Consider the following 56468-nt stretch of genomic DNA (forward strand, 5'->3'; position numbering starts at 1 on the left):
CCTGGAACTGCAGGGCATCACGAAGAGCTTCGGCGGCGTCGAGGCGCTTCGTGGTGTCGACTTCGCGCTCTCACCCGGCGAGATCCATGGTCTCGTCGGCGAGAACGGCGCGGGAAAAAGCACGCTGATGAAGATCATCGCCGGCGTGCACACCGAATTCTCGGGTCGCTTCCTGATCGACGGACAGGAGACGCATTTCCGCTCGGCCCGCGACGCCCACAGCGCCGGCATCGCCATGGTGCACCAGGAGCTCTCCGTCGCGCCCGACCTCACGGTCGCGGAGAACGTGTTTCTGGGCAACCAGCCGACCAACGCCCTCGGCCTGGTGCAATGGCGGCGGATGGCGCGCGAGGCCGGCGAGCAGCTCGCCCGCTTCGGCATCGACGTCGATCCGATGAGCCGGCTGGGTGACTTACCCATCGGGCTCCAACAACTGATCGAGATCGCGCGCGTGCTTTTCTCCGGCGCGCGCATCGTCATCCTGGACGAGCCGACCTCCGCCCTCTCCCCACCCGAGGTCGAGCGATTATTCGCGACGCTACGGCGCCTGCGTGAGGAAGGCACGGCGATCGTCTTCATCTCGCATTTCATCGAGGACATCTTGCGCGTGTCCGACACGGTGACCGTGTTCCGCAACGGTCGGAAGGTCGCGGAGACCGCAAGTGCTGCGACCAGCAAGGGCGCGCTGATCGAGGCCATGATCGGCCGCGGCGGCGAAGCGCTCGAGCACAGCTATAGCGACGATCTGATGCTGCCGCGGCCGAGCGACAGCTCGGTTGTCCTGAAGGTCGACCAGCTATCGCTGGCCCGCAGCCTGAAGGACATCTCCTTCGAGGCGCGCGCCGGCGAAGTGCTGGGCATCTACGGCTTCATGGGCTGCGGCCAGCAGGAATTATCCCGCATCCTGTTCGGCAAGCTGAAGCCGGACGGCGGCACGCTCGCGGTCGAGGGCAAGCCCAAAACCTTCGCCAGCACGGCGGCGGCGCGGCGCGCCGGCGTGGCGCTGGTGCCGGAGAGCCGGCGCGCGATGCTGTTTCACCAGGAGCCGGTCTACAAGAACATTTCGATCAGCATTCTCGATCGCATCTCGGCGCTGCTGCTCAAGCCGGCGCAGGAGCGCGACATTGCCCAGCGCCAGGTCGAGCAGCTCCAGATCAGGCCGCCGGTGGTTGGGCTCGATCTCGGCATGCTCTCCGGCGGCAATCAGCAGAAAGTCGCGCTGGCGAAATGGTTGACCTATCCGCCCAAACTCCTGGTGCTGTGCGAACCGACCCGCGGCATGGATGTCGGTGCCAAGAACGACGTCATCAACATCGTCCGCGATCTCCGCGCCAAAGGGCTCGCGATCATCGTGCTGTCGACCGAGCCGGAAACGGTGCTGTCGCTGGCCGACCGCATCCTCGTGCTCAAGCGCGGCGCATTGGTGCGCGAATTCAAGAACGAGCCGGTCAGCAAGGACCGCCTGCTGGAAGCAGCGTGACGGAGAAGCACCATGGCGAGCAGTGAGACAGTTCCAGCGGCGAGTGCGCGGGCGCGGGGCCTTGCACCATTCCTGCGCTCGCAGATGCGCAACATCGCCCCGTTCCTGACGCTGATCTTTCTCTCCGCCTTCTTTGCGCTCGCCAGTCCCTCCTTCGCGACGCTGGACAATCTCGGCAACATCCTGACGCAGGTGTCGGTGACAGGAATCATCGCCGTCGGCCTCACCTTCGTGATCCTCTGCGCGGAGATCGACCTCTCGATCGCCAGCATCGCCAACGTCACGGGCATCGCGGTCGCCTACTTCACGCTCCAGGAATCCTACGTCAACATTCCCAACATTCCCCTGCCCGGCGCCGCGGCGATCCTGCTGGCCATTTTGCTCTGCGCGTTCCTCGGCCTCGTCAATGCGCTGGGGCTGACCGTGATCGGCATCCCCTCCTTCATCATGACCTTGGCGATGATGCAGATCGCGGCCGGCATCTCGGCGCTGCTGGTGCGCGGGCAGATCGCCTACAAGGTGCCCGGCGTGATCACCACGCTCGGCTCCGGATCGATCGGCGGCATCCCATGGATCGTCATCGTCGCCGCGATCATGCTGCTCTTGGGACATCTGGTGCTGACCTACACGCGCTTCGGCCGCTACGTCTACATGGTCGGCGGCAACCGCGAGGCGGCCGAATATTCCGGCCTCAACGTCAAGCTCATCCTCGGCGCGGTGATGGTCATTTCGGCGGTGTGCTCCGGTATCGGCGGCATGCTCGGCGTCGCCCATTTCGGCAGCGCGCAGCAGAACGAGTTCGATACCTATCTGCTCGACTCCATCGCCGCCGTCGTGGTCGGCGGCACCAGCCTGTTCGGTGGCCGCGGCGGCATCGGCAACACCATCGTCGGGCTGTTCGTCCTCGGTGTCCTCAATAACGGCCTCGACCACGTCAACATCGACAGCTTCCTGAAGATCCTGATCCGCGGCCTGATCCTGCTGGCGGCGCTGGTGATCAATGTCTACGCGCAGCGGCTGAGGGAGAAAGCGGCGGAGTAGACAGCCCTCAAAACAAATAGCGCGAAAACAACCCCATGCACAGTAGAGACCGTGAGGGAATTCAACGACTTACAAAAACCCGAAATTGTGTAGCTGCGTCCGTGGCGGCGTTTGACTCGTCGGGCAAAACAGGAGCAGGATGTCATCATGGCGATGTGCGCGGGTCGGCTCCGGACAGCGCCCCAACCTCCGTCATTGCGAGCGCAGCGAAGCAATCCAGACGGCCGCCGCGGAAAGATTCTGGATTGCTTCGCTGCGCTCGCAATGACGAGGTGACAGCAGGGGCAATCGAGCCTCACCTTCATCGCAGAGCATGAGGACCGCGGCCTAACTCTCCGCTTTCTCATCCGACCCAAGCCGCGAGAACCGGAAGTTACAGTGGCTCGCACCGCCCGCGAGCGTCTGTGTCCTCTCCAGGCGGATGCCGCGCGCTGCGTAGGCGACGAAATCGAGCCCGCAGATGTTCGGCAGAATGTCCTTGTCACCGTGGCGCGCCGCGAGTTTGCAGAAGCCACAGGCCTTGTAGTTGATGCCGAATTCAAAACTGTCACCCGCATCGGGCTCGACGAAATCGTAGACGAAGTCTCCCGGAAACTCGGTCTGATGGCCTTCGGTCGCGCTTCTTGCCGCCTGCTCGCGTAGCAAGGCCTGGTTCTCCGGCGACATGAACTGACGCCCCGAGGCGAGACGTTCGGCTTCCGATACGGTGAGCAATTGCGCCTTGTAGGTTTCCCGCTCGATCTCGCCGATCACAGGCACCGGCACGCCGTGGCGCCGCAGCACCCGGCTGATGGCCATGAAGCCCATCAGCCGCATGAAGAAATCGCTCATGCGGCTCGCTGCGCCGCCGACATAGGGCATCTGGGTGAGCACGATTTCGAATTCATCCATCACCTCCCGCCTGATGCCGTCGATGTCGGAAAGCTGCGCGCGCTCGCGCAACATTGCTTCGGCCAGGTCGAGCCGATCGCGCATGGCGACCTCCATTGCACCGCGATGCGCTTGGTAAAACGGATGGATGATCTCAGCCATGGGACACCTGATATGATTGACGTCATTGAAAAATCGGCCGATTTCACTCCGCGGCGATCGCCTCGATCTCCAGCAGCCATTGGCTGTCGACGGTCTCGACGATCACGACCGTCAGCGCGGGCTGGTGTTCGCCCAGCATCGCGCGACGAATCGAGCGGTTGGCCACGAGCTGATTGCGGTCGGTCAGGAACGTGGTGATCTTGACCAGATGCGCGACGCCAAGGCCGGCGGCAGCGAGCACCTCGATCAAATTGCGCCAGGCCTGCTCGCACTGCGCCTCAAAACCGTCGGGAACGGTGCCCTCGAGTCTCTCCGGCACCTGACCACTGATGAACAACAGGCGGCGATGCTGCGTCAGTTCAAGTCCCATGCAGTAGCCGCCGGCGGGAGCATGGACCGTTGCGGGATTGTGGCTGACGATGTGAGCTGCCGGCATGGGGTTTCTCCGGATTACGGATCGACCGTATCCGGCGCCACCGCCGCTTCGCAAAGCATCATTGCTGCGGCTCAGCGCAAGAAAATCTATTGCAAGGCCATGGCCCATCAGTGTCAAAAGGAGCGCATGACCTACATCCTTCCACCACTGAACGCGCTCCGCGCCTTCGAGGCCGCCGCGCGGCATCTCAGCTTCAAGCTCGCCGCGCACGAGCTGCACGTGACGCCGGCCGCCGTGGGGCAGCAGGTGAAGGCGCTGGAGGCGCGCCTCGGCGTGCAGCTGTTCGAGCGGTTGCATAAGCAGCTCATCCTCACCGTCGCCGGTCAGGCCTACCTGCCCGGGGTCTCCGAAGGCTTTCGCCACATCGCGGAGGCGACCTCGCAATTGAGACCGGCAGGTGCGGTGCTGCTGCAATTGGGCGTCCATGGCGGCTTCGACCTCCGCCGCCTCGATCTGGCGGCGTTTCGCAGCACGCATGCAGAGATCGGCTTACGGGTGCTACACCCGGCCGGCCTGCACGAATTGGTCGAGGGCAAGGTCGATCTGCTGATCGCCCGCGGCGTCGGCCACCATCCGGGCTATCGCTGCGACCGGATCGATGAGGGATCGGGTGTGGGTGATTGGCTGGTTGCGCCTGAAGGCACCGCGGATTGCCCGGAGGTCGTCAGTTTTCGCGATTGGCTGCGCGCCTCGCCGGCTGAAACCGCGCTCGCAAATCGCCGCCCTCGTCTGGTCGGTGGCGCCGGGAGCTGAAAATGACCCAAAGGCGACATAATCGCTTGATCCAAGTTGTCTTTTTGTGAGGTGAAGCTACCGGGGCAAGTGATGGGTCGCGCCAAGCTCGTTCTCGCTATTTGTTTCTTCTTCTTTGGGCTGATCGCGGCGAACGCTGCGGGGGTCAGAAATTTCGACATTCCCGCTGCCGCGGCCGGGCCGGCGATCAGGCTGCTGGTCTGGACACCATGCGCCGAGCCTCCAAAAGAGATGGACGCACGTGGTGCCATTTTCTTCGCCGTACCCGGATGCTCGGTGACTGGCGAAAAGCTTCCTCTTATCGTGATATCGCATGGCAGGAGAGGATGGTTCGGTGGTCACCACGACACGGCCGCGGCGCTGGCCGATGCTGGTTTTGTCGTCGCTGCGCTCAATCATCCCGGTGACACCTGGCGCGATGCCAGCCGTGCCGACAGCCTTTCCGTGCTCGTCGAACGCCCCGCGGATATCAAGCGACTGATCGACTACATGCTCGAAAGCTGGCCCGATGCATCGCGCATCGACGCCCGGCATATTGGCCTCTACGGCTTCTCGTTTGGCGGCTATACGGGTCTCGCCGTCATCGGCGGCAATCCAGAATTACGAAAGGGCTTGTCCAATTGCGCGACATCGAGCCTGTTGGCTTGCAAGCAGCTTGAAAGCGGCGAGGTGCCGGGCCAACCGATCACACCTGACCCCCGCGTCAAAGCCGCAGTAATTGCCGATCCTTATCCGGCTTTTGTTTTCTCCGAGGAGAACCTGAAGAAAATAGCGATACCGGTGCAACTATGGAGTTCCGATCCGGCGCAAAATGGTGACGGCCTCTCCGGATGCTGTGCTTCAACGATCAAACAACGGCTCCCGGCGCCGGATTATCACTTCGTGGCCAACGCCAAACACTTCTCTTTTCTTGCCACTTGCATCCCGAAGGAGACGCAGGCCAACCCTACCGCTTGCACCGATGCGCCGAATTTCGACCGTGTCGATTTTCATCGGAGTTTCCACACCGAGATCGTGGCGTTTTACCGCAAGCACTTCGCTGACGGTACTGGCCAATAGCGATACCGCTCTAACTGTTCCGTTTATGGCCTGCACCGACAGCACTGAGCCTCGGGGAAACGATGTCTCAAGGCGGGGAGCGCGCGGAATTACGCCGACGAGAGGCATTCGGCTAGTCCGCGACGTGGTGTTGGCTCGACTGAGGTGACGGCGCTCGAAACTTTGCGGTGCTGCCGCTTGATGGCGAAGCTAACTGCTACCGTGCGGTCTGGGAATTGGCTCGAAGTCGGGATCAGGCCGCCTGGATGACAGCCCAAACCAGACAACTTAAGCGTGTGCGACTAGCCAAGCGCGGCGCCATGGGACAGAATGACGGTCATTACCGGGCATAAGCTGAGATCATGACAGAGCCGCCGACCGCGCCGTTTGCGACCTTCGAATGGATGCTCTCAGCTCGCTATTTGCGGGCGCGCCGCAAAGATGGCTTTATCTCCGTCATCGCCGGATTTTCGTTTCTGGGCATCATGCTTGGCGTTGCCACGCTAATCATTGTCATGGCCGTCATGAACGGCTTTCGCAAAGAGCTTCTAGACAAGATCCTTGGTCTCAACGGTCACATTCTAGTCCAGCCGCTGGAAACTCCTCTGACCGACTGGAAGGATATGGCCGAGCGTCTCAGTCTAGTGCCAGGCATCCGCTTGGCCGCGCCTGTTGTCGACGGCACAGCGCTAGCATCGTCTTCCGGCGCGTCCGGAGTTCTGGTGCGTGGCATTCGCGCCGACGATCTTAGCAAGATCACCTCTATCGCCAACAACATCAAGCAAGGATCGATCGAAGGCTTTGACGAGAACCAGGGGGTCGCCATCGGGCAGCGCCTTGCCGATCAGCTCTCGCTCCATGCCGGTGACGCCATCACGCTCGTTGCGCAGCACGGCGCGGTCACCCCGATGGGGGTTATGCCGCGGATCAAGAAGTATAAAGTCAGAGCCATATTCGAGATCGGTATGTCTGAATATGATGCGAGCATGGTCTTCATGCCAATCGCAGAGGCTCAGTCGTACTTCAACCGCGACAAGGACGTGACTGCGGTCGAGATCTTTACAGCCGATCCCGCTCGCATCGATCAGTTTCGCAAGGCTGTGACGGAAGCAGCCGGGCGGCCAGTCTTCCTAGTGGACTGGCGGCAGCGGAACTCGACCTTCTTCAATGCGCTTCAGGTCGAGCGCAATGTGATGTTTCTGATTCTGACCATGATTGTGCTGGTAGCTGCGTTGAATATCGTATCTGGGCTAATCATGTTGGTGAAGGATAAGGGCAGCGACATAGCGATCCTCAGGACCATGGGTGCTTCACGAGGCTCGATCATGCGGATATTCCTGATTACGGGTGCTTCGATCGGCGTCGTGGGAACGTTGGTCGGGTTCGTCGTTGGGATTCTCGTCTGTCTTAATATCGATTCGATCCGACAGTTTCTATCCTGGCTGACCAGCGCCGACTTATTCCCGAGAGAACTCTATTTTCTGTCGAAGCTGCCTGCGGAGATTGATTTCGCGGAGACCAGCGCGGTCTTGATCATGGCGCTAACCCTGTCGCTTCTTGCAACCCTCTACCCATCGTGGCGCGCCGCCCGGCTCGATCCCGTGGAAGCGCTTAGGCGGTGAGATCGACAATTGTTCTGGTCCCCCTGAGGCAGAACCTAATTCCATCATGGCGTCGATCGCGCGTCTGCGAAGTGCGGATTGGCCCCCCTAAAGATATCAGGTCTGGGTGATTGGCTGATTGCGCCTGAGGGTACCGCGGATTGTCCCGAGATCGTCAGCTTCCGCGAATGGCTGCGTGCCCTGCCCGTCGGGAAGGCGCTCGCAAATCCCCGCCCTCGTCTGGTCGGCGTCAGACGATAGGCTCGACCGACAATCGATAGCCTCGCCGCGACGCCATTCACATGTCGTTGGCGGATATCGATAGCACCGGACATCATGGGTTCTGGAGAGCCGAAACCGTCGACCGCCTCCGCCGCGTCAGGTCGAAACCGATTCCGTTCCACGCCTCGCGTGCCAACCAGATTTTCCCTCAACACGACTGCCGCCCATGCACTCCACAAGATAGTCCACGAATACTCGGACGCGAGCAGGCATGTTCGGCCCGCCGACGAAGACGGCGTGGAAGATCTCCTTGTCACCAGGATTGAACGGTTCGAGAAGCGGGACCAGGCGCCCCTCCGCGATCGCGTCCCCGAGACTGAAATTGCCGACACGGGCGATGCCGACGCCGTCGAGCGCCAGCTGGCCCAGTGTCTCGCCACTGTTCGCCTCGATGGCGCCTCGCACCTTCAGGGCGAAGTCGACTCCCTCCCGGCGGAACGGCCAAACCGGCTCGGCCCGGCGAAAACTGAAATTCAGGCAATTGTGGTTGTAGAGGTCTTCCGGCGTTTCGGGCACGCCCCAGCGCGCCAGGTAGTCCGGCGAGGCGACGATGGTTCGGCCGTTCTCGCTGAGGCGCCGCGCCGTGAGCGCGCTGTCAGTCAGCGGACCGCCGCGAACCGCCACATCCGCCTGCCCCGCAGCGACGTCAACGACCCCGTCGCCAAGATTGATGTCGACCACGATGTTCGGATAGCGGCGCACGAACTCGCCAAGCAGAGGCACGATGCAAAGACGCCCGTGGGAGACCGCAGCGCTGACCCGGATGCGGCCGCGCGGCGAACCCTGGTCGGAGATCGCCTGCTCGGCTTCGTCGAGATCGGCGAGAATGCGGCGGGCCGCGCTGAGATAGGCGCGGCCTTCCGCGGTCGGCGTCAACGCGCGCGTCGTCCGCAACAGCAAGCGCACGCCGAGCCGCTGCTCGACCCGGTCCAGAGTGCGGCTCACGGCCGACGGCGTCAGTCCAAACGCGCGGCCCGCAGCCGAGAAGCTGCCGCCGTCGATGACCGCGCAGAACACTTCCAGTTCCCGGGCACGGTCCGCGGTATCTGCTGCCACCTTTGCGCTCCAGTCAAAAATGCTTGGCCTGCGTAGTAGCTAATCCCAACGATCTTCCTCGTCTAGCTTTGCGTCTACGAAAAAGGCCAACACAGGAGATCGCCCATGAACGTCCCCGACCAGTTTCGCCGGTTTGCCCTCACCGGAGCCGCGCTCGCCATCCTGGCCGGCACCGCCGCCGCGTCCGCGGCCGAGGGGCCCACGGATTTCCCGAATACCTTCCACACCGAAGAGGTCGCGACCAATGGCACCACCCTCCACGTCCGGGTCGGCGGGTCTGGACCGACGGTCGTGCTGCTGCATGGCTATGGCGAGACCGGAGACATGTGGGCGCCGCTCGCGACGAACCTTGCTCGCAATCACACGGTGATCGTGCCCGATCTGCGGGGCATGGGCCTTTCCGCCCGCGCCGAGGCCGGTTTCGAGAAGGTCAATCAAGCGGAAGACATCGTCGGCGTGATGAACACGCTGCAAGCACCGCGCGCTGACATCGTGGCGCACGACATCGGCAACATGGTCGCGTTCGCTCTGGCTTCACGGCACGCCGGGCGGGTGACGAAACTGGTGCTGATGGATGCGCCGGTGCCGGGCGTCGGGCCGTGGGAAGAAATCCTGAAGAACCCGTTGCTGTGGCACTTCCGGTTCGGCGGGCCGGATATGGAGCGCCTGGTGGCCGGCCGCGAGCGGATCTATCTCGACCGGTTCTGGAACGAGTTCTCGGCCAATCCGGCCAATTTCCCGGAGGCGTCCCGAGCCCACTACGCGCAGCTTTACGCCGCGCCGGGGCGCATGCACGCCGGCTTCCGCCAGTTCGCCGCCTTCGATCAGGACGCGATCGACAATCGCGCCTGGCTCTCGGCGCACGGCAAGCTGCTCATGCCGGTTCTCGCGATCGGGGGCGGTGCATCCTTCGGCCCGGCAATGGCGGCGGTGATGCAGGCCGGCGCGGTCGACGTGCAGGAGCGGGTCATCGGAGGCTCCGGGCACTGGCTGATGGAGGAGCAACCAGCGGCTACGTCGGCCGCGATCGAGGCCTTCCTCAACGAACGGCCCGTCGCCGCGGAGAACGGGCACCTGGGTCAGACCGCTCTGACGCTGGAGCAGACGCAGGCAATGCCGCAGTCCGGCGCAGGCGCCGGCACCTCCGGAGTTGCTGCTATCCGTACCGTGCTGCTCTCGGGCGACCCCGCCAAGGCCGGTCCGTATGTGCTCGAAATTCACGTGCCGCCGAACACCACGATCGCACCGCACACCCACCGCGACGACCGCTTCGCCACGGTGATCTCCGGCACCTGGTACTTCGGTTACGGCAGCAAGGTTTCCGACGCGCCGGTCAAGCCATTGACGGCAGGCGGCCTCTACACCGAGCCCGGCGGCGTTGCGCACTTCGCCTTCACACGCGCCGAGGGTGCGGTCGTCCGTCTGACCGGGATCGGCCCCAGCGACACGGGTTTCGTCCCCCCGCCCGCATCCCACTGACCTGCTCCAGAGCACTTCAAATCCAAAGGAAATTCCGATGACGTCCTTCCCCACCATCCGCGATCCCAAGACCGACCAGCTTTTGACCCCGCATAATGCGGCTTTGGTGATCATCGACCCGGCGCTGGACGCGCTACAGGAGGGTTTCGAAGTCTATCCGGTGGTCGACGCAGTGGGTGGCACCTCCCGCGAGGCGCACGACGCCGGCCTGCTGCGCCTGGTCCAAGCCGGTGCCCAGCCCACCAGCTGGGTGCAGCTGATCTGCGAACTGCAGCGGGACTGGAACCGCGCGGCAACAGTGACCGGCTTTTCGGAGATCCTGTTCGCGGTCGAAGGCCACTGATCATGATCATGGAGACCGTCGACGCTGCGATGATCGAGCGGACCAACGCATTGCAGAAGCCGCCGGTCATCTTCATCCATGGCCTGTGGTCGAAGCCCAGCTCGTGGGACCGATGGGCCGAAATGTTCGAGGCCGCCGGCTATGCTCCGTTGGCGCCCGGATGGCCGGCGGAGCTGGGCGGCGCCGCGGCACCGGAAACCATCGGCGAGGTCGCGGCGCATTTCGCCCGCATCGCCGGGGCGCTGGACCGCCGCCCGGCGCTGATCGGCCATTCGTTTGGCGGGCTGATCGCGCAGACCCTGGCCGGGCGCGGGCTTTCGGCTGCGACGGTGGCGATCGAACCGGCTCCGTTTCGCGGGTTGCTGGAGCTGCCCGTCTGGACCGAGGCTCCCGTCGACGTCGAGGCCGCCGGGCGTGGACCGCTGCTGACGATCTCCGGCGAGCGCGACCACACCGTGCCGCCATCGGTCACCCGCGCCGCCTACGAACGGCAGAATCGCAACAAGCACCCTGTTACCGAGTTCGTCCAACTTCCGCGACGCGACCGCTCGCTGCCCATAAACAGCGGCTGGCGGGAGGTGGCGCAGACGGCGCTGACATTCGTGAGACGCTTTCTATGCCTTCTATAGCGTTCAGTCGCTCGTGTTTGAGGGCAGCTCAACTGCCGCTTCTGGCCACGCAGCGGATGGCTCACCAACTTTTCCGCCTCGGTCGCCGCACTCCTTCCTAAAAATGTTCGCCCTCGGTCGACACCAACGCCGCCTGCCCCGCAATCTCATCCGCTCGCCAGCATCGCACCGCATGTCCGTCAGCACGCGCCTCCAGCCCCGGCCCGGGCTCGCGGCGACACACCGCCTCCGCATAACGGCAGCGCGGGCTGAACGCACATCCGTTCGGCGGATTGAGCGGATTGGGAAGGTCGCCGCCTGTCGTCGCCAGCGGTGCATGACGCAAGGGATCGGGGATGGCGGCGATCAGGGCCTGCGTATAGGGGTGCGCCGGCCGTTCAAAAATCTCGCGCCAGTGGCCGTTCTCGACGATGCGGCCGAGATACATCACGGCGACCTTGTCGCTCATGTGCTCGACGACGCCGAGATCGTGGCTGATCATGATGTAGGAGAGACCGAGGGTTTCCTTCAATTCCAGCAGCAGATTGATGATCTGGGCGCGAATGGAGACATCGAGCGCCGAGACCGGTTCGTCGCAGATGACGATTTTTGGATTGAGGATCAGCGCGCGCGCAATGCCGATGCGCTGGCGCTGGCCGCCGGAGAATTCATGCGGGTAGCGGTCGGCCTGTTCCGGCCGCAAGCCCACATGCCGCAGCATCTTCGCGACGCGGTCCTCGATCTCGCTCTTGGCCGTGACGCCATGCACGCGCAGGGGATCTTCCAGCGTGCGGCGAACGGTCTGGCGTGGATTGAGCGAGGCGTAGGGATCCTGGAACACGATCTGCACGATGCGGGCCAGCGCCTTCCGATCGCCGGATGGCCTGTTCGTCACGACCTGTCCGTCCAGCACGATGCGGCCGCGCGTCGGCGTCAAGAGGCCAAGGATCGACAATGCGACCGTGGACTTGCCGGAGCCGGACTCGCCGACGAGGCCGAGGCATTCGCCGCGCTTCAGGGTGAGATCGACGCCGTCGACGGCACGGAGCAGCCGACGGCCGCGCCCCAGCAGGCCGCCTCCGAGCGGAAAATGGACCGCGAGATCCCTGACGCTGAGAATCACGTCGTCGTCCGGCCGCGTCTCACCCAACCTGTCTTGCGGCTCATGCATGGTGGTGACACCTGACCAGACCGCCGGCGTCCAGCAAATTCGCTCCCGGCGCGGTGGTCCGGCAAATATCGGTCGCGTGCGCGCAACGCGGATTGAACCGGCATCCGTCGGGGAAATTGGTGATGGCCGGGACCACGCCCGCGATCTCCGTCAGCCGGCTGCGGCCAAGGGCTGCGCGACTGCCGAGCCGCGGCAGCGAGGCGACCAGGCCTCGCGTATAGGGGTGCGAAGGTGCCCGGAAGATGTCGGCCGAGCCGCGCTCCTCGACGATGCGGCCGGCATACATCACGGCCACGCGGCGACAGACATTGGCGACCAGCCCCAGATCGTGGCTGATCATCAGGATGGCAGTTCCCCGCTCGGCGCACAAATTCCGCATCAGCTCGATGATTTCGGCTTGCACGGTCACGTCGAGTGCCGTGGTCGGCTCGTCGGCGATCAGGAGATCCGGACCGCAGGCGAGCGCGATGGCGATCATCACGCGCTGACGCATGCCGCCGGACAGCTGGTGCGGGTAGTCCTTCACGCGCCGCTCCGGCGCGGGAACGCGGACGCTCGCCAGCGCCTGGACCGCCAGTCTGTCGGCTTCCCGCCAGCTCTTGCCCTTGTGCAGCACGAACATCTCGGCGATCTGCCGGCCCACCGGCGAGACCGGGTTCAGCGCCGTCATCGGCTCCTGGAAGATCATGGCGATGCGATTGCCGCGCAGCTCCCGTTGCCTGGCGGCTGAAAGGTGCTGGATCTCCCGCCCCTCGAACCGGATGACGCCGCCGCCGATCGACAAAGGCTGCCGCAACAGGCCGATCAAGGCCAGCGCGGTGATGCTCTTGCCGCAGCCGGATTCGCCGACGAGGCCGAAGGTCTCGCCGCGATCGATGCGGAATGAAATACCCTCGGCCGCCGCAACGCGTCGCGATCCGTCGTCGAGATCGATGCGCAAATCCTCGACTTCGATCAGCGGCGCGCCGGTCATGACCGCCGGCTCCGCGATTGCGGATCGAGAATGTCGCGCAAGCCGTCGCCGAGCAGATTGAGGCCGAGCACCGTCAGGAAGATGGCGAGGCCGGGAAATACCGAGAGCCACGGCGCCGTCGTGATCTGGTCGCGGGCATCCGACAACATGCTGCCCCAACTCGGAAACGGCGGGCGGACGCCGAGGCCGAGGAACGACAATGCGGCTTCCGACAGCACCGCGCTGCCCATGCCGAGCGTGCCGATGACGACGATCGGCCCCAGCATGTTCGGCAGCAGCTGCGTGATCATGATGCGCAGATCGCCGTAGCCGAGCACGGTCGCGGCCTGCACATAGCCCTGGCTCCTCAGCGACAGCGCCGAGGCCCGCGCGATCCGGCACGTGAAGGACCAGTTGGTCAACCCGAGTGCGATCAGAAGGCTGGTCAGGCCGGGACCGAGTACCGCCATGATGGCCAGCGCGAAGATCAGCGAGGGAATCGCGAGCATGAGATTGGTCAGGCCGTTGACGACATCGTCCCACCAGCCGCCCCAATAGCCGGCGCTGAGGCCCAGCGCCACGCCGATGACGCTGTTGATGAGCTGCGAGACGATGCCGACCGTCAGCGAAACCCGCGCGCCATAGACGACGCGAGAATAGATGTCGCGGCCCTGATCGTCGGTGCCGAACCACCAGGTCCAGCTCGGCGGCTCTTCCGCGTTGAGCAGATTGGCATCCAGGACAGGATCGGTATGCGCCAGCCAGGGCGCGAGCACGCCGACCAGGATCGCAAGCGCGAACAGCGCGCCACCGATGACGAGATTGGCGCGGAGCTTCATGCGTATCTGATCCTGGGATCGATCACGCCGTAGAGCACGTCGATCAGCAGATTGATCGCGAGAAAGGACAGCACCACGACGAGAATGGAGCCCTGGACGGCCGGAATGTCACGCTGCAGGACACTGTCGACCAGCAGCGAACCGATGCCCGGCCAGGAATACAGTTTCTCGACCACGACCGCCTGCCCCATCAGCGCGCCGAACTGCAGGCCGACGGTGGTGAGAATGATGACGAGCGCGTTGCGCATCACATGCCACTTCACGACCCGGGTCTCGCTCATGCCCTTGGAGCGCGCGGTGCGGACGAAATCCGCGGTCATGATCTCGAGGACGGCAGCGCGTGTCGTCCGCGCGAACAGCGCCATCGGTGAGACGCCGAGCGTCACGGCAGGCAGGATCAGATATTTCAATCCGCCATCACCATAGCCGAAACTCGGCAGCCAGCCGAGCTTCAACGCAAACAGATACATCAGCACCAGCCCGAGCCAGAATTTGGCAATCGAAAGTCCTGACACCGCCACGACCATCGCCAGCGTGTCGACGATGCCCCCCGGCTTCAGCGCGGCGATGAAACCCAGGGGAACACCGATCACGACGGAAAACGCCATGGCGGTGAAGATGAGCTGGAGCGTCGGCCATATCCGTTTGGCGATCATGAACGTCACAGGCTCGCGCGTCCGGAACGAGGTTCCGAAATCACCGGTTGCAAGCTTGGCGATGTAGGCGCCGAAGCGGATATAGACGGGATCGTCGAGGCCGAGCTGCTTCTTCATGCGCAGCTCGACCTGCGGATCGGCATCGTCGCTCATCGACGAGACGATGCTGCCGGGAACGACGCTGAACAGCACGAACACCAGAGCCACCACGGCGAGCACGGTCGGAATGGTCTGCAGCAGTCGTCGGAACAGGAAGGAGAGCATCGGCACTTTTCCTCTCTCCCTCCATCGTTCATGGCGACGGAGGGAGCGCGAGAGCGCGTGTCACTTCGCGGGCGAGGTCTCGTCGACCCAGAGTTCTTCGACGTTCTGATGGGTCAGTTCCGTCGCGTTCAGCTGAATTCCCTTGAGCCACGGCTGCACCGCCATGACCGCCTTGTTGTAGTTGAAGAACCAGACCGGCGCCTCTTCGTAGAGGAGCGCATTGGCCTTCTGCAGCAGCTGGGTACGCTTTGCAGCGTCATCGGACTGCCCGGCCTCGTCGATCAGCTTGTCGAACTCGGGATTCTTGAAGTTCATGTAGTTGCAGGCCGACTGCGGCGTCGCCGAATGGAAGCATTTGAGGGCGGCCTGCGGATCGGGTCCGGTCGCCTGCGAATAGACAAACGCCTGGTAGTCGCCGCTGCGGACCACCTCCGCCAGCACCGCGGTCTCGACCTGCTTGACCTTGGCCTTGATGCCCACCCTGTCCAGCATCGGGATCACGGCCGAGACGATCGGCAGACCCCAGCTCTCGTTCTGGCTGGTGGTCCATTCAAATTCGAAGCCTGAGGGATAGCCGGCGTCAGCGAGCAGCTGCTTGGCTTTGGCGGGATCGAAGGCGTAGGGCTTCAAGGCCTTGTCGTAGGCGGGAGAGGTCAGCGGCAGCCAGCTGGTGGCGCGATAGGCCTTGCCCTTGACCAGCTTGTTGATGATCAAATCGGTGTCGATCGCGTAGTTGATCGCCTGCCGGACGCGCTTGTCGGCGAACGGCTTGAACGCGGGATTCATCCCCATGTAGCGGGTGAAGACCTCGGCCACTTCGACGACGGTGCCCTTGAGGTCGGCGTCGTTCTGATAGGCGACATATTGCGCCGGTCCCAGCACCGAGGTGTCGATCTCCTTGTTGCGGAAGGCGACATCGCGGGCCGCTGCCTCGCCCATGACCGACACAATGATCTTGTCGGCGTAGGGCTTGCCGGGCTTGTAGAACCGGTCCCACCGCTCCAGAACGATGCGCGATCCCGGCACGTGCTCGACGAATTTGAACGGCCCAAGACCGATTGGCTTCTGGAGGAAGCTCTCCTTGGCGGCTTCGTCGGCGGGATAGATCGACGTGATCGCGTTCCAGAAGTAGAAGCCCGGATCGACTTTCTCGGTCAGCTTCATCTCGATCGTGAAGTCGTCGATTTTCTTCAGGCCGGAGATCTCCTTGGCCTGGCCCTTCTCGACCGCCGCCGCGCCCTCGATCACGCGGACATAGCGCGCGCCGGGATAAGCCTTGGTCCCGTCCATGATGCGGTTGTAGGTCCAGACGACGTCGTCGGCCGTCATCTTGCGGCCGTTGTGGAAATAGGCGTCGTCGCGCAGCTTGAAGGTGTGGACGAGACCTCCGCCCGAGATCACATCTTCCTTGGCGAGTTCCAGAACCGGTTTGCCTTCGGCGGAATTCCAAATGTAAAGCGACCGGTGCAGGGCCTTGGCGTAGATCTCGTCCTGGGCGCGCTGCGTGGTAAGAATGTCCAGGCTGGTGAAACTCGAGCCATAAGGCGCGGTCATGCGGATGGTTCCGCCCTTGCGCGGTGTCTGGGCCTCCGCCGTGGCGGCCAGTGCCAGCCCCAGACTCGCGACGATCGCCACTATCCTGAACATCATGGTCCCTCCGACAACGCAAGCCGTGCTCCGGTCCGAGAGTTGACCATCCACGGCAGGTCGAGCGCAAGCGCCTTGAAGGGGTTGACGTATGCGAGCGTCGCGCGCGGGTCCCGCCGATTTGCGAGGACGCCCGCTAGAACTCCGGCTGCCAGTCGCGTAATTTTCGCGCTGCAGAAGTAACGTCCGCAATGGTCGGAAACGCCCCCGTCTCCAGCATCATCGCGCGCGCCAGCCTCACCGCGCGTGCTTCGCTGATCGCGCGCCGGCGCGGATCCTCGATCAGCTCGAAGTCGATGTTGTGGGCGAGGCCGAAGATGCGGCGGATGGTTTTTGCCGCGGCGAAGCCGACCGTGTCCGCGAACAGCCGCTGCATGTAGGCCTGCCGCTCGGCCTCCAGCCGTGCCGCGCCTGACTCCCCGGCGAAGAGTGAGGCGGGATAGGCATCGCCTGCGGCGTCGGCGCGCCAGAGCTCGAGGAACTTTCGCGCAGAATCATTCCAGACCGTTTCCACCGTCTCCAGCACCCAGGCCTCGAACGCACGCCGTTCGCCCGGCACGCGCTCATGGCCGGCGGAGGCAAAATAGGCCATCAGCAGGTTGGCCAGCACGGCGCCGACGTCGAAACCCATCGGGCCGTAGAATGCGAATTCGGGGTCGATCAACCGCGTCTCACCGTCCGTGACCATGATCGAGCCGGTATGCAAGTCGCCATGGAGCAGCGCCTCGGGGCTTGCCATGAACTTCAGCTTCAGCCGGGAGATCGCGACGTGCAAGTCCATGTCATCGCGCAGCTCTGCGGCGAGCGCATCGAGATATGGCGCGGTCCAGCGGTTCTGCTCGGCGATGCGGTAGGGATCGGTGAAGATCAGATCCTCGGTGATCTTGCACAGCGCATGGTTGCCGGCGAAGGCTGCGATGCCCTGCTTCTTCTCGGCCGCCGACAGCGCGAGGTCGGAGGTGAAGAACAAGGTCCGCGCCATGAAGGTGGTGATGTCATCGACAAAGCGCGGAAATTGCGTCCCCGCAACCATCCCCTTGCGCATGATGATGTGGGGCTCGAGCAGCTCCATCACCGTCAGCGCCAGGGTCTCGTTGTGATGCAGCAGCGCCGGCACGAGGCCGGGCGCGAGCTCGGCCTGCCGCGACAAAGCGAGATATTCGTAATGAGCCCGGGACAGCGGCAGCGGCCAGCTCTCGCCGACGAGGCGGACATAGGGCAGCGCCTGCTTGACCGCGACGCCGCCACGGCCGCCCTTGACGATGAAAACGAGATTGAGATTGCCGTCGCCGACCTCGGTGATCGACCAGGAGGCCGGCTCGCCACCGAGGGTCGCAGCGATATCCGCAACGCCTGCGAGATAATCCCGCAAGTCGGCCACATGCAGAATCCGATAAGCCCCTGCCCGGTCTCCGGTCATGACGATCCCATCCCATTTTATTGAGCATGATCTTCCCGGAAAACCGCTTCACACTTTTCCGGATCATGCTCCCATATGGGCCGGATCGTTACTCCCGCTCCAGGAAGCTCGAGCCGATCTCGGCCTTTCTTTTGTTCGGATCGTAATCACAATAGACGCTGTCCGCCACCAGCGTGTAGCTGGCGCTGACGGTGTATTTGTCTGTTTTGACCGAGTTCAGGCCGATCACCGCGGTGCTCTTGCCGCCGTTCCACTTGAACGGCGTCGAGCTCTTGGCCTGCTCGCAGGCGATCACGGCCTCGTTGAAGACGTAGCCCTCGACGAACGCCTTCAGGGTGCGCACCTGCACGGCCATCTTCCACTCGAAATAGCCGATGGCACCGAGGCCGGCGACGATCAGCACCAGCAGCGCGACGAAGATCCGCTGAAAAGTCATTGGTCCCCCAACAAAGCCAACCAAAAATTCTTAGAACGGCATGCCCATCAATTTCGACAGGCGCTCGATCGAGAGATAGCCGGCGTGATAGGCGACCATGGCGATCCCGTAGATGATCGCCGAGATGATCGTGGTCCAGATCAGCTTGCTCCTCATTCGCGTCAGGACCGGCGCGCCGGGGTCGCTGCCCGGCACTCCGACGCCGTCCTCGTGCTGGCTGCGCACGCCGAACGGCAGCGTCAGGAACAGCGCGACCCACCAGATGACGAAGTAGATCGCGATTGCGGTTGAGATCTGGATGGCCATGGCTTCGGCCTATGCCTGCTCGATTTCGACCAGCGCGCCGGAAAAATCCTTCGGGTGCAGGAACAGCACCGGCTTGCCGTGGGCGCCGATCTTCGGCACGCCGTCGCCGAGCACCCTTGCGCCCTCCTTCACCAGCGTGTCGCGCGAGGCGATGATGTCGACCACCTCGTAGCAGACGTGGTGGATGCCGCCGTCGGCGTTGCGGTCGAGGAACTTTGCGATCGGCGAGGCCTCGCCGAGCGGCTCGATGAACTCGATTTTGGTGTTGGGCAGCGTTGCGAACACGGTGGTGACGCCATGCTCGGGCAGGGCGACGGCCTCCGAAATCTGGGCCCCGAATGCGGCGCCATAGATCTTGGCGGCCTTGACGGCGTCCTTGGTCGCGATCGCGACATGGTTGAGCCGGCCCAGCATTGTTCTTCTCCCGTTACACTGTCAGGACGTGTACCAGACAGGGGGGCTTTTTGCCCCAATGTTCGTTGATCACCGAACGGACAGCGCGTCGCACCGACTCCGCCAGTGCATCCGCGTCGCGACGACGCGCCTTCGGCAGACCTTCGACGGTGGAGACCACGGCGTCGAACACGATATCGTCGAAGGGCTCGCCCGCTTTGTTCTTCTCGGGGATGCCGACCAGCTCGACCGCGGGATCGTCGGCAAGCTCGCCCTGCTCCGTCATGACTATGGCGACAAAGGCGCAGCCGGAGAACGCCATGCGGCGCCGCTCGACCACCGCGCGGGACTTGGAGTCCTCCAGAATCGTGCCGTCCTTGTAGAGACGGCCCGCTGGCACTTGCCCAATGATGCCGGGATCGCCGGGGCCGAGCTTGACGAGATCGCCGTTGCGGCAGACCAGCACGCGCGGCACGCCCGCGGCACGCGCGAGCTTGGCGTGCTCGTTCAGGTGCAGGGCTTCGCCATGGACGGGGATCAGGAGCTGCGGCCTGGTCCAGGCGATCATGTCGCGCAATTCGTCGCGGCGGGGATGACCGGAGACATGGACCAGCTGGTCGCGGTCGGTGATGACCTCCACGCCCTGTAACACCAGGCCATTGATGATGGCGCCGACCGCCTTCTCGTTGCCGGGAATGGTGCGCGAGGAGAAGATGACGCTGTCGCCGCGGTTGAGCGTGATCTCGGGATGGTCGTCATTGGCGATGCGCGCCAGTGCGGCACGGGGCTCGCCCTGGCTGCCGGTGCAGAGCGCCAGCACCTTGTCCTGCGGCAGATGACCGTAGACGTCGGGGGAGCGGAAGCTCTGCACGCCGTCGAGATAGCCGGTCTCGCGTGCGACCTGCACCACACGCTCCATGGCGCGGCCGACCACCACGACCTCACGGTCGGCGGCCTTCGCGGCGATGGCGACGGCCTTGAGGCGCGCGACGTTGGAGGCAAAGGTCGTGACCGCGACGCGGCCCTTGGCGGCCTTGACGAGCTCGGTGATGGATTTTGCAACCTCGGCTTCCGAGGGTGAGCGGCCGTCGCGCACGGCGTTGGTGGAATCGCCGATCAAGGCGAGAAGGCCCGCATCGCCGAGCTCACGCAGCCGCTTTTCATCAGTCGGGCGGCCGATGATCGGGGTCGGATCGATCTTCCAGTCGCCGGTGTGCAGCACCGTGCCAACTTCGGTGTGAATCGCCAGCGCATGCGACTCCGGAATCGAATGCGCGACCGGGATGAACTCGACGATGAACGGCCCGATATCGACGCGCCCGCCTGACGGCACCACCGTCACCGGGATCTTCGGCGCATTGCGCTCGGCGGCGCATTTGGCCTCGAACAGCGCGGCGCTGAACTGGGTCGCGTAGATCGGGCATTTCAGCTTCGGCCACAGGTCGATGATGGCGCCGAAATGGTCCTCATGGGCGTGGGTCAGCACCAGCCCCATCAGGTTCTTGCGTTCCTTCTCCAGGAAGCTGACGTCGGGCATGATCAGGTCGATGCCAGGCAGATGCTCCTCGTCGCCGAAGGAGACGCCGAGATCGATCGCCAGCCAGGCCCGCTGCTGGCGGTTGCCGAGGCCGTAGATCGACAAATTCATGCCGATCTCGCCGACCCCGCCGAGCGGGGCAAATACCAGTTCTTCAGGCTTCGCCATCACGCAGCTCCCACGGAGGCGGCCGTGCCGAAGAACACCTCGCCCGCGGCCACCGGCACGCGCCGGCCCTCCGCGGTGCGGACGATCAGGCAGCCGGTGTCGTCGATCGTGTCAAAAATGCCTTCCAGCGTCATCACTCCCGTGTGGATCGCGACCCGTTCGCCGAGGCCGGCGGCGCGCTCCAGCCACAATTTGCGAATTTCGGCAAAGCCGCGACCATTGTCCCAGATACCGCGGAATTCCACCCAGGCGTCCGAGAGCGCCGAGAACAACTCCTCCGCGCTGATCTGGACGCCGAGCGCGGCCAATGACACCGCAGGTGTGGGCGTGCCCTCGGGCGCGGCGACGACGTTGGTGCCGATGCCGACGACGATGGCAAGACGCTCGCCGATGGCTTCAGCCTCCAGGCCGATGCCGACCAGCTTCTTGCCGCCGGCCAGCACGTCGTTCGGCCATTTCAGGGTGTAGCGGGGACGGCCCTCGCCGAAGCGCAGTGCCGCTTCCAGGCTGACCTTCTCCAGGGCGGCCTCCTCGGCCAGCCCGGCCGCAAAGCCGATCGTCGCGGCGACGGAAGGGGCGACGTCCAGGACTTCGAGGACGCTGGCTGCAAGGTTACCCTTCGGTGCGATCCAGGCGCGTTGGCGGCGGCCACGGCCCGCGGTCTGCTCCGACGTCACGAACCACATCGGGCCGCGTTCGCCGCCCCTTGCGTGCTCGATCGCCTCGGTATTGGTCGAGCCGGTCCGTTCGAAAGCTGCGAGCTTGTAGCCCGCCGACGCCGCACGAGGACCGAGCGCGAATGCCATCCTAGAACAGCGACTTTGCCGCGGCGGAGGCGACGCTCACCACCGGGCCCGCGAACAGGGCGAACAGAATGTTGAACAGGCCCGCGACCGCCAGCACCGTCTTGACTTCGACGCGCACCGGATCGACCTGTCCGGCCGGCTCGTCGAAATACATCGTCTTGACGATGCTGAGATAGTAGTAGGCGCCGACCACGCTGGTCAGCACGCCGATCACGGCGAGCGTGAACAAATTCGCCTTGATGGCGGCGACGAAGACGTACCATTTGGCGAAGAAGCCGGCGAGCGGCGGGATGCCGGCGAGCGAGAACAGCAGCATCGCGAACATGAAGGCGAGCAGCGGATTGGTCCGCGACAGACCCGCGAAATCGCTGATCTGCTCGACCGGCTGGCCGTTGCGCTTCATGGCCAGGATGACCGCGAACGAGCCCAGCGTCATCGCGACATAGATCACGATGTACATCAGCACGCCCTGCGCGCCCTCGACCGTGCCCGCCGCGAGGCCGACCAGGGCAAAGCCCATGTGGCCGATCGAGGAATAGGCCATCAGGCGCTTGATGTTGCTCTGGCCGATCGCGGCGAACGAGCCCAGCGCCATCGAGGCAATCGACACGAACACCAGGATCTGCTGCCACTGCGAGACGATGCCCGGGAATGCGGTCAGCGTAACGCGGGTGAAGACCGCGAGCGCGGCCACCTTCGGGGCCGAGGCGAAGAAGGCTGTCACGGGCGTCGGTGCGCCCTCGTAGACGTCGGGCGTCCACATGTGGAACGGCACCGCCGAAACCTTGAAGCAGAGGCCGGCAAGCAGGAACACGAGGCCAAACACCAGGCCGACATTCGAGATCGTCGCGGCCGCCGCGATGCCGGTGAAGGCGACCGTGCCGGTGAAGCCGTAGATCAGTGAGGAGCCGTAGAGCAGCATGCCCGAGGACAGCGCGCCGAGCACGAAGTACTTCAGCCCGGCTTCGGTCGACTTGGCGTTGTCGCGGTTCGAGGCTGCGACGACATAGAGCGCCAGCGACATCAATTCGAGGCCGAGATAGAGCGAGATCAGGTCGCCGGCCGAGATCAGCACCATCATGCCGAGCGTCGAGAGCAGCACCAGGATCGCGTATTCAAAGATGCGGCGCGATGGATCCGACAGGAACTCGGTCGACAGCACCAGCGTCACCGCCGAGCCGATCAGGGCCAGGATCTTCATGAAGCGGGCAAAATCATCGACGATGAAGCTGCCGCCGAAGGTCACGTGCTTGCCCGCGGGCAGCATGTATTCGAGCACGCCGACCACGATCAGGAGCAGCACCGCGAGCGTCGTGACCGTCTTGGTGGTCTCCTGCCCGCGATAGGCGCCGAGCATCAGGAGTGCCATGGCCCCGACCGCGAGCACGAGCTCGGGCAGCACCGGCGCCAGTTGATAACCTGCAGTCTCAAAGCTCATGGCGATATCCTGACCTGCCCGCTCACTGGAGCAGTGCGGCGGCCTTCACGGCCGTCACAGCGGTGTTGTAATTGTTGACGAGTTGCTGGACCGAGGCCGACGACATGTCGAGCACCGGCTTGGGATAGATGCCGAACAGGATCGTCAGCGCGATCAGCGGGAATAGCGTCAGGCCCTCCCGGAAGGTGAGATCCTTCATGCTCATCAGCGACGGCTTGACCAGCGCCCCGAACACCACCTTGCGGTAGAGCCACAGCGCATAGCAGGCCGACAGGATCACGCCGAAGGTGGCGAAGAACGCGGTCGGGATCGAGACCTTGAAGGTGCCGAGCAGCGTCATGAACTCGCCGACGAAGCCGGAGGTGCCGGGCAGACCGACATTGGCCATGGTGAAGACCATGAAGGTCAGCGCGTAGAGCGGCATCCGGTTGACGAGGCCGCCATAGGCCGCGATGTCGCGGGTGTGCATGCGGTCGTAGACGATGCCGACGCAGAGGAACAGCGCGCCGGAGACGATGCCGTGCGAGATCATCTGGAACACGCCGCCGGCGACGCCCTGCATGGTGCCCGCGAAGATGCCCATGGTGACGAAGCCCATATGCGCCACCGAGGAGTACGCGATCAGCTTCTTCATGTCCTCCTGCATCAGCGCCACCAGCGAGGTGTAGATGATGGCGATGGCAGAGAGCGTGAACATCAGCGGCGCGAAGTCATGCGAGGCCAGCGGGAACATCGGCAGCGAGAAACGCAGGAAGCCGTAGCCGCCCATCTTCAGCATGATCGCAGCGAGGACCACCGAGCCTGCGGTCGGCGCCTCGACATGGGCGTCGGGAAGCCAGGTGTGCACCGGCCACATCGGCATCTTCACCGCGAACGAGGCGAAGAAGGCAAGCCACGCCCAGGTCTGCAGCGAGCGCGGCACGGCGGTGTGCATCAGGGTCGGGATGTCGGTGGTGCCACCGTTCCAGTACAGCGCCATGATGGCGAGCAGCATCAGGACCGAGCCGAGCAGCGTGTAGAGGAAGAACTTGAAGGACGCATAGACCCGGCGCGGACCGCCCCAGACGCCGATGATCAGGAACATCGGAATCAGGCCGCCTTCGAAGAACAGGTAGAACAGCACGAGATCGAGCGCCGAGAAGGTGCCGATCATCAGCGTTTCCAGGATCAGGAACGCCATCATGTATTCGCGGACGCGGTTGGTGATCGCCTTCCAGCTCGCGATGATGCAGAACGGCATGATGGCGGTGGTCAGGATCACCAGCGGCAACGAAATGCCGTCCACGCCCATGTGGTAGGTGATGCCGGTGGCGAGCCAGTTCGCCTTCTCGACGAACTGGAAGTCGGCGTTCGACGCATCGAACCGCATGACCAGGATCACCGACACCGCGAAGGTGATCAGCGTGGTCCACAGCGCGATCCAGCGCGAGTTGCGCCTGCTAGCCTCGTCGTCGCCGCGGCTGAGATAGACGATCAGCGCGCCGACCAGCGGCAGGAACGTCGTGACGGATAGAATTGGCCAGGTCGTCATTTTACTGGCCCCCAAAGCCGAACATGAACCAGGTGATCAGGCCGGCGGCACCGATCAGCATGGCGAACGCGTAGTGGTAGAGATAGCCGGTCTGGATCTTCACGACGTTGCGGGTGACGTCCAGCACGCGGGCCGAAACACCGTCGGGGCCGAGACCGTCGATGATGAAGCCGTCGCCCTTCTTCCAGAGCTGGTAGCCGATCCACTTCGCCGGACGGACGAAGATGATGTCGTAGAGCTCGTCGAAGTACCATTTGTTGAGCAGGAACTTGTACAGCATCGGCTGCGTGTTCGCGAGCTCGACCGGCAGATAGGGCCGGCGGATGTAGAACAGGTACGACACCAGGAAACCCAGCACCATCATCACCGTCGGCAGGAAGGCGATGGTCTCGGGGATGTGGTGCATCTCCTCGATGATGTGCGGGTTCATCTTCACGGATTCGCGGAAGAACTCCTCGATGCCGTGACCGGCGAACAGCTCCTTGAACGGGAAGCCGGCCAGGATGGAGCCGACCGCGAGCACACCGATCGGGATCAGCATCCAGATCGGCGCTTCATGCGCGGCCTCGTAGTGGTGATCGTCATGCGGCTCGCCGTGGAAGGTCTTGAAGATCAGCCGCCACGAGTAGAACGAGGTCAGGCCGGCCGCGACCACCGTCATCAGGAAGCCGTACATCGCGAACGGATTGTGCGAGGCGTAGGCGGACTCGATGATCGCGTCCTTCGAGAAATAGCCGGCGGTGAGCGGGAAGCCGGTGAGCGCGAGCGTGCCGACCACCATCACCGCGTAGGTGTAGGGGATCTTGCGCCACAGGCCGCCCATGTTGCGGATGTCCTGCTCGTGGTGCATCGCGTAGATCACCGAGCCGGAGCCCAAGAACAACAGCGCCTTGAAGAAGGCGTGCGTGAACAAATGGAACATGCCGACCGAATAGGCCCCTGCCCCCATCGCCACGAACATGTAGCCGAGCTGCGAACAGGTCGAGTAGGCGACGATGCGCTTGATGTCGTTCTGGACCAGGCCAATGGTCGCCGCGAAGAACGCCGTGGTGGCGCCGAAGAACATCACGACGGCCTGCGCGTTCGGCGCGAGCTCGAACAGCGGCGACAGGCGCGCCACCATGAACACGCCGGCGGTGACCATGGTCGCGGCGTGGATCAGCGCCGACACCGGGGTCGGGCCTTCCATCGCGTCCGGCAGCCAGGTGTGCAGCAGGAACTGCGCCGATTTGCCCATCGCGCCCATGAACAGCAGCAGGCAGGTCAGGGTCAGCGCGTCGGCATGCCAGCCGAGAAAGTCGATGGTCTTGCCGGTGAGACCCGGTGCAGCGTGGAAGATGGTCTCGAAATCGGTCGAGCCGGCCAGCAGGAAGATCGCGAAAATGCCGAGCGCGAAGCCGAAATCGCCGACGCGGTTGACCACGAAGGCCTTGATGGCGGCGGCGTTCGCCGACGGCTTCTGGTACCAGAAGCCGATCAAGAGGTAGCTCGCCAGACCCACGCCTTCCCAGCCGAAGAACAGCTGCACCAGGTTGTCCGCGGTCACCAGCATCAGCATGGCGAAGGTGAACAGCGAGAGATAGCCGAAGAAGCGCGGCCGGTTCGGGTCCTCGTCCATGTAGCCGATGGAATAGAGGTGCACGAGCGAGGACACGGTGGTCACCACCACCAGCATCACGGCGGTGAGCGTGTCGACCCGCAGCGTCCAGTAGACCTGGAGATCGCCGGAGAGGATCCACGGCAGCAGCGGAATGCGCATGTCATGGTGCATGAAGCCGACATCGACCAGCGTCATCCAGGACAGCGCCGCCGACACGAACAGCAACGCCGTGGTGATCAGCTCGGCGCCGCGCGAGCCCGCCGCGGGCGGCTCGGAGACGTGGTGGTCGTCGTGACCGTCGCCGGGCTCGTGATGGGTCTCGTGGATGACCGACGCATCCTCGTTGATCGTGTCCGACGCATGGGCGTGCGCGCCATGGCCGTGATCATCGTGATGCTCGACCGTGTCGCCTGAGGGGTTGCGGGCATGCGCGCCGAAAAGCGCGATCAAGCCGGCCAGAATAGCGCCCACCAGAGGCAGAAAGACGATTGCCTGGACCATGATTTAATCTTTCCGCATGATCTGGTCGGAAAACCGGTATCCACTTTTCCGGATCATGCGATCAGCCCTTCATCAGATTGACGTCCTCAACCGCGATCGAGCCGCGGTTGCGGAAATAGACCACCAGGATGGCGAGACCGATCGCGGCTTCAGCGGCCGCGACGGTGAGCACCAGGAGCGCGAAGACCTGCCCGACGATGTCGCCGAGGAAGGTCGAGAACGCCACGAGGTTGACGTTGACCGCGAGCAGGATCAGCTCGATCGACATCAGGATGACGATGATGTTCTTGCGATTCAGGAAGATGCCGAGGATCCCGAGCGTGAACAGGATCGCGCCGACCGCCAGATAATGTCCGAGCCCGATCGTCATTTCACCCACTCCGCCGCGTCAGAATCCTGGAGCCCCTGCCCCGGCGCCACCTTGCGGATCGCCATCGCAATTTCGGGCGTACGCGCGTTCTGAACGTTGATGTCCTGCCGCTTCACGCTCGCCTTGTGCCGCAGCGTCAGCACGATGGCGCCGATCATCGCGACCAGCAGCACCATGCCCGAGAGCTGGAAGTAGTGGATGTACTTGGTATAGAGCACCAGGCCCAGCGCCTCGGTATTGGAGACGTTGGTCGGGATCGCCGCCGTGATCGTCTTGGCGACGCCGGGGTTGATGACCCAGAAGCCGACGGTGAGCAGCAGCTCGAACAGGAAGATGCCGCCGATCACGAGGCCGACCGGCAGGTACTCGATGAAGCCCTCGCGCAGCTCGAGGAAATCGACGTCGAGCATCATGATCACGAACAGGAACAGCACCGCGACCGCGCCGACATAGACGACGATCAGGATCATCGCCAGGAATTCGGCGCCCATCAGCACGAACAGGCCGGAGGCGTTGACGAAGGCCAGGATCAGGTACAGCACGGAGTGCACGGGATTGCGCGAGACAATCACCATCACCGCCGAGGCGACGCAGACGCCGGCGAACAGATAGAAGAACAGCGCGGGAAGGATCATGCTCTCATCTCACCGGTACGGCGCGTCGAGTTCGATCGCTTTCGCGATTTCGCGTTCCCAGCGATCGCCATTGGCGAGCAGCTTGGCCTTGTCATAGAACAGTTCCTCGCGGGTCTCGGTCGCGAACTCGAAGTTCGGACCTTCGACGATGGCGTCGACCGGACAGGCTTCCTGGCAGAGGCCGCAATAGATGCACTTCACCATGTCGATGTCGTAGCGCACGGTGCGGCGGGTGCCGTCGTTGCGGCGCGGGCCGGCCTCGATGGTGATGGCCTGCGCCGGGCAGACCGCTTCGCACAGCTTGCAGGCGATGCAGCGTTCCTCGCCGTTCGGATAACGGCGCAGCGCATGCTCGCCGCGGAAGCGCGGCGAGATCGGGCCCTTCTCGAAGGGATAGTTCAGCGTCGGCTTCGGCTGGAAGAAATAGCGCATGGCGAGGAAGAACGCCGAGACGAATTCCGACAACAGGAGCGAGCGTGCAGTGGCGTTGATGTTGATACCCATGACGGCCCTCACTTCGGCGCGATGCCGGCAAAGTGCAGCACACCTGCCACCACGATCACCATCGCCAGCGACAACGGCAGGAAGACTTTCCAGCCGAGGCGCATCAGTTGATCGTAGCGGTAGCGCGGCACGATCGCCTTGGCCATCGCGAACAGGAAGAACATGAAGAACAGCTTTAGCGAGAACCAGATGATGCCCGGCACCCAGTTGAAGGGCGGCAGGTCCACCGGCGGCAGCCAGCCTCCGAGGAACAGGATCGTCGCCATCGCGCACATCGTGGCAATCGCGACATACTCGCCGAGCATGAACAGAAGATACGGCGTCGAGCCGTACTCGACCATGAAGCCGGCGACGAGCTCGGATTCCGCTTCGACGAGGTCGAACGGCGGACGGTTGGTTTCAGCCAGCGCCGAGACGTAGAAGATCACGAACATCGGGAACAGCGGCCAGACGTACCAGTTCAGGATGGTGAGCTGCGGCAACCCGATCAGGCTGGCGAGGCCGCGGACATGCTGCGCCTCGACCACGGCCGAGAGGTTCAGCGTGCCGGCGCAGAGCAGCACCGTGATGATGACGAAGCCGATCGAGACCTCGTAGGACACCATCTGCGCCGCCGAGCGCAGCGCCGCCAGGAACGGATATTTCGAGTTCGACGACCAGCCGGCCATGATGATGCCGTAGATCGACAGCGACGAGATCGCGAAGATGAAGAGAACGCCGACATTGATGTCGGAGATCACCCAGCCGAGATTGGTCGGGATCACCGCCCAGGCGGCGAGCGCGAGCACGCATGAGACCAAGGGAGCAAGGAGAAACACGCCCTTGTTGGCGCCGGACGGGATGATCGGCTCCTTCAGCACGAACTTCAGGAGGTCGGCGAAGGATTGCAGCAGGCCCCAGGGACCGACCACGTTCGGGCCGCGGCGGATCTGCACCGCCGCCCAGATCTTGCGGTCGGCAAGCAGAATGTAGGCGATCGCCACCAGCAGGACGACCAGCACCAGGACGCTCTCCGCGATCATGATGATCAGCGGCCAGAGGAACCCGGTCCAGAAGGCGCTTTCGAAGAATTCCATCAGCTCACTCCGCTGCGGTCAGCATCTGCCCGGAGGCAAGCCGCGAACACTCCGCCATCACGGCGGACGCACGCGCGATTGGGTTGGTCAAATAGAAGTCCTCGACGAGCGGCTTGAACGGAGCCTTCTCCGTCGTGCCGCCCTTCCCCGCGAGCTTCTTGATCTGGTCGGCCGCGCCGGCCTCGATCTGGTCGAGGCGGATCAGATGCGGCACGGCCTTGAAGATCGCCTGGCGCAGGGCCGACAACGAGTCATAGCCGAGCTTCTTGCCGAGCGCCTCCGACAGCGCGCGGACGATCGCCCAGTCCTCGCGGGCCTCACCCGGCGGGAATGCGGCCCGTCCGGTCATTTGCACGCGGCCTTCGGTGTTGACGTAGATCGCGGACTTCTCGGTATAGGCGGCTGCCGGCAGGATGACGTCGGCGCGATGGGCGCCGCGGTCGCCGTGGGTGCCGATATAGACGACGAAGGTGCCGTCCGACGGCTTGATCTCGTCGGCGCCGAGCAGGAACAGCAGATCGAGCGTCCCGAACGTCGTCATCTGCGCTGCGTTCAGCCCGCCCTGACCGGCGACAAAGCCGACATCGAGCGCGCCGACGCGCGAGGCGCTCTCGTGCAGGACGCCGAAGCCGTTCCAGCCGTCCTTGAGCGCGCCGACGTCGAGCGCGAGCTTGGCCGCGGCTGCGAGAATGGCGGCGCCGTCGTGACGCGAGGCCGCGCCCGCGCCGACCAGGATGATCGGGTTCTTGGCGTTCTTCAGCACGTCCATGAAGGAGTGCTTGCCGGCCGCGAGCTCACCGAGCGTGTCGGTGCCCGCGCCGAGGTGATCATAGTCGTACGTGAGGTCGGGCTTGGCGCCGATCACGCCGACTTTGAAGCCGCCGGCGCGCCAGCGCTTGCGGATGCGGGCGTTGAACACCGCCGCCTCTTTCCGCGGATTGGCGCCGATGATGAGCAGCGCATCGGCCTGCTCGACGCCGGCGAGCGTCGGATTGAAGATGTAGGAGCCGCGGCCGAGCGCGGGATCGAAGGCGTCGCCGCCCTGCACCGCCAGATTGGCCGAGCCGTATTTGGCCAGCAGATCCTTCAGCGCGAACATCTCTTCGACGCCGGCGAGGTCGCCCGCGATCGCGCCGATCCGCTTGCCGTCGGTACGCGCCGCCTTGGAGGCGATCGCGGCAAAGGCCTCGGGCCAGCTCGCCGCGCGCAGCTTGCCGGCTTCGCGGATATACGGCCGGTCGAGGCGCTGGGTGCGCAGGCCGTCGACGACGTGACGGGTCTTGTCGGAGATCCACTCCTCGTTCACGGCCTCGTTGATGCGCGGCAGGATACGCATCACTTCGCGGCCGCGGGTGTCGACGCGGATCGCGGATCCCACGCCGTCCATCACGTCGATCGACTGGGTCTTGCCGAGCTCCCACGGGCGCGCGGCGAAGGCGTAAGGCTTCGAGGTCAGCGCGCCGACCGGACAGATGTCGACGAGATTGCCCTGGAGCTCAGACGTCAGCGCGTGCTCGAGATAGGTCGTGATCTCCATGTCCTCGCCGCGGCCGGTCGCGCCCATTTCGGGGGCGCCGGCGACTTCCGCCGAGAAGCGGACGCAACGGGTGCACTGGATGCAGCGGTTCATCGAGGTCTTGACCAGTGCGCCGAGATATTTGTCCTCGACCGCGCGCTTGTTCTCGGCGAAGCGGCTGGTGTCGACACCGTAGCCCATCGCCTGGTCCTGCAGGTCGCACTCGCCGCCCTGGTCGCAGATCGGGCAATCCAGCGGATGGTTGATGAGAAGGAATTCCATCACGCCTTCGCGCGCCTTCTTCACCATCGGCGAACGGGTGGAGATTTCCGGCGGCTCGCCCTTGGGACCCGGACGGCAATCGCGCACGCCCCAGGCGCAGCTCGCGACCGGCTTCGGGCCGCCCTTCACCTCGACGAGGCACATCCGGCAATTGCCGGCGATCGACAGCCGCTCGTGATAGCAGAAGCGCGGAATCTCGGCGCCGGCCGCCTCGCACGCCTGAAGCAGCGTGTATTCGGCGGGGACATCGATCTCTTTACCGTCGATGATGAGCTTGGTCATTGTCTCTACTCCGCCGCGACCATGTTCACGGGATCGCGGACGCCGGCATCGTCAATGTCGGCCTTGTGCGAATATTGGTCGATGCGCGCTTCGATCTCATGACGGAAATGCGCGATCAGGCCCTGGATCGGCCACGCCGCCGCGTCGCCGAGCGCGCAGATGGTGTGGCCTTCGACCTGCTTGGTGACTTCCAGCAGCATGTCGATCTCGCGCTTGTGGGCGCGACCGTCGGCCATGCGGGTCAAGACGCGCCACATCCAGCCGGTGCCCTCGCGGCACGGCGTGCACTGACCGCAGCTCTCGTGCTTGTAGAAATAGGAGATGCGGGCGATGGCGCGGATCAAATCGGTCGACTTGTCCATCACGATCACGGCCGCGGTGCCGAGGCCCGAGCGCAGCTTGCTCAAGCTGTCGAAATCCATCGGCGTGTCGATGATCTGCTCGGCCGGCACCATGCGCACCGAGGAGCCGCCGGGGATCACGGCCTTGAGGTTGTCCCAGCCGCCGCGGATGCCGCCGCAATGCTTCTCGATCAGCTCACGAAACGGAATGCCCATGGCCTCTTCGACGTTGCAGGGGCGCTCGACATGGCCGGAGATGCAGAACAGCTTGGTGCCGACATTGTTGGGACGGCCGATGCCGGCGAACCACGCCGCGCCACGGCGCAGAATGTCCGGCGCAACCGCGATGGACTCGACATTGTTGACGGTGGTCGGGCAGCCGTACAGGCCGACATTGGCCGGGAACGGCGGCTTCAGGCGCGGCTGGCCCTTCTTGCCTTCGAGGCTCTCGAGCAGCGCGGTTTCCTCGCCGCAGATATAGGCGCCGGCACCGTGGGCGACGTAGATGTCGAACGGCCAGCCGTTGACGTTGTCCTTGCCGACCAGCTTGGCCTCATAAGCCTGGTCGATCGCCGCCTGCAGATGCTCGCGCTCGCGGATGAACTCGCCGCGGACATAGATGTAGCAGGCATGCGCGTTCATCGCGCAGCTCGCGATCAGGCAGCCCTCGATCAGGAGATGCGGATCGTGCCGCATGATCTCGCGATCCTTGCAGGTCCCGGGCTCGGATTCGTCGGCGTTGACGACGAGATAGCTCGGCCGGCCGTCGGTCGATTCCTTCGGCATGAACGACCACTTGAGACCGGTCGGGAAGCCGGCGCCACCACGGCCGCGCAGCCCCGACGCCTTCATCTCGTTGATGATCCAGTCACGGCCCTTGTCGATGATGTTCTTCGTGCCATCCCAGGCGCCGCGGCGCCGCGCGCCCTCGAGCCCCCAGTCGTGGAGGCCGTAGAGGTTCTTGAAGATGCGGTCCTTGTCCTCGAGCATGTCAGTGCTTTCCGATCAACGGTTGGCTTGCTTGTAGGCAAGCCCGGCGGCGCAGACGGCGAAGGTCAGCGCCCAGAGCAGACTGGATTCCAGCGACGCGTTCAGGGCGAAGCGCTGAAGCAGGAAAATGAATGTGGCCGCCACGGCGGAATGCATTGCGACGAAGCTCCACTTCTGCACAACACTGCTCCCTTCAGCTGGCGGCGAGAGATCACGCATCAGGTGATCTCCTTCAGCGTGGTCGGCCCACCGGTCGGCGCCGAGAACTGGCGGCCGTTCTGCGGACCGGGCTTGGGCGGATTGCCAGACGCAAAGCCGTCGAGCACCTTGCCGAAGCTTTCCTTCGTCAGATCCTCATAGGTGTCCTTGCCGATCAGCACCATCGGCGCGTTCACGCAGGCACCGAGGCACTCCACCTCTTCCCAGCTGAAATTGCCGTCCTTGGAGAGATGGAAGGGCTCGTGATGGATGCGGTGCTCGCAGACGTGGATCAGATCCTCGGCGCCGCGCAGGCGGCACGGCGTGGTGCCGCAGACCTGAACGTGGGCCTTCTTGCCGACCGGGGCCAGCTGGAACATCGTGTAGAAGGTCGCGACTTCGAGCACGCGGATATAGGGCATGTCGAGCATGTCGGCGACAGCGCGGATTGCGGCCTCCGACACCCATCCTTCGTGCTGTTCCTGAACGCGCCAGAGGATGGCGATGACGGCCGAAGCCTGGCGCCCGGCCGGATATTTCGCGATCTGCTGTTTGGCGAACGCGAGGTTTTCCTCCGTGAACGCAAAGCTCGCGGGCTGGACTTCCTTCGGTGCTAATCGGCGAACGGACATCTCTTCAATCTCTCACTGCATGCGGCGCGCGGTTTTCGCATTCAGGGCATTGATCCTGTCCTGCCAGAATGCGCTTGCGGTGCCGAAAACATTGTAGCCGACATGGGTCGAGACCTTGATGCGGTCGAGGATCGACAGCTCGGTCACCGTCTCCATACGCTTTGTGCTGGGATCGTAGACGATCAGCTTCAGCGGGGTGTGTTCGAGGATATAGCGCGAGACCGCGTGCGAACGGTCGCTGCCGTGCTCCTCGCACATGATGACGCTGTCGGCCTGGAGCAGCCGGGCGCCGCCCTTGATCGCCTCGATCTCGACGCCCTCGACGTCGAGCTTGATCAGGTACTTGCCGGTGCCTGCGATCTTGCCGTCGTCGATGAGATTATCGAGCGCAATAACCGGCACGTCCTCGCCGCCCGCCGACGCATCGCCGGCGATGCTGAAGGCCTCGTGCTTGGTGCCTGACAGACGAGCGGTGCCACGGGCCGCGCCGATCGCGCATTTCATGGTCTCGAAGCGGCTGCCGTTGATGCGGGCGTTGTTGGCGAGCTTCGGATGGTTCTGCCCCGACGGCTCGATCGCGATCGCCTTGTGCGAACCGAACGGCTTGCTCGACACCAGCACCGACCAATAGCCGTAATTCGCGCCGCAATCGAGCAGCGTATAGTCGACGTCGATGGAGTCGGCGAACAACAGCTCCAGCTCGTCCTCGTAATTGTAGGAGCGGTTGAGCAGCTTGCTCCAATAGCCGTCGCCGTAGGGAAATTCGAACACGGCGTCGGGGTTGAGCTTGATCGCGATGTTGCGCTCCGGCAGCGTCTTCCGCAGCAGGTTCGCGCAGGCGATGTAGCCCATATGCGAGAAGTGCGAGGAGATCTTCGATCCCGTCACCAGCGCCAAGGCAGCCGTCCGCTCCCACAGGTTGGCCCCTTCAAGGGCCCCCGAGGCACGGTCGAACTGGATCGGCGCCTGCGCCATCACCGATCGACCTCTCCGAACACGATGTCGAGCGAGCCGAGGATCGCCGACACGTCGGCGAGCAGATGACCGCGGCAGATGTGGTCCATGGCCTGGAGATGGGCAAAGCCGGGCGCGCGGATCTTGCACTTGTAGGGCTTGTTGGTGCCGTCCGAGATCAGAAAGACGCCGAACTCGCCCTTCGGCGCCTCGACCGCGGCGTAGACCTCGCCGGCCGGCACGTGGACGCCTTCGGTGTAAAGCTTGAAATGATGGATCAGCGCTTCCATCGAGCGCTTCATTTCGCCACGGCGCGGCGGCGCGACCTTGTTGTCCTCGACGACGACGGGGCCCTTTCCATCGGCTGCGTTCAGCTTCTGGATGCACTGCTTCATGATGCGCACGGACTGGCGCATCTCTTCCATGCGGATCAGATAGCGGTCGTAGCAGTCGCCGTTCTTGCCGATCGGGATGTCGAAATCCAGCTCGGCGTAGCATTCATAGGGCTGCGACTTGCGCAGATCCCAGGCCGCGCCCGAGCCGCGCACCATCACGCCGGAGAAGCCCCACTCCCAGGCTTCCTTCAGCGAGACCACGCCGATGTCGACGTTGCGCTGCTTGAAGATGCGGTTGGCGGTGAGCAGCCGGTCGAGATCCTCGACCACTTTCAGGAACGGATCGCACCAGGCATCGATGTCGTCGACCAGCTTCTGCGGCAGGTCCTGATGCACGCCGCCGACGCGGAAATAGGCTGCGTGCATGCGGCTGCCGGAGGCACGCTCGTAGAACACCATCAGCTTTTCGCGCTCTTCGAAACCCCACAGCGGCGGGGTCAGCGCGCCGACGTCCATCGCCTGCGTGGTGACGTTGAGCAAATGCGACAGGATGCGGCCGATCTCGCAATAGAGCACGCGGATCAGCTGCGCGCGGCGCGGCACCTCGATGCCGAGCAGCTTTTCTGCAGCCATGCAGAAGGCGTGCTCCTGGTTCATCGGCGCGACGTAGTCGAGGCGGTCGAAATAAGGGATCGCCTGCAGATAGGTCTTCTGCTCGATCAGCTTTTCGGTGCCGCGGTGAAGCAGGCCGATATGCGGGTCGACGCGGGCGACGACCTCACCATCCAATTCAAGCACAAGACGAAGAACACCGTGCGCAGCCGGATGCTGCGGTCCGAAGTTGATCGTGAAGTTGCGAAGCTGTTCGGGTTGCTCGTTCATGATCAGACCTTCGGCCCCGCTTTTTCATCGCCCGGAAGGACCGGATAGTCGGCGCCCTCCCACGGGGACAAAAAGTCGAACTTTCGGAATTCCTGGTTGAGCCTGACCGGCTCGTATACCACCCGCTTCTCCTGATCGTCGTAGCGGACCTCGAGGAAGCCGGTGGTCGGGAAATCCTTGCGCAGCGGATGACCCTCGAAGCCGTAGTCGGTCAGGAGGCGGCGCATGTCGGGATGACCGACGAAGATCACGCCGTAGAGGTCGTAGGCTTCGCGCTCGAACCAGTCGGCGCCGGGAAACACCTCGATCAGCGACGGCACCTGCGTGGTCTCGTCGGCCTGCGCCTTGAGCCGGACCCGGGCGTTCAGGGTCGGTGACAGGAAGTGATAGATCACGTCGAAGCGTTTTTCGCGCGACGGATAATCCGCGGCCGTGATGTCAGTGAAGTTGATGAAGCGGCAATTCGGGTCGTCGCGGAGGTACTTGACCACCTCGACGATCTTGCTGACCTCGACATCGACCGTGAGCTGGTTGAAGGCCACCGAATGACCGATGGCGGCGCCCGGAAGCGCGCTAACGATCGTCTGCCCCAGGGCGTCGAGCTTGGCGTCGTCCATGACGTAAAACCTTAGCGTTCGATGGTGCCGGTGCGGCGGATCTTCTTCTGCAGCAGCAGCACGCCGTAGAGCAGCGCTTCCGCCGTGGGCGGGCAGCCCGGCACGTAGATGTCGATCGGCACGATGCGGTCGCAACCGCGCACGACCGAGTAGGAATAGTGATAATAGCCGCCGCCGTTGGCGCAGGAGCCCATCGAGATGACATAACGCGGCTCGGGCATCTGGTCGTAGACCTTGCGCAGCGCAGGCGCCATCTTGTTGGTCAGGGTCCCCGCGACGATCATCACGTCCGACTGACGCGGCGAGGCGCGCGGCGCGAAGCCGAAGCGCTCGACGTCGTAACGCGGCATCGAGACCTGCATCATCTCGACCGCGCAGCAGGCGAGACCGAAGGTCATCCACATCAGCGAGCCGGTGCGCGCCCAGGTGATGAGGTCGTCGGTCGCGGCCACGAAGAAGCCCTTGTCGGACAGTTCCGAATTGACCTCGAGGAAGAACGGATCATTGGCCCCGACCGGCTTGCCGGTCGACGGGTCCAGGATGCCCTTGGGGGCCGGCGCGAGAACCGGACCGGCGGACGACGTAGGGTTCAATCCCATTCCAGTGCGCCTTTCTTCCATTCATAGGCGAACCCGACCGTCAGCACGCCAAGGAACACCACCATGGACCAGAAACCGGTCGCGCCAAGCTTGCCGAACGCCACCGCCCAGGGAAACAGGAACGCCACCTCGAGGTCGAAGATGATGAAGAGGATGGCGACCAGATAGAAGCGGACGTCGAACTTCATGCGGGCGTCGTCGAAGGCGTTGAAACCGCACTCATACGCCGACAGCTTTTCCGGGTCCGGCTGCTGGAACGCCACGATGAACGGCGCGATCAGCAGCACCAGGCCAATGAGGCCCGCTACCCCTATGAAGACGACGAGTGGAAGATAGTTCTGCAGAATGCCGCTCATTGACGAGCCCTTTTTCCCGCAGCCTCGGGACAGCCACGGATTCGTCCAGTTTGGAATTGTTCTGAGCCTTAGCGCAGTGCACCAATGGGCGCAAGACACGCTCTTTTTAGGCCCTTTGTCGCCCTCAGAACGGTGGAAATCCCGGAATCACCCCGCGGCTGGTATGGAGCAGATCGACAGCCCCAGCAAGGGCGCCTCGATCAGTCCACACCCGCTGGGCCGTGACGTCCGTTGTTGGGAAGGCTCACTTTATCTAGGCCGCGGCGCAGCAAAGTCCAGATGACGACGAGGACAGGCGCGCCCCTTATCGGGCGAGCGATCCGGGAGCCATGCATCACGGTCGGACCCGGGCCCGTCTGGCGAATGCGTCGGGCGGGCGGCGCCCGCTTCCGCCGCGGCGGAAAATCAGTGGCGAGCGCGGCGGCAACGTGGCTGGGTCGTCGCGCGCCGCGCTCGCATGAGCTTCGGGCCGGGGGGCATAGCCCGCAAGCTCATCGATCTCGTGGTGGAAGCCAGGTGACGAGCCGGTCAGGCTCTCACAATGGCCTTCCCTCGCCTGTTCTCGTCATCTGCCTCACCATTTGTAGGAGATGCTGGCGGTGACGCGCCGGCGATCGCCGTAGAAGCAGGAGGACGCCGCCGCGCAGCTCGCGACGTAGATCTTGTCGGTCAGATTGACCACGTTCAGTGCGGTGCGCCAGTTCTGCCATTCGTAGTGGAGCGCGAGATCGCCGAGCACGACCGCGGGAACCTCGAGGGTATTGGCGGTATCCGCCCACGACGAACCGACATAGCGGACACCGCCGCCGAAGCCGAACCCCGCCAGCGGCCCGTCCTTGAAGGTGTAGTCCGCCCAGCCGGACACCAGGAGCTCAGGCGTGTTTGTCGGGGTCTTGCCGACCAACGACGGATCCAGATCCCTGCTGTTGAACAAATGGTAGGCCGTGAACGAGCCGATCAGCTTCAGCTCACGCGTGGCGTTCGCCACCGCTTCGAGCTCGATGCCGCGCGATGTCACCTCGCCGGTCTGGTTCTGCAAGGTCGTGACGACGGGATCAGTGGTTGCCACGTTCTGGCGCTTCAGGTCGAACACCGAGGCGGTGAAATAGCCGTCAAATCCCCGCGGCGCGACCTTCACGCCGATTTCCGCCTGCTGGCCGGCCTCCGGCAGGAACAGCTGGTTTTGCGCGTTGAGGCCGATGATCGGGTTGTAGCTCGTGGCGTACGACACATAGGGCGCGATGCCGTTGTCGAAATTGTAGATCAGCCCGGCGCGCCCGCTGAACCTGCTGTCGTCGCGGCTGGCGAGCGTGGCGCCGGTATCACGGCCAGCCTGCGTCGTCTCGACCCAATCGTTGCGGCCGCTCAGCACCAGCGTGAAGTTGCCGAGCTTTATCTGGTCCTGAAGATAGGTGCCGGCCTGCTTCTGCGTGATCTGGAAGTTGCGGAACGGTGCGCCCGTCAACGGAATGTCAAATCCATAGGCGGGATTGAAGACGTTGATCGAAGGAACGGTGCCGAAGTTGAAGGCCTGATAGTCGTCGATCTGATAACCCTTCAAATCGACCCCGAACAGCATCGTATGCCGCACCGCGCCGGTGTTGAAGCGGTACTCAAGCTGGTTGTCGAGATTGGCCTGGTTGGCGGTGTTCTTCGCATACCAATTATAGCGACCGAGACTGGCCGTGTTGATGTCGGCCCAGTTGTTGCCGACGTAGCCGCGATAGGTCACGTCGACATGGGCAAAGCGCGCGTTCTGCCGGAACGTCAAATCGTCGGTGAGATTGCGCTCGAACTGGTAGCCCAGCATCTCCTGCTCGCGCGTGAACTTGTCGACGCTGGGATCACCGGCGAAAAAGCTGGTCGGGATCTTGCCGAACCGAGCGTTGGTCACCGTGCCCTGATAGGGCAGGAAGTTGATGCCGCGGGTTTCCTGCCGGGAAGCTGAAGCCAGCACCGTGAACGTCGTGTCGGCGTCCGGCTTCCAGGTCACCGACGGCGCGATGAAGTAATTGTTGTCCGGGGTGAAATTGACCTGCGTGGGGCCGTTCTGGACCTGGCCGACGACGCGGTAGAACAGCTTGCCGTTCTCAGAGCTCGTCGCGACCGGACCGCCGACATCGAAGCCGACATAGGCGTTGCCGAAATTGTTGACGCCGGTCTCGATGAAACGGACGGGCTCCGCGGGCGGCATCTTGCTGATGACGTTGACGATGCCGCTCGGGCTCGATCCGCCATAGAGCACGGCCGATGGACCGCGCAGCACCTCAACGCGCTCCATGTTGGGCGTCTGGAGCTTCCAGGTCGCATAGGACGTGGAGAACAGCTGCATGCCGTCGAGGAACAGTCCGACTTCGTCGGACTTGAAGCCGCGGATCAGCCACCAGTCGTTGCGCGTGTCCGCGCCGAAGGTCCCGGCGCGGACGCCGGCGGTATAGCGCAGGACCTCGTCGAGCTTGTTCGCCTTCTGGTCGCGGATCTGCTCCGCGCCAATCACCGACACCGCCTGCGGCGTCTCCATGATCGGCGTGTTGGTCTTGGTGCCGGAAGAGCTGCGGCCGGCGACGTAGCCGTGTACCGGGCCGAGCGGGGTCTCCACGAAACCGACATTGCGCTGCGGCTGCGGCTTGCTTCGGTTGGCTGCCTGCTCGGATGATTGCGGCGCGCGGCGCTGGACGGAGGGCGCCGCCCGGCGGCGCGCTTCCGGTGCGGTGACGGTTACCGACGGAATGTTCTGCGCGCCACTCTGCGCAGGAGATTGTGCAAGCGATGCCTGCGGCACCAAAACCCAAGCGGATGCGGTCGCCAATACGGCCGACCGCAGCATTCCAAGACTGTTCAACGCGCAACCCCAAAACTGCGTGTTTTGATTTGCCCATGCCGTCAGTCCCATGACGGCATGCGCTTGCGGTGACGCTTAGGGGAGCGCGCGCGAATTCCCTAATTGAAAGCCTCTTAGAAAGAGTCTTAGAAAGAGTCTTGGAAGGATTCTTGGAAAGATTCTTGGAAAGGTTCTTGGAAGCGATCCAACATGTCCCGGATTGCCGAGATGTCAGCGCGAAATCTTCTCGCTCTCGAGCAGCTCGGCGGCGATCGTCGTCAATTGATCGACCTGCTGCAGCAGCGTCTCGAACTCGGCTTCGCTCAGATGTTCGCGCAAGCGCCGATTGCGCTCCTGCGCACCGGCGACGATCGCATCATGCGCCGCAAGACCGGTTGCGGTCAGCGAGACCAGAACCTCGCGGCTGTCCTTCGGGTTCGCTGATTTCGCGATCAGCTTGCGCGAGACGAGTTCCGCAAGCGCGCGGCTGATCTGCCCCTTGTCCTGGCCGACAGCTTCCGCAAGCCGCGCCACGCTCATCGGCGGCCGCCGGCCGAGCGAGGCGACCAGGCCAAACTCGACCGAGGACAATCCGGCGAGACGCTTGTAGCGCAGGATGGCGCCGCGCTTGAGCAAATTGGCCAGCACCATCAGCCGCGACGACAGCATGACAGTGATCGGCGCCGGCGACTGACTTTCGTCCGCATCGGACGATGCGCGCCCGGCCCTGCTTGATGTCTGGCTCATGATCCACCTCTGCCAAGAAAGCCGCGGCGTGCCAAGTCTTGGTAGCGCAACCTCCCCAGCCTGATCCGAATGCGACTAAGAGGTATTTGGAAGTCGTTGACATTGTCATTGATCTAATCTTCACTTAGCACAAGGCATCAAAAAAGGCCCGGCCGGTACGGCCGACTGCGGGAGGACCAGCATGAGCATCACCCAGCGGGATCGCGATCTCGGCACGGCCTATGCGATGAAGCCGGCGCACACGCGCACCGAGCTCACCTCGGTCGTGCGCGGCACGCCGATGGGCGAACTGCTGCGACGTTACTGGCATCCGGTCGGGCTCATCAGCGATGCCACCGACACCCCGAAGAAGGTTCGCGCGCTCGGCGAGGATCTGGTGCTGTTCCGCGACAAGCACGGCCGCGCCGGCCTGCTGCACGCCCGCTGCTGCCACCGCGGCACCACGCTCTATTACGGCAAGGTCGAGGAGGACGGCATCCGCTGCTGCTATCACGGCTGGAAGTTCGACACCGAGGGCCGTTGCCTGGAGCAGCCCTGCGAGCCCGACGGCGGCCAGTTCAAGGACAAGGTGCGCCAGCCCTGGTATCCGGTCGAGGAACGCTACGGGCTGATCTTCGCCTATATGGGCCCGGCCGAGAAACGCCCGGTGCTGCCGGCCTATCAATGCCTGGAGACCATGGACGACGGCGAGTTCGTCGAAGCCGACGATTCCTCGATCGGCGGCGGCGGTCCCGCGATCATCCCCTGCAATTGGCTCCAGCATTTCGAGAATGTGGTCGATCCCTACCACGTGCCGGTGCTGCACGGCTCGTTCTCGGGTCCGCAATTCACCAACATGATGGCGTCGATGCCGGAGGTGACGTTCGACAAGACGCCGCGCGGGATCGCCGTGCGCTCGATCCGCAAGCAGGATGACGGCAAGGTGTTTTACCGCGTCACCGAGGCGGCGCTCCCTACCTTGCGCGTCGTTCCGAACCCGCGCGTGGCGCAGTTCGCCCGCGTCGAGTCGATCGGCTGGACGCTGCCGATCGACGACACCTCGTTCCGCATCTACGTCGCCGGCCGCGTCAAGAACGCCGGCGACATCGGGCGCATGCGCTCGAAATTCAACGGCAAATTCTGGTGGGACATGACCGAGGAAGAGCACCAGCAATTTCCGGGCGACTACGAAGCCCAGGTCGGCCAGGGACCGCAGACCATCCATTCCGAGGAGCATTTCGGCCAGAGCGACCGCGGCATCCTCATGATCCGACGCATGCTGAGCGAGCAGCTCGAGGCGATGGAAGCAGGCCGCGATCCGATCGGAATCTCGTTCGATGTGAGCGCGCCTCCGGTCGAATTCGAAGCGGGGAATTACATCCGCGGCGCGTGAAGCAACCAGCTCCAATCAAAGCTGGACCGGCAACGATAACAAAGACTAATTGGGGGAAGCGATGGTCGATGTGACGTCACAAATGTCGGTGCAAACGGCCGCCGCGGCAAAACCCTCGGCGCGGCGCTATTACGTGCTGGGCCTGCTCACGATCATCTACGCGCTGAACTTCCTCGATCGCACGATCTTCAACGTGCTGATCGAGCCGATCAAGAAGGAGTTCCAGCTCAGCGACACCATGATGGGCCTGCTCGCGGGCTTCGGCTTCGCCCTGTTCTATTCCTTGCTCGGCATTCCCATCGCGCGCGTCGCCGACCGGCTCAACCGGCGCAACATCGTCGCCGTCGCCTTTGCGTTCTGGAGCGCGATGACGGCGTTGTGCGGCGCCGCTTCGAGCGTCACCTCGCTGGCGCTGGCGAGGATCGGCGTCGGCATCGGCGAATCCGCAGGCTCGCCCGCCTCGCAATCGATCGTCGCTGATCTTTTCGCCAAGAACGAGCGTCCGCGCGCGCTCGGCATCTACGCCGTCGGCACCTATCTCGGCGTCTTCCTCGGCTATTTCGTCGGCGGCTACGTCAACCAGCACTATGGCTGGCGGATGGCGTTCTACGTCGCGGGCCTGCCTGGAATCCTGCTCGCTATTGTCCTGTGGCTGACGATCTCCGAGCCGAAGCGCGGCGCCATGCAGGAGAATTTCGTGCCGGAGCCGCTCGGGCCGACACTGCGCTTCCTGGCTTCGCAGCAGAGCTTCATCATCGTGCTGATCGGCTTCTGTCTCACCACTTACACGAACTACGCGACCGCGGCCTGGATCCCGCCGTTCCTGGCGCGCGTGCACCATCTGTCGAGCGCCGAGATCGGCACCTATGCCGGTACCTTCAAGGGGCTCGCCGGCATGGTCGGCACCCTGCTCGGCGGCTTCGTGGTGGCGCAGATCAGCCGCCGCGACGATCGCTGGAAGCTGTGGGCGCCTGCGATCACCTCGGGCCTTGCCGGGCCGGTGTTCGCGCTGTGCATGCTGACGCAGGACTTTGCGATGATGGTGGCCATGCTGGCGCTGACCTCGTTCCTGGTCGGCTTCCATCTCGGGCCGATCTTCGCGATCGCGCAGACGGTCGCCAAGCCGAGCATGCGGGCGCTGGCCTCCGCCCTCATCGCGCTCACCGCGACCTGCTTCGGCCAGGGCGTCGGCCCGCTCGCCGTGGGCATGGTCAACGACGCCCTGAAGGGCGCTTACGGCGCCGACGCCGTGCGCTATTCGCTGCTCTCGGCGGCGGTCACGACCATTCTGGGGGCCCTCCTGTTCGTCTGGGCGGCGCGCTCGATCCGGGACGATATCGGCCGGGCGGCCGCCTGAGGCCGGTGCAGGCCTGCAAGCCCGGCGAAACCAACCGGGCGTATTCATGAAACCATTTTGCGGAACCCGCGAAACAATCCGGAAACAGACGGTCCTTACAAAAAGAGCCATAGACGGCGGCAAAGCCCGTCGGGAGGCTCAGATGAACCACTCCATCCACTCTGCTGATCGTGCGACCCACCTGAAGATCGTGGTGGTGGCGCTGGTAGCCGGCATCACGGTGGCCGGCTTCGGGATCGCAGCCCGCACCAATGCCGATTACAGCCAGACCGCCCAATCCGCCCACGTGATCAAGGCCGGCAAGCCGGTCGTGGTCACCAGCGCCGGGACGTCGGAGATCCGCTGACAACCCTGTTCCGGGATGACCAATGGCCGCCTGCGGGCGGCCTTTTCGTTTTCCAAACAATACTTAGCCGGCGAGGCCTGGCAAAGTGCAACATCCTTGACTTCACCCAGCCCCGCCTTTAAGTCCCCCCTCGTTCCGCGCGCTTTCAGCGAACCACGCGGGAGTAGCTCAGTTGGTTAGAGCGCCGGCCTGTCACGCCGGAGGTCGCGGGTTCGAGCCCCGTCTCTCGCGCCATTTTGGCAATTCCTTCATAGCCTTAGAACAAACTTCTACACGCCTTTCGCGGCTGTGACGGCGATTGCCGGCATCCGTCGAGAATTCGCGCCATAGTCAGCCCAAGCCCGAATCGTCTAGGCCTTCCAGGACTTGGAGGGATCCCCACGCTTTTAGCGGTTTTTCCGGGGCCCCTGTGATTGAGGAGGCCAGACATGGCTAAGAAAGACTCGGCCAAGAAGGATTCGGCCAAGAAGGATTCGGCGAAGAAGTCTGCCGCTCCCGCCACCATCACGCTCAAGCACCTCGCTGCCGACATTGCGGAGAGCCAGGACCTGTCGAAGAAGCGCGCTGAGGCCGTTCTGACCGACATGGTCGACCTGATCACCAAGCACCTGAAGAAGGGCGACCGTGTCCGGATCGTCGGGCTTGGAATCCTCCAGGTCCGCAAGCGCGCCGCCCGCACCGGCCGTAATCCCGCCACCGGCGAGCCCATTCACATCAAGGCCAGCAAGAAGGTCGCTTTTCGCCCGGTGAAGGAACTGAAAGAGGCGATCTGACCCCTCACGTTTCGTTAAGCCTGATCAGCGTCCTCCGGCCTCACCGCGCCCTGCTTTTCTGGTATACCGCCCCTCTCCCCTGACCCGGCGGTTTGACCAGAAATGTCCTCCCTCACCTTTTCGCATACCGTGACCGAGCGCTTCCTGCGCTACGTCACCATCGACACCCAGTCCGATCCGGAATCCCCGAGCTCGCCCTCGACGGAGAAACAGAAGGACCTCGGCCGTGTGCTCGCCGCCGAACTGAAGGCCATGGGTGTCGAGGACGCGCATCTCGACGACTTTGGCTACGTCTACGGAACGATCCCGGCGAACACGACCAAGAAGGTGCCGGTGATCTGCTTCTGCTCGCACATGGACACTTCGCCCGACGTCACCGGCAAGAACGTCAAGCCGCAGGTCGTGAAGAACTATCGCGGCGGCGACATCACGCTGCCCGGCGACACCAGCCAGGTGATCCGCTTCGCCGAGCATCCGGCGCTGAAAAACCAGATCGGCAACGACATCATCACCACCGACGGCACCACCCTGCTCGGCGCCGACAACAAGGCCGGCGTGGCCGAGATCATGGATGCCGCGCATTTTTTCATCAACAACCCGGACGTGAAGCACGGCACCATCAAGATCCTGTTCACGCCCGACGAGGAGATCGGCCGCGGCGTCGACAATGTCGACATCAAGAAGCTCGGCGCCGAGTTCGGCTACACCATGGACGGCGAGAGCGCCGGCTGCGTCGAGGACGAGACCTTCTCGGCGGACGGCGCCACCATCACCATCAATGGCGTCAGCGCCCATCCCGGCTATGCGAAGGGCAAGATGGAGCACGCGATCAAGATCGCCGCCGCCATCGTCGAGCGCCTGCCCCGCGAAGGCTGCTCGCCCGAGACGACATCAGGCAAGCAGGGCTTTCTGCATCCAATCGGGATCGAGGGCGCGCTGGAGCAGGCGACGCTCTCCTTCATCGTGCGCGACTTCACCGAGGACGGGCTGAAGGAAAAGGAGATCCTGCTCGAGAACATCGTCAAGGACGTGATGAAGGATTTTCCGCGCTCGACCTACACATTCGAGGTGCGGGAGCAGTACCGCAACATGAAGCAGGTGATCGATCGCCACCCGCACATTCTCGAATACGCCATCGAAGCGATCCGCCGCGCCGGCCTGCGCCCGATGCGCACCGCTATCCGCGGCGGCACCGACGGCTCGCGCCTGTCCTTCATGGGCCTGCCCTGCCCCAACATCTTCGCCGGCGAGCACGCGTTTCACTCCCGGCTCGAATGGGTCAGCCGGCAGGACATGGAGAAGGCGGTCCAGACCATCGTCCACCTCGCCATGATCTGGGAGGAGAAGGCCTAGCGCCTCTCGTCAAAAGGCAATATGGCCGGGATCGCTCCCGGCCATCTTCCTGCAGGTTACGGCACCGGCATCGCGCGCGGATTGCGATGGAAGCGGTTCGAGCTTGCCATCCAGTTCGGCAGCGGCTCTCCGTCGCGGTGCCGCCCGCCGGCCACCGCCGCAGCCCAGGCCACGGCAGCGCCGATCAGGGTTGCTGCGGCAACGGAGAAGGCGACGATGATGGAATTACGCCGCGCCCGATTGATCGCTGTCCTTGAATCCGCGATCAGCGCGTCAACCCGTCGTTCCGAGTCGGGTGCCGCGAGTCCCGTCAGCGCGGCCACCTGCTGCACCAGATAGGTGCGATCATCGGTGCTGACGCCGCTGTGGCTCGATGACGTCATCAGGATGCGTCCTGCTTCGGCGCGGGCTTCCCTGAGGTCCGTGTTAGGGGGCCGCCGCGGCGCGCGAAACAGCTTGTCCAGCTCGTAGCTCAACAGAGGCTCGGCGGCGGAGGTATTGCTCGCCGAACTGCGCATCGGCGAACGATCAATCGCAGCTGCGCCGAGTATCGCGAGCAGCGCGGCACCAAGCAGCACGGCAAGCGCCCAGGACATCAGGCCATGCAGCCCGTCCCGCCGTTCGCCGTCGTCTTCGATCGTTGTGATCGCCGGGGCTGGTCGCGTTGTCCGGCCGGCGACATAGCCGCCGAAGCCGAAGCTGATAATCGCCTGGATGATCAGATACAGCCCCGACAGCAAGGCCAGGGCCGCCGATGCATCGCGCCATGTCGGCGAGGCTGAACTGACGCCCAGACCGACGGCGACTCCAAAGCCGACCAGGATGAACGACATTGCGCCGGCAGCCAAAGCGCCTGCGATGACCGAGCTCCACTGGATGGTGCGCCGGTCGTCGGCAGCGACGCCGCCGCCTTCCATGATCTCTTCCCGTATGAGAGTTTCCATCGTCATCGCCGCTCTCTCAGCGCAGGCCGAAGAACGACAGGATCGCCATGACCACCACGATCAAGCCGATGAGATAAATCAATCCGTCCATGGTCCGTCCTCCTCGATTTCTCCTCGTCGCTAATCACAACGAAGAAAGAACGTTCCAAACTGGACCGAGGCGCGGGAACGAACTGGCGCGCTGCGGATTATCTGTCCAAGTCCCAAGGATGAAGTTTGTGAGCACGAAAGCCCCAGCCGGTCAGTCCTGGCTGGGGCTTTCTTTTGGGCGGCGGTTCCTGTCCTATGTTAACGACGCCGGCTCTCCGATCATCAAGGATGCGATCGGGGCGGAACCTCCGGATCGGGAGAGCGGCGTGGATCGCAGAACCGCGTGCCTTCATCAGGCAGATGCATTCCGGGAAAAGGCAATCGCCGATCCCGAGCACCACGACCAGTGGATTGATGAAGCCATCAAATGGCTGGAACGCGCCATGGAAGCCGGCTGTCGCGCCGTCGTGACGGTCGAAGCCGGCGATTTGCCGAATGCAGCAAGCGGAGCGTCAGCCGATGCCCAGTTGAGCCTGATCACGCGCCAATAAGAAGCGCTGTCGTCTTCGCCATCGCTGCGGCGATTGTTCCAGGGGCGTAACAATGTTGCGGGTCGACACTGTTCCCGCCCCCATGCTAGGCCGGACACAGACCGCAACCAGAGTGAAATCGTGCTCGCGAACCGCCAGCCCTCAGGATCATGCCGACCGCGCAACTGGCGCGGGCTGCTGTCTGTGCTGATCGCGGTTGTCTACCTGCTCGCGGGAGTGCTGCATGGCCCGCACGACATCGACGTCACCACGCCCGGTGGCGGCTCGGAGATCAGCGCCGTCCTTGATGGCTCCGCAGATCACAACGACCACAAGGCCATCGGCGGGCATCATTGCCATGGCTGCTTCTCGGTGACGGTGGCGCAGCCGGCGCCACCGGCCGCATCGATCGGGCTCGTGTCCGCATCGCGCCCGCAACGCGCATCCCGGCTCGCCGGCATTAATCTCGATACCGACTCCCCGCCTCCCAAACATATGGCCTGAACGGATTGGTCGGGCGCTCCGCGCCCATGAGGTTCATCCTTCAAAGGTCGGTTTCATGTTTTGCAGGGGAATGGCCGCGCGCCTGGCGTGCGCGGCAGCGTGTCTGATTGCCGGATTGGCGCTTGCGCCGTCTCACGCCCAGACTCTGACGATGCGCAGCGCGCTCTCGCGCGCGCTGGCCACAAGCCCGCGGCTGACCGCGGCGGAGCGCGATGTCGGCATCGCCACGGGCCAGCGCATCCAGGCAGGTGCGCTTCTCAATCCGGAGCTGACCTACGAACAGGACAATTCGTTCGGGTCCGGCATCTATCGCGGCACGCGATCGGCCGAGACCACGCTCCAGATCAGCCAGGCCTTCGAGCTGTTTGGCAAGCGCGACGCGCGGATTGCCGCGGGTGTCGCCGGCATCGAGGTCGCCGCGATCCAGCGCAAGGCCGTCAGGCTGGAGGTGCTGTCGGAGACCGCGATCGCTTTCCTCAGCGTGCTCGGCGCGCAGCGGCGCATCCAGATCCTCGACGAGCAGATCACCGCCATTGACCGGCTGACGCCGCTTTTGCGCCGCCGCGTCGAGGCCGGTGCCTCCTCGCCGGCCGAGACCGGCCGTGCGGAAGTGGCATCCGCCCTGGTGAAGGCCGACCGCGAGCGCTTCAAGGCGACGCTGGCCAGCGCCCGGCGCGAGCTTGCGGTCCTGATGGGCGACGCGGCACCGAAATTCGGCGAGGTCTCCGGACGGCTCGACACCATGGGACGGCCGCCGACATTCCAGTCGGTCGTCGCCGCGATCGATGCCAATCCGCAGCTGGTGCGCTGGACCGCGATCTATGCCCAGCGCAACGCCGAGCTGTTGCTGGCGCGGCTGCGGCCCTATCCCGACGTGCGGATCGCCGCCGGCTGGCGCCATTTCAACGAGACCAATGACGACGCGGCGCGCCTCACCGTCTCGGTGCCGATCCCCGTGTTCGACCAGAACCAGGGCAATATCCTCTCGGCGCAGGAAAGCCTTGCCAAGACCAGGGCCGAGCGCGAGGCCAACCGCAACACGCTGATCGTGGTCGCCGGCCGCGCCTACGACTCGCTGCAGGGCTCGCTGCGCGAGCTGGCGGTGCTGCGCGAGAGCGCCATTCCCAAGGCCACCGAAGCCTCGGACGCGATCGCGCAAGGCTACGGCCAGGGCCGCTTCAGCCTGCTCGAAGTGCTCGACGCCCAGGCCAGCGTCACCCAGGCGCGGCTGCGCGAGCAGGAGGCACTGCAGAATTTCCACGCGGGGGTGGCGACCATCGAAGGCCTCGTCGGCAATCCCTTCACGCTGGCGCGGGAGAGCGCACGATGAAGACGTCCTCCACCATCCTCGTCGCATTGTTTGCCGCCGCGCTTGGCACCGCACTTGGCGCTTACGGCTATTCCCTGCTCGGCCCGGCCAGGGTCGAGCATGCCGAACACGCCGCGGACAAGAAGCCGGAGAAGCCGAACGACCATGTCGAACAGGACGAGCACGGCGCCGACCGCATCCGCATCTCCGACGTCAAACTCGCCGCCGCGGGCGTGACGCTGGCGGAGGCCGGGAGCATCACGCTGACCGACACGCTCGCCTTCAACGGCATCCTGCGCGCCAACCAGGAAGCCGTGGTGCAGGTGACGCCGCGCTTTCCCGGCGTCGCCAAATCGATCCAGAAGCGCATCGGCGACAGGGTCGGCAAGGACGATCTGCTCGCCGCGATCGAGAGCAACCAGAGCCTCACCGTCTACGAGCTCAAGGCGCCGCTTGCCGGCACGGTCATCGAGCGGCAGATCTCGCTCGGCGAATACGCCTCCGAGCAGAAGCCGGCCTTCGTCGTCGCCGACCTCACCACCATCTGGGTCGATCTGTCGATCTATCGCCAGGACCTGCGGCGTGTCCGCCTCAACGACGAGGTGCTGATCGATCCCGACGACGGCCGCGGCGAGATCAAGGGCACGATCTCCTACATGGCCCCGATTGGATCGAGCGAGACCCAGACCGCGCTGGCGCGCGTGGTGCTGCCAAATCCGGACGGGCGTTTGCGTCCCGGCCTGTTCGTCACGGCACGGCTGATCCTCGCCGCTCGCAACGTCGCGGTCGCGGTGCGCCGAAGCGCGATCCAGACCCTGGAGAACCGGACCATCGTGTTCGTCCGCGAGGATGGCGACAAGATCGAGGCGCGCCCGGTGGAGCTTGGCGATTCCGATCCCCGCCATGTCGAGATCAGGGCCGGTCTATCGGCCGGCGAGCATTACGTCGCGGAAAACAGCTTCGTCGTGAAGGCGGAGATGGGCAAGGGCGAGGCCGAGCATGATTGAGCGCCTCATCGCGGTTTCGCTGCAGCAGCGCTGGCTGGTCCTGCTGCTCGCGCTCGGCGCCGTCGCCTTCGGCGCCTGGAATTTCCAGCGCCTGCCAATCGACGCCGTCCCTGACATCACCAACGTCCAGGTCCAGATCAATACCCGTGCCCCCGGCTATTCGCCGCTGGAAACCGAGCAGCGCATCACCTTCCCCGTCGAGACCGCGATGGGCGGGCTGCCGAAACTCGACTACACCCGCTCGCTGTCGCGCTACGGCCTGAGCCAGGTGACGGTCGTGTTCAAGGACGGCACCGACATCTATTTCGCCCGCCAGCTCGTCGGCGAGCGCATCCAGCAGGCAAAGGACCAGCTTCCGGCCGGCGTCGAGGTCGCGATGGGACCAGTCTCGACCGGGCTCGGCGAAATCTTCATGTACACCGTCGAGGCCAAGGCGGGCGCGAAGACGCAAAGCGGCCACGACTATTCGCTGACCGATTTGCGCACCGTGCAGGACTGGATCATCAAGCCGCAGCTTCGCAACGTGCCGGGGGTGATCGAGGTCAACACCATCGGCGGCTTCGAGCGGCAATTCCATGTGCTGCCCGATCCCGGCAAGCTGATGGCCTACCGGCTCGGCTTTCGCGACGTCATGACGGCGCTCGCCGCCAACAATGCCAATGTCGGCGCCGGCTATATCGAGCGCAACGGCGAGCAATATCTGGTTCGCTCGCCGGGCCAGGTCGGCAATGTCGGCGAGATCAGGGACATCGTCATCGGCTCGCGCGGCGGCAATCCCGTCAGGATCAGGGATATCGCTGTTGTCACCGAAGGCCGCGACCTGCGCACCGGAGCCGCGACGCGCGATGGCGAGGAAACCGTGCTCGGCACCGCCATGCTGTTGATTGGCGAGAACAGCCGCACCGTGGCGCGTCGTGTCGCGGCCCGGCTCGAGGAGATCGCCAAATCGCTGCCCGACGGCGTCGTGACGCGGACCGTCTATGACCGCACCGATCTGGTCGAAGCCACCATCCGCACCGTCGAGAACAATTTGGTGGAAGGCGCGGCACTGGTCGTGGCTGTGCTGTTCCTGATCCTCGGCAACATCCGCGCCGCGCTCGTGGTGGCCTGCGTCATTCCGCTGTCCATGGCTATGACGGTCACCGGCATGGTCGAGACCAAGGTCAGTGCGAACCTGATGAGCCTGGGCGCGATCGATTTCGGCATCATCGTCGACGGAGCTGTGATCATCGTCGAGAACTGCCTGCGCGTGCTGGCCGAGGCCCAGCGCGAGAAAGGCGGGTTGCTCACGATGTCCGAACGGCTGCGTGCGATCCAGCGCGGGTCGAGCGAGGTGATCAAGCCGAACCTGTTCGGAACGCTGATCATCGCGGTGGTCTACCTGCCAGTGCTGACGCTGACCGGCGTCGAAGGCAAGATGTTCACCCCGATGGCGCTGACGGTGCTGATGGCGCTGGGCGCCGCGGTGCTGTTCTCGATCACCTTCGTGCCGGCCGCGGTCGCCATCTTCGTCACCGGCAAGGTGTCCGAACACGAAAACCTGTTCATGCGGCTGGCGAAGCGCGCCTACCTCCCCCTGCTCCGGCTGGCGATCGACAACCGCTTCGGCGTCGCAATCATGGCAGCCATCATCGTGGTCGCAAGCTGTGTTGCCGCCGCGCGCATGGGCGGTGAGTTCATTCCGAGCCTGGACGAAGGCGACGTCGCGCTGGCCTCGATCCGGATTCCCGGCACCAGCCTGACCCAGTCGCTGGACCTGCAAAAGGCGCTGGAGAAGCGCATCAAGCAGATTCCGGAGGTGAAGGAGTTCTTCACCCGCATCGGCACCGCGGAGATCGCAACCGACCCGATGTCGCCGGCGCAGACCGACGGCTACATCATGCTGAAGCCGCGCGCCGAATGGCCCGACCCGGGCAGGTCCAAGTCGGACGTGATCGAGGCCATCGACCGTGCCGCCGACGACATCCCCGGCAGCGCCTATGAAATCTCCCAGCCGATCCAGTTCCGTGTCAACGAGCTGATCTCCGGCGTGCGCAGCGACGTCGGCGTCAAGATCTTCGGCGACGACCTCGACATCCTGCAAGGCGCGGCAAAACAGGTGGAGACCGCGATCCGCGGCATCCGCGGCGCCAGCGACGTCAAGATCGAGCAGGTCTCGGGCCTGCCGATCCTCACCGTTCGTCTCGACCGCCAGGCACTCGCCCGGTACGGGCTCAGCATCAGCGAGGTGCAGGGCATCGTCGAGATCGCGGTGGGCGGCAAGTCGGCCGGCAAGCTGTTCGAGGGCGACCGCCGCTTCGACATCGTCGTGCGCCTGCCGGAACATCTGCGCGGCAATCTCGAAGCCATCAGGGCGATCCCGATCCCGCTGCCGCCGGGTGAGGAAGCAACAATCGGTGCGCCGATCCGGACCGCACTGCCCGGCTCCCCCCTCGCCCAGATGCGCTATGTGCCGCTGTCGTCGGTCGCAACCGTCGATGCGACGCCCGGCCCGAACCAGATCAGCCGGGAGAACGGCAAGCGGCGCATCGTCGTCACCGCCAATGTCCGCGCGCGCGATCTCGGCTCCTTCGTCACCGAGGCCGAGGCAGCCGTCGCGGAGAAGGTCAAGCTGCCGCCGGGCTACTGGATAGGCTGGGGCGGACAGTTCGAGCAACTGGTCTCCGCGACCAAGCGGCTGACGCTCGTGGTGCCGGTGGCATTGCTGCTGGTGTTCCTGCTGCTGTTCATGGGCATGGGATCGGCGGCGGATGCGGCCCTCGTGTTCTCCGGCGTGCCGCTGGCGCTGACCGGCGGCGTCATGGCGCTGCTGCTGCGCGGCATTCCCTTATCCATCAGCGCCGGCGTCGGCTTCATCGCGCTGTCGGGCGTGGCCGTGCTCAACGGGCTCGTCATCATCGCCTTCATCGAGCGGCTGCGCAGCGAGGGGCACCCCGTTGCCGACGCGGTGCGCGAGGGCGCGCTGACACGCCTGCGTCCGGTGCTGATGACGGCGCTGGTGGCGTCCCTCGGCTTCGTGCCGATGGCCCTTGCCACCGGGGCCGGTGCCGAGGTGCAGCGGCCGCTTGCGACCGTGGTGATCGGCGGCATCATCTCCTCGACCGTCCTGACGCTGCTGGTGCTGCCGGCGCTTTACGTGCTGTTCCGCCGTGACGGGGCTGCCGAAACGCCTACAATGGCGCCTGATTTGGCAGCTTCCGGGGAGCGCTAGAGGTGGGCAGCCACGACCATCACGGCCATCGTCACCATGATCATAGCCACGGCCATGATCACGATCATGGTGGCCACGCCCATGTCCATGCGCCCGCCAGCTTCGGCAAGGCATTCGCGATCGGTATTTCGCTCAACACCGCGCTGGTCGTGGCCGAGGCCGTCTACGGCTATATCGGCAACTCCACCGCCCTGCTTGCCGACGCCGGCCATAATCTTTCCGACGTGCTCGGCCTGGTCGTGGCCTGGTGCGCGTCGATCGCTGCGCGGCGCGCGCCCAGCGGCCGCTTCACCTATGGCCTGCGCGCCTCCACCATCCTGGCGGCACTGGCGAACGCGGTGTTCCTGCTTGTCGCAACCGGCGCGATCGGCTGGGAAGCGTTTTTGCGCTTGCGCGAACCGGAGCCCGTCGCCGGCATCACCGTGATGGTGGTCGCCGGCATCGGCATCCTCATCAACGGTTTTACCGCCATGCTGTTCGCGCGCGGACGCAAGGACGACATCAACATCGAAGGCGCCTATCTGCACATGGCGGCCGACGCCGCGGTCTCGCTCGGCGTCGTCATCTCGGCGGCGCTGATCATCTGGACCGGCTGGCTCTGGCTCGATCCCGTCACCAGCCTCGTCATCTGCGCCACCATTCTCTGGAGCACCACCAGCCTGCTCCGCGGCTCCATCGACATGTCGATGGCGGCAGCGCCCAGGGGCACCGACATTGCCGCGATTAGGGTGTTTCTGCTGGCACGTCCCGGTGTCACTGCGATCCACGATCTCCACGTCTGGCCGATCTCGACCACCGAGACGGCGCTGACCTGCCACCTCGTCATGCCCACCGGCGCCGGCGATGCGTTCCTGATGGAAACCGCGCAGATGCTGAAGAGCTCCCATCGCATCGGTCACACCACCCTTCAGGTCGAGACCCATCCCGACAACGGCTGCGCCCTGGCGCCGGATGATGTGGTGTGAAGAGTTTCCGTGTCGGCTAAACCTGAGATGTCGTCCCGGCGAAGGCCGGGACCCATAACCACAGGAAGTCGTTTGGGGAAGACTCGTGGTTGTCAGCTTCGCGCCACAACCACTCCTAGGCGTATGGGTCCCGGCCTTCGCCGGGACGACACCGAGTATGTTGCACACAGCTTGCGTTACAGCGACTTTTGAACAGCGGCGCCTACGCCGCCTTTGCCGTCACGATCCAGATGGCGCCCTGCAGCGCGACCGACTGCCCCTTCAGGAACGGCGTCAACATCTCGCGGATCGAGGCTTTTGCCGCGGCATACGTCTCGGGAGGATGGCCCTGCAGCGCGCGGCTGGCGGGGCCGATCTGGAGCGAGCCCTCGACCGCGGCATCGAGCCCGCCGCCGATCGCGACATCCATCGCGAGATTGTGCGGCTCCATCGCGACGTCGACGAAGCCAGCGCCTTTCAGGATGCGCGTCACGCGCTCTTCGGAGGCGAAGGCGAACGGACCCGGCTCGTCCGGCCCGACCGGCGGCATTTTGGGCACGTGTTTGTAGACCGCCATCAGCGGCGCCATCATCCACGGATTTTCCTTCGGCTCGCGCCAGCAGGCAAACGCCAGCCGCCCCGTTGGCTTCAGCGCGCGACGGAGGTTGGTGAAAGACGCGATGGGATCGGCGAAGAACATCACGCCGAACCGCGAGGCGAGCAGATCAAAACTCGCCGGCTCGAATGGATGCACTGTCGCATCCGCGAGCACGAAATCGAGCGGCAACCCTTTCGGCGCGAACGCGCGCGCTTGCGATAGCATGGGTTCGGACACATCGAGGCCGAGCGCAAAACCATCGGGCGCGACAGCCTTCGCGAACGCGAACGTCGTCGCACCGGAGCCGCAGCCGACATCGAGAACGCGCTCGCCCGGCTTCGGCCTGGCGCGCTCGATCAGCACGTCGGCGATGGGTCCAAGCAGGCTCTCCTGCGCCGCATGGCGATCGGCCCAGCGCTGCCCGCTGGGGCCGTTCCAGTAAGCGATCTGGTCGGCGTTCTGCTCGTGTCCGCTTGGTTGTTGCATCAGGGCCTCTGTGGCTCGGTATCGCCCGCCTGCGCCTATCGGCTTCGGCGCGGCAGCCTTCGTTCGCTTCGCGCTAATAACGTGTGAGGCTGGCTCGCCGAGCCGAAGCTCGCGAAGCGAGCAAAGGCTGGTGGGCGGTGAGAGATTCGAACTCCCGACCCTCTCGGTGTAAACGAGATGCTCTAACCAGCTGAGCTAACCGCCCCTCGCCGCTTCTTTATCCCCACCTGCCCCGAACGGGCAAGCGCGGAACGCCAATTCCTGGGTCTCAATCTCCCGGCCGGCCCGGCAGCAGTGGCACCGCGTCGATCCACACCGCCGCCGACTGGCACCAGATCTGCCTGACGGGCCGCAATTTGTCGCGCTGGCGGATGCTGCCCCAGCGGATGCCCCAGTCGTCGGCCTGGTCGCCCTCGCCGCTCGTGAAAAGCGGGGAACCGCACTCGGCGCAGAAGTGCTGGAAGCGCATCCGGCCGTTGTCGCCGCGCTTGCCGTAGATTTTTGGCGTGCCGGCGGTCAGCTTGACGTCGGCCTTGGTGCAGATCGCCGTCACCCGGAACGGCGATCCCGTTAGGGTCTGGCAGTCCCGGCAATGGCAGACCGACACCGTCTCGGGATCGATCTCCGCTTCAAAGGTGATCGCGCCGCAATGGCATTGCCCGTCGATGTGCATTGTCGTCATCCGCTGCCCCACAACAAAAACGGCGCCCGAAGGCGCCGTTTTATCATCTTTTCGAGCTGCGATCTCAGTGA

General features: G+C 64.3%; 54 protein-coding genes, 2 tRNA genes and 2 pseudogenes (2 of these 58 only partly in view). 21 read left to right on the forward strand and 37 right to left on the reverse strand.

Going from position 1 to position 56468, the window contains the following annotated elements; translation table 11 throughout:
• A protein-coding gene (locus AC0L3U_RS23665) for a sugar ABC transporter ATP-binding protein (protein ID WP_473363410.1) crosses the window boundary here: on the forward strand, positions 1-1480 show its 3' portion. 23 nt of this gene lie to the left of the window's left edge; 1480 of the gene's 1503 nt are visible here — the last part of the coding sequence; its start codon lies off the left edge, out of view; the stop codon is at positions 1478-1480.
• A 12-nt stretch (positions 1481-1492) separates the two neighbouring features.
• Positions 1493-2521 (forward strand): ABC transporter permease, encoded by a 1029-nt coding sequence (locus AC0L3U_RS23670; protein WP_473363411.1) that lies wholly within the window; start codon positions 1493-1495, stop codon positions 2519-2521.
• 327 nt (positions 2522-2848) lie between these two features.
• Here AC0L3U_RS23670 and AC0L3U_RS23675 read toward each other — a convergent pair whose 3' ends face one another.
• Both AC0L3U_RS23675 and AC0L3U_RS23680 read right to left on the reverse strand, forming a co-directional pair.
• Positions 2849-3553 (reverse strand): L-2-amino-thiazoline-4-carboxylic acid hydrolase, encoded by a 705-nt coding sequence (locus AC0L3U_RS23675; RefSeq protein ID WP_473363412.1) that lies wholly within the window; start codon positions 3551-3553, stop codon positions 2849-2851.
• A 43-nt stretch (positions 3554-3596) separates the two neighbouring features.
• Positions 3597-3989 (reverse strand): RidA family protein, encoded by a 393-nt coding sequence (locus AC0L3U_RS23680; RefSeq protein WP_473363413.1) that lies wholly within the window; start codon positions 3987-3989, stop codon positions 3597-3599.
• A 126-nt stretch (positions 3990-4115) separates the two neighbouring features.
• Here AC0L3U_RS23680 and AC0L3U_RS23685 point away from each other — a divergent pair, with 126 nt between their 5' ends.
• The 4 genes and pseudogenes from AC0L3U_RS23685 to AC0L3U_RS23700 form a co-directional block, all read left to right on the forward strand.
• Complete coding sequence (locus AC0L3U_RS23685) at positions 4116-4742, forward strand: LysR family transcriptional regulator (protein ID WP_473363414.1); 627 nt, start codon at positions 4116-4118, stop codon at positions 4740-4742.
• A gap of 72 nt (positions 4743-4814) precedes the next feature.
• The gene (locus AC0L3U_RS23690; RefSeq protein ID WP_473363415.1) at positions 4815-5801 is read left to right on the forward strand and encodes an alpha/beta hydrolase family protein; all 987 of its coding nucleotides are present in this window, start codon (positions 4815-4817) and stop codon (positions 5799-5801) included.
• A gap of 341 nt (positions 5802-6142) precedes the next feature.
• A complete protein-coding gene (locus tag AC0L3U_RS23695) occupies positions 6143-7402 on the forward strand; it encodes a lipoprotein-releasing ABC transporter permease subunit (protein ID WP_473363416.1) in 1260 nt (419 codons plus the stop codon).
• Positions 7403-7498: 96 nt separating this feature from the next.
• Positions 7499-7642, forward strand: a pseudogene (locus AC0L3U_RS23700) (LysR family transcriptional regulator); the annotation flags it as partial.
• Between the two features lie 117 nt (positions 7643-7759).
• Here the strand turns inward: AC0L3U_RS23700 and AC0L3U_RS23705 are convergent.
• Positions 7760-8719 carry a LysR family transcriptional regulator gene (locus AC0L3U_RS23705; RefSeq protein WP_473363417.1) on the reverse strand — a complete coding sequence of 320 codons (960 nt, stop codon included), beginning with the start codon at positions 8717-8719 and terminating at the stop codon, positions 7760-7762.
• 105 nt (positions 8720-8824) lie between these two features.
• Here AC0L3U_RS23705 and AC0L3U_RS23710 point away from each other — a divergent pair.
• The 3 genes and pseudogenes from AC0L3U_RS23710 to AC0L3U_RS23720 form a co-directional block, all read left to right on the forward strand.
• Positions 8825-9763 (forward strand): annotated as a pseudogene (locus tag AC0L3U_RS23710) (alpha/beta fold hydrolase); the annotation flags it as partial.
• Positions 9764-10235: 472 nt separating this feature from the next.
• Positions 10236-10541, forward strand: a complete 306-nt coding sequence (locus AC0L3U_RS23715) for an isochorismatase family protein (protein WP_473289316.1) — start codon at positions 10236-10238, stop codon at positions 10539-10541.
• Positions 10542-10543: 2 nt separating this feature from the next.
• Positions 10544-11170 carry an alpha/beta hydrolase gene (locus tag AC0L3U_RS23720; protein ID WP_473363418.1) on the forward strand — a complete coding sequence of 209 codons (627 nt, stop codon included), beginning with the start codon at positions 10544-10546 and terminating at the stop codon, positions 11168-11170.
• 97 nt (positions 11171-11267) lie between these two features.
• Here the strand turns inward: AC0L3U_RS23720 and AC0L3U_RS23725 are convergent, their stop codons facing one another.
• The 29 genes from AC0L3U_RS23725 to AC0L3U_RS23865 all read right to left on the reverse strand — a co-directional run bounded on the left by AC0L3U_RS23725 (position 11268) and on the right by AC0L3U_RS23865 (position 40951).
• The gene (locus AC0L3U_RS23725; RefSeq protein ID WP_473363419.1) at positions 11268-12320 is read right to left on the reverse strand and encodes an ABC transporter ATP-binding protein; all 1053 of its coding nucleotides are present in this window, start codon (positions 12318-12320) and stop codon (positions 11268-11270) included.
• Positions 12313-13293: an ABC transporter ATP-binding protein gene (locus tag AC0L3U_RS23730; RefSeq protein ID WP_473363420.1), complete on the reverse strand. Its 981-nt coding sequence runs from the start codon at positions 13291-13293 to the stop codon at positions 12313-12315. Before AC0L3U_RS23730 ends, AC0L3U_RS23725 begins: the two co-directional genes overlap by 8 nt.
• Positions 13290-14111, reverse strand: coding sequence for an ABC transporter permease (locus AC0L3U_RS23735; RefSeq protein ID WP_473363421.1), 822 nt, complete (start codon positions 14109-14111; stop codon positions 13290-13292). Before AC0L3U_RS23735 ends, AC0L3U_RS23730 begins: the two co-directional genes overlap by 4 nt.
• Entirely contained in the window at positions 14108-15031 is a 924-nt protein-coding gene (locus AC0L3U_RS23740; protein ID WP_473363452.1) for an ABC transporter permease, read from the reverse strand. The genes AC0L3U_RS23735 and AC0L3U_RS23740 overlap by 4 nt, the downstream gene beginning before the upstream one ends.
• Before the next feature lie 60 nt (positions 15032-15091).
• Entirely contained in the window at positions 15092-16681 is a 1590-nt protein-coding gene (locus AC0L3U_RS23745; RefSeq protein WP_473363422.1) for an ABC transporter substrate-binding protein, read from the reverse strand.
• Positions 16682-16814: 133 nt separating this feature from the next.
• Entirely contained in the window at positions 16815-18098 is a 1284-nt protein-coding gene (gene mtnK / locus AC0L3U_RS23750; RefSeq protein ID WP_473363423.1) for an S-methyl-5-thioribose kinase, read from the reverse strand.
• Positions 18099-18186: 88 nt separating this feature from the next.
• Positions 18187-18534 (reverse strand): hypothetical protein, encoded by a 348-nt coding sequence (locus AC0L3U_RS23755; protein ID WP_473363424.1) that lies wholly within the window; start codon positions 18532-18534, stop codon positions 18187-18189.
• Positions 18535-18564: 30 nt separating this feature from the next.
• Entirely contained in the window at positions 18565-18840 is a 276-nt protein-coding gene (locus tag AC0L3U_RS23760; protein WP_473363425.1) for a DUF1467 family protein, read from the reverse strand.
• Positions 18841-18849: 9 nt separating this feature from the next.
• Positions 18850-19254: a methylmalonyl-CoA epimerase gene (gene mce / locus AC0L3U_RS23765; protein WP_007603572.1), complete on the reverse strand. Its 405-nt coding sequence runs from the start codon at positions 19252-19254 to the stop codon at positions 18850-18852.
• 13 nt (positions 19255-19267) lie between these two features.
• The gene (locus tag AC0L3U_RS23770; protein ID WP_473363426.1) at positions 19268-20938 is read right to left on the reverse strand and encodes a ribonuclease J; all 1671 of its coding nucleotides are present in this window, start codon (positions 20936-20938) and stop codon (positions 19268-19270) included.
• Entirely contained in the window at positions 20938-21744 is an 807-nt protein-coding gene (locus AC0L3U_RS23775) for a biotin--[acetyl-CoA-carboxylase] ligase (protein ID WP_473363427.1), read from the reverse strand. Before AC0L3U_RS23775 ends, AC0L3U_RS23770 begins: the two co-directional genes overlap by 1 nt.
• Position 21745: 1 nt before the next feature.
• Entirely contained in the window at positions 21746-23182 is a 1437-nt protein-coding gene (gene nuoN / locus AC0L3U_RS23780; protein ID WP_473363428.1) for an NADH-quinone oxidoreductase subunit NuoN, read from the reverse strand.
• Positions 23183-23204: 22 nt separating this feature from the next.
• Positions 23205-24713: an NADH-quinone oxidoreductase subunit M gene (locus AC0L3U_RS23785; RefSeq protein ID WP_473363429.1), complete on the reverse strand. Its 1509-nt coding sequence runs from the start codon at positions 24711-24713 to the stop codon at positions 23205-23207.
• A 1-nt stretch (position 24714) separates the two neighbouring features.
• On the reverse strand, positions 24715-26814 hold the full coding sequence (gene nuoL / locus AC0L3U_RS23790) for an NADH-quinone oxidoreductase subunit L (protein ID WP_473363430.1): 2100 nt from the start codon (positions 26812-26814) through the stop codon (positions 24715-24717).
• Between the two features lie 61 nt (positions 26815-26875).
• Entirely contained in the window at positions 26876-27184 is a 309-nt protein-coding gene (gene nuoK, locus AC0L3U_RS23795; protein WP_007603558.1) for an NADH-quinone oxidoreductase subunit NuoK, read from the reverse strand.
• On the reverse strand, positions 27181-27819 hold the full coding sequence (locus tag AC0L3U_RS23800) for an NADH-quinone oxidoreductase subunit J (protein ID WP_007610978.1): 639 nt from the start codon (positions 27817-27819) through the stop codon (positions 27181-27183). The genes nuoK and AC0L3U_RS23800 overlap by 4 nt, the downstream gene beginning before the upstream one ends.
• A gap of 9 nt (positions 27820-27828) precedes the next feature.
• A complete protein-coding gene (gene nuoI / locus AC0L3U_RS23805; protein WP_026232873.1) occupies positions 27829-28317 on the reverse strand; it encodes an NADH-quinone oxidoreductase subunit NuoI in 489 nt (162 codons plus the stop codon).
• A gap of 14 nt (positions 28318-28331) precedes the next feature.
• Entirely contained in the window at positions 28332-29399 is a 1068-nt protein-coding gene (nuoH, locus tag AC0L3U_RS23810; protein ID WP_007603555.1) for an NADH-quinone oxidoreductase subunit NuoH, read from the reverse strand.
• A gap of 4 nt (positions 29400-29403) precedes the next feature.
• Entirely contained in the window at positions 29404-31479 is a 2076-nt protein-coding gene (gene nuoG / locus AC0L3U_RS23815) for an NADH-quinone oxidoreductase subunit NuoG (RefSeq protein WP_473363431.1), read from the reverse strand.
• A 5-nt stretch (positions 31480-31484) separates the two neighbouring features.
• The gene (nuoF, locus tag AC0L3U_RS23820; RefSeq protein WP_027518249.1) at positions 31485-32810 is read right to left on the reverse strand and encodes an NADH-quinone oxidoreductase subunit NuoF; all 1326 of its coding nucleotides are present in this window, start codon (positions 32808-32810) and stop codon (positions 31485-31487) included.
• A 15-nt stretch (positions 32811-32825) separates the two neighbouring features.
• Positions 32826-33029 carry a hypothetical protein gene (locus tag AC0L3U_RS23825; RefSeq protein WP_473363432.1) on the reverse strand — a complete coding sequence of 68 codons (204 nt, stop codon included), beginning with the start codon at positions 33027-33029 and terminating at the stop codon, positions 32826-32828.
• Positions 33029-33640, reverse strand: coding sequence for an NADH-quinone oxidoreductase subunit NuoE (gene nuoE / locus AC0L3U_RS23830; protein WP_354164101.1), 612 nt, complete (start codon positions 33638-33640; stop codon positions 33029-33031). Before nuoE ends, AC0L3U_RS23825 begins: the two co-directional genes overlap by 1 nt.
• A gap of 12 nt (positions 33641-33652) precedes the next feature.
• Positions 33653-34615, reverse strand: coding sequence for an FkbM family methyltransferase (locus tag AC0L3U_RS23835; protein ID WP_473363433.1), 963 nt, complete (start codon positions 34613-34615; stop codon positions 33653-33655).
• Positions 34615-35811: an NADH-quinone oxidoreductase subunit D gene (locus tag AC0L3U_RS23840; RefSeq protein ID WP_247356280.1), complete on the reverse strand. Its 1197-nt coding sequence runs from the start codon at positions 35809-35811 to the stop codon at positions 34615-34617. Before AC0L3U_RS23840 ends, AC0L3U_RS23835 begins: the two co-directional genes overlap by 1 nt.
• Positions 35812-35813: 2 nt before the next feature.
• Entirely contained in the window at positions 35814-36428 is a 615-nt protein-coding gene (locus AC0L3U_RS23845) for an NADH-quinone oxidoreductase subunit C (protein WP_007603539.1), read from the reverse strand.
• An 11-nt stretch (positions 36429-36439) separates the two neighbouring features.
• Entirely contained in the window at positions 36440-37027 is a 588-nt protein-coding gene (locus AC0L3U_RS23850) for a NuoB/complex I 20 kDa subunit family protein (protein WP_199198582.1), read from the reverse strand.
• Positions 37018-37383, reverse strand: a complete 366-nt coding sequence (locus AC0L3U_RS23855; protein WP_007603535.1) for an NADH-quinone oxidoreductase subunit A — start codon at positions 37381-37383, stop codon at positions 37018-37020. The genes AC0L3U_RS23850 and AC0L3U_RS23855 overlap by 10 nt, the downstream gene beginning before the upstream one ends.
• Before the next feature lie 574 nt (positions 37384-37957).
• On the reverse strand, positions 37958-40210 hold the full coding sequence (locus tag AC0L3U_RS23860; protein ID WP_473363453.1) for a TonB-dependent siderophore receptor: 2253 nt from the start codon (positions 40208-40210) through the stop codon (positions 37958-37960).
• A gap of 225 nt (positions 40211-40435) precedes the next feature.
• Positions 40436-40951: a MarR family winged helix-turn-helix transcriptional regulator gene (locus AC0L3U_RS23865; RefSeq protein WP_473363434.1), complete on the reverse strand. Its 516-nt coding sequence runs from the start codon at positions 40949-40951 to the stop codon at positions 40436-40438.
• 181 nt (positions 40952-41132) lie between these two features.
• On the opposite strand from AC0L3U_RS23865, the gene AC0L3U_RS23870 reads away from it, so the two are divergent.
• The 6 genes from AC0L3U_RS23870 to pepT all read left to right on the forward strand — a co-directional run bounded on the left by AC0L3U_RS23870 (position 41133) and on the right by pepT (position 46152).
• Positions 41133-42323, forward strand: coding sequence for a Rieske 2Fe-2S domain-containing protein (locus AC0L3U_RS23870; protein WP_473363435.1), 1191 nt, complete (start codon positions 41133-41135; stop codon positions 42321-42323).
• Positions 42324-42384: 61 nt separating this feature from the next.
• Positions 42385-43680: a spinster family MFS transporter gene (locus tag AC0L3U_RS23875; RefSeq protein ID WP_473363436.1), complete on the forward strand. Its 1296-nt coding sequence runs from the start codon at positions 42385-42387 to the stop codon at positions 43678-43680.
• Positions 43681-43822: 142 nt separating this feature from the next.
• Complete coding sequence (locus AC0L3U_RS23880; protein WP_026232877.1) at positions 43823-44026, forward strand: hypothetical protein; 204 nt, start codon at positions 43823-43825, stop codon at positions 44024-44026.
• A 157-nt stretch (positions 44027-44183) separates the two neighbouring features.
• Positions 44184-44260, forward strand: a tRNA-Asp gene (locus tag AC0L3U_RS23885).
• Between the two features lie 194 nt (positions 44261-44454).
• Positions 44455-44799: an HU family DNA-binding protein gene (locus AC0L3U_RS23890; protein WP_473363437.1), complete on the forward strand. Its 345-nt coding sequence runs from the start codon at positions 44455-44457 to the stop codon at positions 44797-44799.
• 102 nt (positions 44800-44901) lie between these two features.
• On the forward strand, positions 44902-46152 hold the full coding sequence (gene pepT, locus AC0L3U_RS23895) for a peptidase T (protein ID WP_473363438.1): 1251 nt from the start codon (positions 44902-44904) through the stop codon (positions 46150-46152).
• 56 nt (positions 46153-46208) lie between these two features.
• On the opposite strand, the gene AC0L3U_RS23900 is transcribed toward pepT, so the two are convergent.
• Complete coding sequence (locus tag AC0L3U_RS23900) at positions 46209-47102, reverse strand: hypothetical protein (RefSeq protein WP_473289359.1); 894 nt, start codon at positions 47100-47102, stop codon at positions 46209-46211.
• 212 nt (positions 47103-47314) lie between these two features.
• Between AC0L3U_RS23900 and AC0L3U_RS23905 the strand changes: the two genes are divergently transcribed.
• The 6 genes from AC0L3U_RS23905 to AC0L3U_RS23930 all read left to right on the forward strand — a co-directional run bounded on the left by AC0L3U_RS23905 (position 47315) and on the right by AC0L3U_RS23930 (position 54652).
• Positions 47315-47677 (forward strand): hypothetical protein, encoded by a 363-nt coding sequence (locus AC0L3U_RS23905; RefSeq protein ID WP_473363439.1) that lies wholly within the window; start codon positions 47315-47317, stop codon positions 47675-47677.
• 120 nt (positions 47678-47797) lie between these two features.
• Positions 47798-48160: a hypothetical protein gene (locus AC0L3U_RS23910; protein WP_473363440.1), complete on the forward strand. Its 363-nt coding sequence runs from the start codon at positions 47798-47800 to the stop codon at positions 48158-48160.
• A gap of 55 nt (positions 48161-48215) precedes the next feature.
• Complete coding sequence (gene ihpA / locus AC0L3U_RS23915; protein WP_473363441.1) at positions 48216-49490, forward strand: divalent metal ion exporter subunit IhpA; 1275 nt, start codon at positions 48216-48218, stop codon at positions 49488-49490.
• Positions 49487-50476: a divalent metal ion exporter adaptor subunit IhpB gene (ihpB, locus tag AC0L3U_RS23920; RefSeq protein WP_473363442.1), complete on the forward strand. Its 990-nt coding sequence runs from the start codon at positions 49487-49489 to the stop codon at positions 50474-50476. The genes ihpA and ihpB overlap by 4 nt, the downstream gene beginning before the upstream one ends.
• Positions 50469-53687: an efflux RND transporter permease subunit gene (locus tag AC0L3U_RS23925; RefSeq protein WP_473363443.1), complete on the forward strand. Its 3219-nt coding sequence runs from the start codon at positions 50469-50471 to the stop codon at positions 53685-53687. The genes ihpB and AC0L3U_RS23925 overlap by 8 nt, the downstream gene beginning before the upstream one ends.
• A 2-nt stretch (positions 53688-53689) precedes the next feature.
• Positions 53690-54652, forward strand: coding sequence for a cation diffusion facilitator family transporter (locus AC0L3U_RS23930; RefSeq protein ID WP_473363444.1), 963 nt, complete (start codon positions 53690-53692; stop codon positions 54650-54652).
• A 202-nt stretch (positions 54653-54854) separates the two neighbouring features.
• On the opposite strand, the gene AC0L3U_RS23935 is transcribed toward AC0L3U_RS23930, so the two are convergent.
• From AC0L3U_RS23935 to lon, 4 genes are all read right to left on the reverse strand, one after another.
• Complete coding sequence (locus tag AC0L3U_RS23935; protein WP_473348634.1) at positions 54855-55715, reverse strand: class I SAM-dependent methyltransferase; 861 nt, start codon at positions 55713-55715, stop codon at positions 54855-54857.
• 128 nt (positions 55716-55843) lie between these two features.
• Positions 55844-55920 (reverse strand) — tRNA-Val (locus tag AC0L3U_RS23940).
• 63 nt (positions 55921-55983) lie between these two features.
• Positions 55984-56388: a GFA family protein gene (locus AC0L3U_RS23945; RefSeq protein ID WP_473363445.1), complete on the reverse strand. Its 405-nt coding sequence runs from the start codon at positions 56386-56388 to the stop codon at positions 55984-55986.
• Between the two features lie 73 nt (positions 56389-56461).
• Positions 56462-56468, reverse strand: the 3' end of a protein-coding gene (gene lon / locus AC0L3U_RS23950) for an endopeptidase La (protein ID WP_456764079.1). The gene runs 2417 nt beyond the window's last position; 7 of the gene's 2424 nt are visible here — the last part of the coding sequence; its start codon lies off the right edge, out of view; the stop codon is at positions 56462-56464.

This window comes from Bradyrhizobium sp. Kon69 (assembly GCF_055807515.1).

Coding starts and splice junctions, on each gene's coding strand:
- AC0L3U_RS23670 (WP_473363411.1), top strand. CDS start 1,493: ATGGCGAGCAGTGAGACAGTTCCAGCGGCGAGTGCGCGGGCGCGGGGC.
- AC0L3U_RS23675 (WP_473363412.1), bottom strand. CDS start 3,553: ATGGCTGAGATCATCCATCCGTTTTACCAAGCGCATCGCGGTGCAATG.
- AC0L3U_RS23680 (WP_473363413.1), bottom strand. CDS start 3,989: ATGCCGGCAGCTCACATCGTCAGCCACAATCCCGCAACGGTCCATGCT.
- AC0L3U_RS23685 (WP_473363414.1), top strand. CDS start 4,116: ATGACCTACATCCTTCCACCACTGAACGCGCTCCGCGCCTTCGAGGCC.
- AC0L3U_RS23690 (WP_473363415.1), top strand. CDS start 4,815: ATGGGTCGCGCCAAGCTCGTTCTCGCTATTTGTTTCTTCTTCTTTGGG.
- AC0L3U_RS23695 (WP_473363416.1), top strand. CDS start 6,143: ATGACAGAGCCGCCGACCGCGCCGTTTGCGACCTTCGAATGGATGCTC.
- AC0L3U_RS23715 (WP_473289316.1), top strand. CDS start 10,236: ATGACGTCCTTCCCCACCATCCGCGATCCCAAGACCGACCAGCTTTTG.
- AC0L3U_RS23720 (WP_473363418.1), top strand. CDS start 10,544: ATGATCATGGAGACCGTCGACGCTGCGATGATCGAGCGGACCAACGCA.
- AC0L3U_RS23725 (WP_473363419.1), bottom strand. CDS start 12,320: ATGCATGAGCCGCAAGACAGGTTGGGTGAGACGCGGCCGGACGACGAC.
- AC0L3U_RS23730 (WP_473363420.1), bottom strand. CDS start 13,293: ATGACCGGCGCGCCGCTGATCGAAGTCGAGGATTTGCGCATCGATCTC.
- AC0L3U_RS23735 (WP_473363421.1), bottom strand. CDS start 14,111: ATGAAGCTCCGCGCCAATCTCGTCATCGGTGGCGCGCTGTTCGCGCTT.
- AC0L3U_RS23740 (WP_473363452.1), bottom strand. CDS start 15,031: ATGCTCTCCTTCCTGTTCCGACGACTGCTGCAGACCATTCCGACCGTG.
- AC0L3U_RS23745 (WP_473363422.1), bottom strand. CDS start 16,681: ATGATGTTCAGGATAGTGGCGATCGTCGCGAGTCTGGGGCTGGCACTG.
- mtnK (WP_473363423.1), bottom strand. CDS start 18,098: ATGACCGGAGACCGGGCAGGGGCTTATCGGATTCTGCATGTGGCCGAC.
- AC0L3U_RS23755 (WP_473363424.1), bottom strand. CDS start 18,534: ATGACTTTTCAGCGGATCTTCGTCGCGCTGCTGGTGCTGATCGTCGCC.
- AC0L3U_RS23760 (WP_473363425.1), bottom strand. CDS start 18,840: ATGGCCATCCAGATCTCAACCGCAATCGCGATCTACTTCGTCATCTGG.
- mce (WP_007603572.1), bottom strand. CDS start 19,254: ATGCTGGGCCGGCTCAACCATGTCGCGATCGCGACCAAGGACGCCGTC.
- AC0L3U_RS23770 (WP_473363426.1), bottom strand. CDS start 20,938: ATGGCGAAGCCTGAAGAACTGGTATTTGCCCCGCTCGGCGGGGTCGGC.
- AC0L3U_RS23775 (WP_473363427.1), bottom strand. CDS start 21,744: ATGGCATTCGCGCTCGGTCCTCGTGCGGCGTCGGCGGGCTACAAGCTC.
- nuoN (WP_473363428.1), bottom strand. CDS start 23,182: ATGAGCTTTGAGACTGCAGGTTATCAACTGGCGCCGGTGCTGCCCGAG.
- AC0L3U_RS23785 (WP_473363429.1), bottom strand. CDS start 24,713: ATGACGACCTGGCCAATTCTATCCGTCACGACGTTCCTGCCGCTGGTC.
- nuoL (WP_473363430.1), bottom strand. CDS start 26,814: ATGGTCCAGGCAATCGTCTTTCTGCCTCTGGTGGGCGCTATTCTGGCC.
- nuoK (WP_007603558.1), bottom strand. CDS start 27,184: ATGACGATCGGGCTCGGACATTATCTGGCGGTCGGCGCGATCCTGTTC.
- AC0L3U_RS23800 (WP_007610978.1), bottom strand. CDS start 27,819: ATGATCCTTCCCGCGCTGTTCTTCTATCTGTTCGCCGGCGTCTGCGTC.
- nuoH (WP_007603555.1), bottom strand. CDS start 29,399: ATGGAATTCTTCGAAAGCGCCTTCTGGACCGGGTTCCTCTGGCCGCTG.
- nuoG (WP_473363431.1), bottom strand. CDS start 31,479: ATGACCAAGCTCATCATCGACGGTAAAGAGATCGATGTCCCCGCCGAA.
- nuoF (WP_027518249.1), bottom strand. CDS start 32,810: ATGCTCGAGGACAAGGACCGCATCTTCAAGAACCTCTACGGCCTCCAC.
- AC0L3U_RS23825 (WP_473363432.1), bottom strand. CDS start 33,029: ATGCGTGATCTCTCGCCGCCAGCTGAAGGGAGCAGTGTTGTGCAGAAG.
- nuoE (WP_354164101.1), bottom strand. CDS start 33,640: ATGTCCGTTCGCCGATTAGCACCGAAGGAAGTCCAGCCCGCGAGCTTT.
- AC0L3U_RS23835 (WP_473363433.1), bottom strand. CDS start 34,615: ATGGCGCAGGCGCCGATCCAGTTCGACCGTGCCTCGGGGGCCCTTGAA.
- AC0L3U_RS23840 (WP_247356280.1), bottom strand. CDS start 35,811: ATGAACGAGCAACCCGAACAGCTTCGCAACTTCACGATCAACTTCGGA.
- AC0L3U_RS23845 (WP_007603539.1), bottom strand. CDS start 36,428: ATGGACGACGCCAAGCTCGACGCCCTGGGGCAGACGATCGTTAGCGCG.
- AC0L3U_RS23850 (WP_199198582.1), bottom strand. CDS start 37,027: ATGGGATTGAACCCTACGTCGTCCGCCGGTCCGGTTCTCGCGCCGGCC.
- AC0L3U_RS23855 (WP_007603535.1), bottom strand. CDS start 37,383: ATGAGCGGCATTCTGCAGAACTATCTTCCACTCGTCGTCTTCATAGGG.
- AC0L3U_RS23860 (WP_473363453.1), bottom strand. CDS start 40,210: ATGCTGCGGTCGGCCGTATTGGCGACCGCATCCGCTTGGGTTTTGGTG.
- AC0L3U_RS23865 (WP_473363434.1), bottom strand. CDS start 40,951: ATGAGCCAGACATCAAGCAGGGCCGGGCGCGCATCGTCCGATGCGGAC.
- AC0L3U_RS23870 (WP_473363435.1), top strand. CDS start 41,133: ATGAGCATCACCCAGCGGGATCGCGATCTCGGCACGGCCTATGCGATG.
- AC0L3U_RS23875 (WP_473363436.1), top strand. CDS start 42,385: ATGGTCGATGTGACGTCACAAATGTCGGTGCAAACGGCCGCCGCGGCA.
- AC0L3U_RS23880 (WP_026232877.1), top strand. CDS start 43,823: ATGAACCACTCCATCCACTCTGCTGATCGTGCGACCCACCTGAAGATC.
- AC0L3U_RS23890 (WP_473363437.1), top strand. CDS start 44,455: ATGGCTAAGAAAGACTCGGCCAAGAAGGATTCGGCCAAGAAGGATTCG.
- pepT (WP_473363438.1), top strand. CDS start 44,902: ATGTCCTCCCTCACCTTTTCGCATACCGTGACCGAGCGCTTCCTGCGC.
- AC0L3U_RS23900 (WP_473289359.1), bottom strand. CDS start 47,102: ATGACGATGGAAACTCTCATACGGGAAGAGATCATGGAAGGCGGCGGC.
- ihpA (WP_473363441.1), top strand. CDS start 48,216: ATGTTTTGCAGGGGAATGGCCGCGCGCCTGGCGTGCGCGGCAGCGTGT.
- ihpB (WP_473363442.1), top strand. CDS start 49,487: ATGAAGACGTCCTCCACCATCCTCGTCGCATTGTTTGCCGCCGCGCTT.
- AC0L3U_RS23925 (WP_473363443.1), top strand. CDS start 50,469: ATGATTGAGCGCCTCATCGCGGTTTCGCTGCAGCAGCGCTGGCTGGTC.
- AC0L3U_RS23935 (WP_473348634.1), bottom strand. CDS start 55,715: ATGCAACAACCAAGCGGACACGAGCAGAACGCCGACCAGATCGCTTAC.
- AC0L3U_RS23945 (WP_473363445.1), bottom strand. CDS start 56,388: ATGCACATCGACGGGCAATGCCATTGCGGCGCGATCACCTTTGAAGCG.